The organism is Nostoc sp. JL33 (genome assembly GCF_017114985.1).
Classification (GTDB): Bacteria; Cyanobacteriota; Cyanobacteriia; order Cyanobacteriales; family Nostocaceae; genus Nostoc.
Map to the genome: position 1 here is coordinate 1 of NZ_JABXKP010000102.1, position 43,426 is coordinate 43,426.

The window sequence follows — 43,426 nt, forward strand, 5'->3', positions numbered from 1 at the left end:
TTCTTATGCTTAATTGTTTGTTACATACTTGTAAATTTCCTCCCCGACTTACTTAACTCAGACAGTAAATTCTCTGGTTGCGATCGCGAAGTGGCGGCTTCCGCATCGCCTGACATCTCCTTTAGCTGGCATAACCCTAAATGCACTCTTTCTTTGATTACCATTATATGCATATTATTAGATATGAAATAGCTGATCTCAGCCGAAATCCAAATACTTTCTCCAGTAAATAGTTTTGTAGCTGGCTAGTATCGCAGGGCCGAAGTCACGCATTCACGCATTCACGCATTCAAAAGTATTATGGAATAAGCTATGAGAGGGATTTGAAATGGTTGCTCTATTTACGCCGTGGCGTACTAGGACTAGATTTACTTCCATCTGCCTAAATTTTAGAGTACTGACTCTTTAAGTTTTTGGGAATTCTCAAGCTTGTTTGGATTCACCCAACGATTGACAAATTCCTTATTATGTTTGTACACCTTGATTTGCACTTGCTTGGAACTTAACTTGACTACTTCGGCGGTTATTCTTTGGACATCGCTAGAATCCGCGCGAGGCTTGTAAAGCCAAATGACTTTTTGCCCTACTTCAAAGTAGTTAGGATTGCTAGTTAAAGCAGACGCTCTTTCTGCCCAAGACGGGAAAGCAATTGCTAAGTTGATCAAAAGTACTAAGACAACTAGAATGATTTGGAAAAGTTTCATAATCATTGCACTTGTCTTCGGTCTGGTTGGGTAATCAATCTGCTGCTCTAACATTTAGCTATTGTCCTTTTTTGCTTTCTGAAAGCTGATGTTGCTGGTTAATGATTTTGCCGGATTCATGTAGCACCTATTTTTCACCTAAGTTTGATAGCTATAGAGATTTGGATAGTTAATTACTTAGCCTTTAGCTGTATCGCAAGCCAAGTTTGTATTTGTTCAAAGTTCAAATCTCTACTGCAAGACTTACGCAAACAATAGCCCAAAAGAATGATTTTTAGGTAGGGGCAATATCCTGCGGTCAGCTAAAGCTACATGAATTGCCCTAGAGTGCGTATAGTTTTGCATAAGTCCTCTATGATTTCAGGATAAAGCGACTTGGAGAATAAAATCAAATAGTCTTGTTTGTTAAAACGATAAATTAAAATTATGACGAAAGTTGTGATGCTCTGACTTGAGATCACAATCTCTATCTCAGGAGTAATAGATGCAAAAGAACACTCTGTTGTCAAAATTGATAATATATAGTGCTTGATGTTTCTAAGAGTTTTGGATAATAAACAACACTTTTAAAATCTCCTGTTTTAGAGGAAATTCTTTATTAAATTTTTGGATAGCTTCTGTTCTTGATTGAGGCTAGATTCATTCTTAAGTAATATATATTTAATCTTAATTAATCTAGCTAAAAATTCTTCATACACTGGCTATTTTTTGCCTTTAGTTTGTAAAAATTGTTAATATAACTACTCATTAATTTGCCTTATTGTAGAAAAGCTATTGGCAATTGTTTGACCAGTTAATATCAAGTTTGGAAAATGTTGGTAAATCACCTGATCAGCTAAATTATTCAGTTTGCCGAACTCATCAACTCTTCATCTATTTGAAGTATAGTTTATCTTTTATCGGATAAACAGTGGGAATAATAAACTAAATCGCATTAAGCAAATTAGTTAGCTATGAGTCAAATATGTCGCATCTTCAAAAGCTGTGCTTGTCGCAACGTTGCACGCTGCCGGAGTAAGGAAGCAGGCAGGCTCTTTCTGTGGTTCCCCGTTCCACATACTCTGCAAAAAGTTACCTCCTACCTACAGCAGTTTGCCCTTAAGTATGAACTGATGCACGAGCGACCAGGTTTAAGTTTGGACTGTAAACCCGGACAGTCGCTAAAAATTGCGCGTAACCTAGCCGAACTACTTGCACCGAGAGAATTAAAAGAGACGCAAGTCCTTTTCGTTCGAGGCACTATGCAACCTCAAATTCAGGATTTTAGTGACATAGCCTCATTACAACGGTTCATTAAGTTGAACCAATCCGACTGGCTGGTTGAAATGCTGGCAACGGAGCGATTCACCACTTACTTCCAACCAATTGTCTCAATTAAGGATACATCGCAGATTTTTGGATATGAATCGCTCTTGCGGGGACTGGAGGAACAAGGCAATATATTGCTACCGAAACCAATTCTGGAGTTAGCAACCGAAGCCGGACTCCTACCACAACTCGACCAAGTTGCTCGCCTGAGCGCAATTACTCAAGTCAGTCGCTATCAAGTAAGTGGGCACATCTTCATCAATTTTGCACTAACGTCACTTTATGACCCAGCTTTTTGCCTACGTAGTACGGTAGAGGCAATTGATGCTGCCGGCATTTCCCATGATCGGGTTGTTTTTGAAGTCGTGGAGTCAGACAATCCTCAAGACTTAGACCATCTGAAGACGGTGCTGCAATACTACCGGGATGCTGGGTTTTTAGTTGCCCTTGATGACCTCGGTTCTGGCTATTCCAGCCTAAACTTGCTACATCAGTTACGTCCAGACTTTATCAAGCTGGACATGGAGTTAATTCGAGATGTGCATCAAGACCTTTATAAAGCTTCGATTACCGAGAAACTTCTAGAGATTACTCAAAAGTTAAATATCCAGACTGTTGCGGAAGGAATTGAGTGCATTGAGGAACTGAACTGGCTGCGAGAACGAGGTGCAAATCTTGCTCAAGGCTATTTGATTGCTAAACCCAGTGCAGTGCCTGTGACTATAACCCCTCAGTTTGATCCGATCGCATTAACTGTAGCATCAGCAAATTCTCAGCTAGTTAAGCAGCAAGTTCAACACCAAAGCGAGTCTGAGCGAATTGTCGCGGCTGTAACGCAGCGCATTCGAGAATCGTTGGAGTTAGACGAGATTTTGCAAACCACAGCAGCCGAAGTACGACAACTGTTTGAGATAGACCGAGTACTGATTTATCAGTTTAAGCCAGACTGGAGTGGTTTAGTTGCTGTAGAATCCTTAGCAGAAGGGTGCATGTCCATTCTGGGATTTCACGTCATGGACACGTGCTTTAAATCCACGCGCGCAACTTACTATCAACAAGGCAATACTAAAGCGATTGAAGACATTGAAACTGCGGGACTATCGCCGTGTCATCTTCACCTCCTTCAAAGTTTGCAAATCCGGGCAAACCTGATCGTGCCCATTTTGCACCAAGAGCGTTTGTGGGGACTATTGATCGCTCACCAATGCCGTCACCCCAGACAATGGGAGCAATCTGAGGTTAATTTGTTTAAGCAGTTAGCAGGTCAAGCTGCGATCGCTATTCAGCAATCAGAACTTTACCAGCAATTACAACAAGCAAACCAGGAATTACAGCGCCTTGCCTCTTCGGATGGTCTAACCCAAGTGGCAAATCGACGCTGCTTTGATGACACGTTCAACGCAGAGTGGCAACGGTTGGCACAAGAGCAAGGCTCACTATCTTTGATTTTGTGTGATGTCGATTACTTTAAGCTTTACAACGATACGCATGGGCATTTGGCAGGAGATGATGCACTCAGACAGGTTGCCAAGACAATCTCTCAGACAGTTAAACACTGCGCTGGTTTAGTTGCTCGTTATGGTGGAGAAGAGTTTGCAGTCATTTTGCCGAATACTGATATTCAAGGGGCGATCGCAGTTGCAAGAGATATTCAGACCAATGTGAGTGCATTACAAATACCTCATCCGCATTCTGATGTCAATCAATTCATCACCTTAAGTTTTGGTGTGTCAACCATTACTCCTCATAGCCAATTATCTCCTGCAACCTTAATTGCTGCTGCTGACCAGGGACTCTACCAAGGAAAAGCACAAGGAAGAAATTGTGTGGTGCAGATGGACTGTGAGGATACTGAGGTTAGATATCTCCTTTAGCATCAGTCTCCATTTTCTCTGCCAATTATTGTGAATACAGATGACAAATCTAATGTTGATGGCATTTTAACTTGAAACCTATTTTAGTTATGGATTTAGAACGCAAATAATTAATTATTCAGAGAAGGTAGAAGAAGAGAGGCTAAAATCTGAGTCAGAGTGCGATCGCATTAACACCCACATGACTAATTGGGTAAAACATGAATGGAATCAATACGCATAATGGATAGCCTGTTTTTAGAACGCCAAAATCAAGCGAATACTGGGTACAAAAAGCCCTTGGACATCAATCTTGACTTTTTAGCAGGCTCCTACAAAAGCAAAACAGTGCTAGGGACTTAGAAGTTATTGATGAAGATGCAGATATGGTTGCTAACTTAGACAAAGTACTGCAAATTAAACCAGATTTGTATGAAGCCTGGTACAACCGGAGTATTGTGCTAGTAAATTTAGGTAGCTTAGAAGAAGCGATCGCTAACTTGGACAAAGCTCTGGCAATTAAACCAGATTTGTATGAAGCCTGGTTCAACCGGGGGATTATACTAGGATGTTTGGAACAGCCTGAAGAGGCGCTTGCCAGTTATGACAAAGCTTTGGAGATTAGATCCAACAAATACGAAGCATGGTTTAACCGAGGTATTACGCTGTATGACTTGGGATGCCTAGAAGATGCTATTAGCAGTTTCAACAAAGCCATTCAATTCAAATGTAACGATTACTGGAGTTGGTACAATTTGGGCATTGTGCTCTATGACTTGGGACATTTTGAAGAAGCAACCAATAGTTTTGATAAAAGTATAAAATTGAACCCCAATATCTCGAAGGGCTGGTATTGCCGAGGTATTGCACTTGGGCAATTAAAACGCTTGCAAGAAGCAATCATTAGCTTTGATAAAGCCTTAGAATTCAAACCGAATTGGTATGAAGCTTGGAAGTATCGAGGGATCACGCTGAGAAAGTTAGAACGCTTTCAAGAAGCAATTGCTAGTTTTAAGAAAGCGATTAAAATTAAGTCTGATGACTACCGAGATTGGAATAACCAAGGGTATATGTTGTTAAAGCTGAGAAACTTTGAAGAGGCTATTGCTAGCTTTGACAAAGCTTTGGAATTAAAACCTGATTATGCAGATGCTTTTTACAATAAGGGTTGTTGTTATGCGTTGCAGGGAGATATTGAACCAGCAATTTATAATTTGCAAAAAGCTATCAATTTGAGTCCTAAGCAATATTTAGAAGTTGCAAAAAATGACTCAGATTTTGACAGTATTCGAGAAAATGGGCGGTTTCAGGCTTTGATTCAGACAGAAAATTATTGGGAAGATGAAGAAGAAATAGATGAACAAGAATGGCTGAAAGCGGCTGCGAGTAATCCAGTCTTTGATTTTCTAAAACATCCTGAAGAAGATATTTACACATTAGCCGATGGGAAGCCATTCAATGACTAATGACTAAGGGTAAAATTGTCCTTATACCTTTCCCATTCGATGATTTATCAGCTATTAAATTGCGTCCAGCCATTTGCTTGACTAATCCAGTGGGATCTTACAAACATATTATCCTTGCTTTGATCACCAGTAAGATTCCATCTGATTTGATGGAAACGGACATTGTATTGGATACGAGTCATCCAGATTTTGCTGCCAATGGGTTAAATAAACCATCGACTATTAGGCTGGATCATTTGATGACAGTTCGTAAATCTCTGATTCAGCGTGAACTGGGTACATTGTCATTGGATATGCAAGATTTGATTGCTAAAATACTGTGCAAGTTATTGACATAGCGGTTCTCTCTTTGATGCAACAGGCGTTAGGGAATATTGCTGTACCCATGCCAATGGTACGCCAGTTTGCTCAAGTCTCTTAACCCACCCATGCGATTTGCTTTTGTATTGCACGCAATTAAAAACACAACAGCGATGACTCACTACATTTTAAAAGCCTCAAAAGAAACCGTGCATTTAGGCGGTTTCTCCCATCAGCTAGAACCAGCACTGATTATTGACTCTGGCGACACAGTTGATGTGGAAACTTATACTGGTTACTACGTTTATGACAAAGCACCACCTGAGTTTGTCACACCAGAATTTCTCGACATCTGCGAAAATCTTCTACCAGAACGCAAAATTGCTGGGGGGCCGCATTTACTCACAGGGCCGATTTATGTGCGCGATGCCGAACCAGGGGATGTTTTAGAAGTACAATTAGATGCGATCGCACCTAGTTTACCTATAGGCTTCAATGCCATTCGTACAGGTTGGGGAGCTTTACCACATCAGTTTCCTCAACCTGCTTTGAGATTCATTCCTCTAGATTTAGCAAACAATATCGCGGAATTTCCGGCTGGTACTGGCATAAAAATTCCTCTCAAACCGTTTTTTGGAATTCTTGGTGTCGCTACTCCAGAAACCTCTCGAACTTCTATTCCACCAGGTTCTTACGGTGGTAATATCGACAATCGGGAATTACAAGCTGGTTCTCGTTTATTTTTGCCGATTTTCGTACCAGGTGGATTATTTTCTATTGGTGATGGGCATTCTGCACAAGGAGATGGTGAAGTAAATGTCACCGCGATTGAAACTTCGATGAACGGTAGAATTACCCTCAAACTTCGCAAGGATTTACAACTGACAACACCAATTGCCGAAACTCCAACTCATATGATCACAATGGGGTTTGCTCAAACCTTAGATGAAGCCTTAGAACTGGCTTTAAAAAACATGATTGATTTTCTGAAACGCTTCGCCAATTTGTCGCCAGAAGATGCTTATGTATTGTGTAGTTTAGCTGTGAATTTTCATATCACTCAAGTTGTGAACAGTCCCCAAAAAGGTGTGCATGGAATGCTACCTAAATCAATTTTTTCCAAAAATATTAATTTATAATTTGTGAGAATTGAACTGTTCAGATTCCCGATTGATTAGACATAGGAGTGAAAAAGAATTGTTTTGACGTAGCAGTGCTACGTCTCTACAAGAGTTCTGGGTAACGCATATTTAATTTCTGGAGATGTCTATTTAATAAGTCAGGAATCTTATCGATCAGCAAGCTTGTAAATTTATGGGTGCTATATCTTTCCAAGACTCTGATTCATTAGCAGCGCACCAAAGATCATATTTTTGTTGGAGATTTAACCAAAGTTCAGGAGTAGTTTGCAAGGCGGTAGCCAAACGAAGTGCCATATTTGGCGTAACACTTGCTTGCTCGTTAACTATCTCAGATACAGTTTTACGAGACACATTAAGAATATCAGCAAAGTCAGTAATTGTGATATTTAGCGGTTCCAGGTACTGACGCTTGATTAATCCGCCAGGATGTCTAGGTTTTCTTTTTGTGATCATCCTTAACTCCTAATGATAGTCTTCGTAATTTACGTCGTAAGCATTATGTCAAAGCGAATACTTGGCTTTCACCTGAAGTTGATACCAATGTGCTTTCATACCCCAAAATCTGTATTTAATGATAGGTGTTCGCTATTTACTGAACACCTGAAGAGTTTAATTGAGCTTCAGCAATATCTTTGTTAAGCCATCGCCTAACTTTTCAATAGATTCTTGCTGTTTAGGATCTTTTAACGTACCATCAGGATTAAAAGCTTCGTAAGCTTTGGATACAGCTATTTGATCGGGAAGTACCAAAACTTTGATATTTCCCAAAATAGACCGCAGGTGAACCAAGCCGCGCAAACCACCAAGAGCGCCTGGGGAAGCGCTCATAATACTAGCAACCTTACCTGCAAAAGCAGCCAACGGTGCTTCATTTGGGGCTGGACGGGATGCCCAGTCAATAGCGTTTTTCAAAACTGCTGTGAGTGAACTGTTATATTCAGGCGAAGCAATCAGCAATCCTTGATGAGAAATCAGCAAATCTTTGAAAGTGCGGGCGTTGGCAGGTAGTCCTTCTTGAGCTTCCAAATCTTCATCAAAAAGAGGCAGGGGTAAATCGCGGAGGTCTATATAAGTCACTTCTGCGCCTGCTGCCTTAGCGCCAGATGCCGCGATTTTTACCAATTTTTTGTTGTAAGAATCAATCCGGGTGCTGCCGGCAAAGGCGAGGATTTTGGGTGTAGATGCCATAGTTCTAGGTTGAATGGGAAGGATTGGACACTTGAGCTGCATTATCCTGTTTCCAGGCGATCGCTATTTGCTACCTTTAGATTTTCTTTAGAAACTTTCTCTTCTCTCGGCAAGTTACGACAAGTTGTAGGTGAGCGCCTACTTCTATTATTTGGGGCGCGTTTTGTTGCAAAAGCGAAGTGATTTGAAAGTTTGGGGGCTACCAATAATTCCTCTTTTCTCTGTGTTTCTGCGCCTAATAAGGTTAGAGAAATAACTTTCAAACCGCAGAGGCACAGAGAACACAGAGAGAAGAAAAGAGATTTTACGAGTCACCTTGAAAGAGTTAATTAATAGGACTTACGCATTGACGAGAAATACTAAATATACAACGTTAAAAACCATATCTTTCGTAAGGGCACAGCATGATCTATTTATGTAGTTTACCGCCGTAGGCATCGCAGGATAATTAAGAAAAGCCTGAAAACTTCCTCAAACTCGTTAATGCACATCACGATGCATTTGTACAGTGCATAAGTCCTACTTAAGTTGACACCAATGCACAGATGTGCGCCCCTACGCTTTTTTTCACATGCCATAAAACTCAAGCACTGTCAAATCTTTACTTTGGTCGCTTCCAGCAGCTTAACACTGGCATAAATAGCATCAATATAAGGTGTATGAATTTGAGTGAGCTTTCCCAATTCTGCGATCGCGCCCACAATAGCATCTATCTCCGTAGCGCGTCCGGCTTCAATATCTTGTAGCATTGAGGTTTTATGGGCACCAACATTTTCTGCCCCATTAATTCGCTGTTCCAAAGTGATGCCAAACTTTATACCCAACTTTTCAGCGATCGCTTGAGTTTCAGTCATCATTTGCCGCGCTAGTTCACGGGTGAGGGGATAGCGACAAATACCTTCTAGAGTAGCACCAGTCAGGGCACTAATCGGATTAAACGCCACATTCCCCCACAACTTGATCCAAATTTCCGTGCGAATTTGATTGCGGATTGGTGCTTTGAATCCTGCCTGTTTTAAAGTTTCTGCTAATAATTGGATGCGTTCTGTTTTAGTGCCGTCGATTTCACCGAGAGTAAAGCGATCGCCTTCAATATGCTTAATTATACCTGGTTCAATTATCTCAGTTGCCGGGTAAACAACACAACCGATGACGCGTTCAGCACCGATACTAGCTTCAATAATCCCATTTGGGTCAACAGATTGAATCCGTGTACCTTCATACTCACCGCCATGCTGACGAAAGTACCACCAAGGAACACCATTTTGGGCTGTTACCACCATTGTATGAGCATCGTAGAGTGCAGGTAGAAAAGGTGCGATCGCAGCTACACTGTGAGCCTTGAGAGTTAAAATTACTACATCTTGCCGTCCGGCTTTCTGGATATCGCTAGTTGCCAATGGAGTAGCAATTTGGCTAGAACCGTCTGCCATAAGCAACTTCAGCCCATTTGTTTGAATTGCTTCCAAATGAGAACCACGCGCAATCAGCGTCACTGCTTCACCTGCCAGTGCCAGTTTTGCCCCTAAATATCCCCCAATTGCACCCGCGCCAACAATACAGATTTTCATTTGAATTATGAACTATGCGGTTAACTAAATTAATCGTGCAACTTGTCAAATAGCCATGCCAAAGCACCATCAACATCAGTAACCTGCTCCCCTGGCGGTATGGCTGGACGATTTACCATAACAACCTTCAGTCCCAGTTCTCGCGCTGCAATAATCTTCGGCTTTGTGGCATCGCCACCGCTATTTTTACTGACGATGGTATCAATGTTGTTGTGAATCAGGATTTGCCTTTCATTATTGAGGGTAAAAGGCCCGCGATCGCACAATATCATTCCCGGTGGCACTAAAGCATCATCACTAGGAGGGTCAATCATCCGCATCAGAAACCAAATTTTTTCTAGGTGAGCAAAGGCGGCGATTTCTTGCCTCCCAACTGTCAAAAATACTCGCTGTGCCTGGTTTGCTACAGATACTGCTGCCGCTTCAACGCTGTCAACTTCAATCCAGCGATCGCCACTTCCTTTTTCCCAAGGGGGGCGAATTAACATCAGACGGGGTACTCCAACTTCGGTTGCAGCATCTGCCGCATTCAAGGAAATCTGAGTAGCAAAAGGATGGGTTGCATCAATTAATAAGTCGATTTGCTCCCCTCGCAAATAGCTAGTTAATCCAGCCACACCACCGAAGCCTCCAACCCGTAAATCACCTAACGGTACTGATGGTTCACGGGTGCGGCCAGCTAGAGAGGTGATTGCTTCTAACCCTTGGATAGTCGCAACTTTGGCAGCTAGTTCTGCGGCATCTCCTGTACCACCCAGAATCAAAACGCGAATCATTGAGATAAAGGTGGAATCTTTGCCAAAATGCCCTTTTTCAGGGCTTCTGGACGCTCTGACCAAGGTAGTAAACCATCTGCTTTGACATAGTACTGAGTAGCACATTCTAGTATCGCAGATGCACTACCATCAACGGCTAAATCACCAAATAAATATGTTAATTTGCCCTTGGCAGCAAAGGCAACTACGCAGGAACGATTACAAGCACTCATGCATTCAACTTCCTTAATTGGGAATTCATCTTGTAAGTCCCAATCTTGTGCAAGCTGCTGAAGTTGAGATAGAAGTTTTTCACCGCCACTTTCACCTAAGCGTTTTCCCTCTTGCCAAACGCTAGCACAAGTTTTGCAAACAAATAAAGTATGGTCAGCAACACCCAAGGGACTAGTCGGGGAAATATTTACAGTAGTAGTCATCTGTACCTTGGAGATATGTGGAACTGATAAATTTACTTCGGTGGGCATCCTGACTCACTCAATTTTGGATTTTCGATTACATCTCAAATTGGTTTACAGTTGCTCCCAAGCGCCGGATTTGCACCGAACTTTAAGAGTTACCTCTGGTAGCTGCTCCCCACCAGAACCGAATAACCTTATCGATTATACACTAGAGTCGAATGGTACTTCCCTTATTCAGATGGATTTACAGCTTTACCTTGCTTTATCAAGAAAGTATGTGTTATTGTTGATAATTGTGTGGTTAAGGACGTATAGCTCAGTTGGTTAGAGCGCTACGTTGACATCGTAGAGGTCACTGGTTCGAATCCAGTTACGTCCATTTTAGGAATGTCCTTATCTGTAACTGCTACGATGTCAACGTAGCGCTCCAACCAACTTGTTTTATCTCAATTTTCTCTCACTTCAATCCAATGTACCCCTAAAACAACCAAATAGGGGTTACTAGTCGGCTTGAGATAAACTTATGATTTATGTTTGCAAACATAATTTTATCTTATTGATCAGTGAATAAAGTATATGATCACGTTATAAACGCCTAACGGATTAGGGAACGTAGCTGTATCAGGCTGTAATACCTCTGTTTTGGGTTTCATGTAATCAGCCACAATCGCTTCATGTCACCCTTTACAAAGGCTTACAGAGGTAGGTAGTAATGCTTTACAACTAATCATGTCAAAGCTGCAACGTTCAAAATGTTGCTTATGCAGGGAGAGAAGCGCCGTGATAGAAAAAATTGATATTGCTATCAAACTATGAATGTAAGCCCCGCGAAGCTCGTTTGTTCCTTTATTCCTTATCCTGATGCATCCCCAGTAATTGTTTTCTTTGGCTAGTTTTGTCTTTGCCCTATTCGAGGTCAGCCGGAATTCCCTCTGACCCTCTACTTGCTGCATACTCATACGATAAACCCTTGCCACTGCTCTGATGTGGGAACTCTAGTATCGTTATTTTCCCGGTTTAGCGATCGCACTCGTAACAAAAACCCAGTAGTTTGTAGCTACCGGAGCATAAATTGAATATTACTAGTCTTCAACTACTGATTGCTAACGTGAGACAACTGTGAAAGGACAACTGTACTTGGGATTGTACTCAACTTGTCCTGTCTTACTGATTGGAGCAACACGCAACCCTGTAAGACTATGCCAATTTACAGCTATCTGCTTAGTTTCGCTACCTACTAACGTTAACTTTGCGGGAACAATTGGGCATTGATGTCTTAATCCGTATAACGAAATAAAGATTGCAAGTTCTGGATCTTTCTTGATTTCAACGCTAGCGATCGCAGTACTCATCGTAGTTACTGGTACTTCTTGCTTCTGAAAGTTACCATGTTTATCACGAACAAATTTAACAACACTTTTACTTATAACTTGGTTGGTTTGCTTATGCTCATAGCGAACAATGTCGCTATACCATAGCTGCTTACGTATCTGCTTTGTTTCTCTATCCTTTTTATCGTGTAGAAAAACAATACCTACATGTTCTATGCGTCCATTAGGGTAGCGGATAGCAACATACCCAATTATGTTTTCTACAAATATGCCTTTATTGGCTTGCAGTGTATTTTCAAGCAACTCTGGCACTGAATACTCACCAAATTGGTTTGTTACTAACTCAAAACGGCTAAATAGAAGCGTACAGTCACGATACTTGGGCGAATTTATGGCAATAATCGCTACTTCAGTAGATGTTAGCATGTGTGACAGTAACATCCAGTCATCAAGTTTTTTTGGCTCTCTTGCGGTTCCCGTTGACTTGGGAGTGCTACGAGAAGCTTTGCCTATAACTCTAGTAGATACAGATGTGGAAATAGAGTTGCGATCGCTATTTGGCATCGATAAATGAGATGATACGCTGTATTCTTTCCCATCTATCTTTATAAATGGTAAAACACCTGATGTATCCAGATGTATTGCACTTGTCAATATCTGGTTATTAGGACAAGGTAATAGGGAACCACTGAGTAAATCTAGCGCTAATAGACAAGGCACTTGTAATACTTCTGTTTTACTAATGTATTCCTTTTCTAGGTATTCTAAGTCTACGTTTTTGCCCACCATCGAAAATTCCATTAACTGTAATACAGAAGTAAACTTGATACTAGTTTGTCTATTCCAGTCAGGAGATATTTTGTAAACGAGTCCATCTAAAGGATCTTCGATAGCTTCTGTACTTAGTGATAATCTGTTTACCCAAGTCATGAATTCATCAAACTTCTTAGTATCTTGATGTGGACAAGTAAAGGTTAGAAACGATTTGAATTTATTGCTATTTCTCAATCTAGCGATCGCATTTTCATGCTCTACTTTACTCATTCTGGATGTTAATACTTGCTGTAAATCTTGTATTTGTCTATCTGTCAAGCAATGGTATTCAGACCATTCCAGATACACACGCCTCAACCAAAAGATAGCATCTTGTTCGCTATCAGATATCGAGCCAGCTTCTATATCAGTATTTAATCTCAATAAAGATTTATTTTTTACTATTTTGAATTTAAGTAATTGATAGCTATTAGCTAATAACTGTGTGTTTTTAGCATTATTTATTGCCTCTATCCAAGGGTTCAACATAATTACTTTAGCTGTGTATTGACAAATATTAGCTATGTCTATTGTTGTAATTTCTTGTTGAAATAACTTGTCTTGTTCATGCTCATACAGTTTGTACACACTGTAATACAATAGATACTCTAGCAACCGAAAGCTAGACTGGACACACAAATAATCAATTGCTTTTAAAGCTATTTGCTGTTGAAGAAAAGGTTGATCGTCTTTGAGAGGAACACAGTAAATTTCTACTATTTCTTTCTGATAATTTATAAAATGATCAATACAATCTTTCGTAATATTATGAATAGCTTGATTATTGTTACGTTTGATTGAATCAATCCAGTTCGAGAATTTTATATCCTCAACAATTCTTTCTTCCTTAAGATAAATCATACTTATGAAGCGCTGTTGAAATATCTCTAGCTTTTGTCCTCTATATCCAATAAACTCACTTGCCTTTATAGCGTGTTCATCAGATGATACTCTTAGTTTGCATTGTGTAGCTTGTTTAAGATTTGTATCTCGAAAGTGAGCAAAATAGGGTTTTATAATCTTACCTTTCCTTAGATAAACTTCTTGTTTACAATCAGGACAAAGTAAAGCGAGTTCTGAATAGGAATTAAAGTCACAGTCCTTTGCATAAACTCTTTCGCCACCTTTATACATTGAGATTGTAAATTCCATATTCAATTGATACTTATAATACTCTCATTATTATGAGAATAACTGTGAATACAGAAAAAGCGCCTGCGTGAAGTTACTTATTATACTTATGATTACTATCACGTTTTTTGCTCTTGTAACTGGCGTAACTAAGATGTAACCAACTCAATTGCTCATAGTGGCTGAAACACCTATGCTAACTAGTTTTCTGGTTACTGTGTAACTGTAACTGATGTAACTGACTTTTATTAAAGTCGTTACTAGTTATACAGTGACTAATTATTTGTCGTCGGTGACAGATTAATGTCGTTTTGACTAATTAACTGTCGTCGGGACAAATTGATGTCGTTTAAGTACCAGTGACAGATTAATGTCATTTATTTACAGAGATTATAGCGATAATCTCAACGTAGCGCGTGCTTGCTGCAATGTAGCACGGACTTTTTTATATCTCAAGTATCCGGGCTTAATCATGGACTTAGATACAAGGTTGGGTTGAGGAACGTAGCTTTTCTGGCGCAGGGTAACGGAACATTATCAAGGCTTATTCCCCTCATCCCCCTCATTCCCTGCCCCTTTTGCTCACAATATGGCAATATATAAAGTTGTAGCTAACCGCCTACGTAGAGGTTTAACGTGGATACCATTGCAATTCCTGCTCTAAATCGACCAGTGGATGCCACGGTAGAAATTCCCGGTTCTAAAAGTCTTACCAATCGGGCGTTGCTTGTCGCAGCTTTGGCACAAGGTGACTCCATTTTAGAAAATGCCTTATTTAGTGAAGACAGCGAGTATTTTGCTAAATGTTTAGAGCAATTGAGTATTCCCATAACTCTGAATCCTAATCTTGCTCAGATTCAGGTTGCAGGAAGGGGAGGTGACATCCCAGCTAAACAGGCAGATTTATTTGTGGGTTTATCAGGTACTACAGCACGGTTTATCTCGGCGCTGGTGGCACTAGGGAACGGCGAATATCGGCTAGATGGCGTTCCCCGAATGCGAGAACGGCCGATGGGCGACATGCTGACGGTGCTGCAAACGGGTGGAGCAACCGTTAACTTTGAGGGAAACTCCGGGTTTATGCCCTACACCGTCTATAGTCGGCAATTCGCTGGCGGAAATTTTCGCTTAAAAGCCAATCAAACAAGTCAGCAACTTTCGGCATTGCTGATGATTGCGCCTTACGCTCAACAGGATACGATTTTTGAGGTTGAGGGTACACTGGTTTCTCTGTCTTACATCAAAATGACCTGTCGCCTGATGGCGGATTTTGGCGTGGAGGTGATTCAAATCGGCGATAATCAATTTCAGATTAAAGCGGGTCAACGTTACCAAGCTCGACATTATACAGTAGAACCCGATGCGTCAAATGCTTCTTACTTTTTTGCCGCCGCCGCCGTCACAGGTGGACGGGTGCGCGTCAAACATTTAACCAAACAATCCTGTCAGGGTGATATTCTGTGGCTGGATGTTTTAGAACAGATGGGTTGCCAAATTAATCACTCCGATGATTATACCGAAGTGACGGGGCCGAAGCAATTGCAAGGCATCGACATTGATATGAATGATATATCAGATTTGGTGCAAACATTAGCAGCGATCGCGCCCTTTGCCAGTTCACCGATTACTATTCGTAACGTGGAACATATTCGATATAAAGAAACCGATCGGATTCAAGCTGTTGTTACAGAATTGCGTCGGCTGGGAGTTCCGGTTGAAGAATTTGCAGATAGACTGAAAATTGAGCCTAGCCCGATTACTCCGGCAGCAATTGAAACCTATCACGATCATCGAATGGCGATGGCTTTTGCTGTCACTGGTTTGAAGGTTCCAGGAATTGTGATTAAAGATCCTGGCTGTACAGCAAAGACGTTCCCGGATTACTTTACCCGATTCTTCCAAATGTTAGAACAATAAGGGACTGACAACAAATAAATTAATACTACTTGTGGGGCAGGCCGAAAAGCCCGCAGCCAAAGGCGGGCAAGATGCCCACCCCACAAGAAATAGTTGAGTATTTTTTTATTTGGAAATGCCTAAGAGATTCCATCCATAATACAAGGTGCGTTAGCTGAAAGCGTAACGCACCCGACAATTTAAATTTATTAACATAGTTATAAATATTCCCACTTATCAGAAATATCTTAGTTATCTGCTAAGTATTTTATTGTCAAAATCAAATTAGATTTTATCGAACAGAATACATGCATCAGTCGTCAGAATACAGGAAAGGTATTCTGTATGACTCGCGGATGGATAATCGGCGTTTTTGCACCCCCACCAAATTTTTAATTTGGTGGTCAACTTTCGTAGTCGCGGGTCTGAATAAGAGACTGATAGCGAACGCGCAGAGCGTCTCGTAGAGAGCGTCTTGATTCTGACTCCTGAATTCTGACTTCTGAATTCTTCTTCAATTTTACCTCTGATTAAAGTTCGCTTAAACTCATGATTCTAAGATAGGGCAGTTCCAATTATTTGGATACTTGCTTATTTTTGTTGAAACAGGGAAAAATCATTGATTTTCATCACTTATGAAAACAGTTATGAATACCCATTTGGGAAATAAGTAAGTTAGAAACAGACTATTTCTATACTTTGCAGGCTGGATTGCTTACAGAAGTTTATCGTGAGGAGAAGTGAAATGAAATTGTTTCCAAAATTAGTGCTTGCTGCTGCTAGCCTTACTTTAGGTTTTGCTACTCTAGATGCAAAATCTGTATCTGCTGCAATTATTGATTACGCTTTCACAGTTGATAGTCCGGTAACTAAGGGAAATGGCTTTTTTAGCTTTGATGACTCAGCTTTCAGCAATGAAAATTATCCCGTAGCCACGATTAAGTCGCTCTCTTTCCAATTTGACGGTGAGTCTACTGTTTACACTGAAAAAGATGATACCCAATATCCAAAATTTCCTGTGGTATTTCCAACCACGCTCTTAACAGGACAAAAATCTTTGGTATTAGATTATTATTTCAACGATAAATCTAATCCTTCGAGTTCTATAAGTTACGAAATCATTGGTGATGATTTTACAATTTTCTCTAGAACTTCTCCCGATGCTGAACCCATATCAGGGAGAGTTTATTATACACAAGTACCTGAACCTACACCTTTAGTTGGCACTCTCTTGGCTTGTAGCCTTGGCTGGATGCTAAAGAGAAAAGTAACATCAATGAAAAAGGTTAAAATCTAACCTTGGTTAAGTTGATATTAACGCTTTCTTTGCCAAGGATTAATCTTTTATTAGTAGGGTTTTATATGGCAAAACAACATCTAACACAGAGAAAAATTGGGAATTAAAACCTGATTTGGGTAAGGGAGTTAGTTATGAAGTTTGCCTACGATTAGCCTGCCTTCTTCGTGTTAGCTGTTGCTGTGTTTTAACTTACGTGTTAGTCAGGAGTAGAGAATGGTAGATTACCGGAATTTTGAGCAGTTGCTGCATAGTCCAATAAGACGACGCAACTTAATTATCGGGGCAGGAGCATTGTCTGGTTTGGCGATCGCTAACCAATTTTCTCCTCAAAGAGCGATCGCTAGAAGCAGATTTTCCAATTATCCTTTCACTTTGGGTGTAGCATCGGGTGATCCCTATCCTACCAGCCTAGTAATTTGGACTCGTCTAGCTCCCGAACCCTTAAACGGAGGTGGAATGCCATCTGCTAATGTGCCAATTCGCTGGGAAGTAGCAACCGATCCCGATATGAGGCGTATTGTCTCCAAAGGTACGGTACTTGCAACTCCAGAACTAGCTCACTCAGTTCGAGTTGTGGTAGAGGGACTGCAATCTGATACTTGGTACTGGTATCGCTTTCTTGTCGGCCAAGACGCAAGCCCCATTGGTCGCACTCGTACAGCGCCTTTAGCAGGTGGCTACTTAAATAAATTAAACTTTGCCCTTGTTTCCTGTCAGCACTATGAGCAAGGATACTTTACCGCCTACAAATATCTAGCCCAGGACGACCTCAGCTTGGTAGTCCATGTTGGAGACTACATTTATGAAGGAGGAATTTCAAGCGATCGCCCCAGACAGCATAACAGTGCAGAAATTCTAACTTTGGAAGATTATCGCAACCGTCACGCCCTTTATAAAACTGATACCAATCTGCAAGCAGCTCATGCAGCCTTTCCCTGGATTGTCACCTGGGATGACCACGAAGTAGAAAACAACTACGCCAACGACATCTCCGAAATTGATACTGAACCAGATCAAAATCGGGCAATCTTCCTAAAACGGCGGGCTGCTGCCTATCAGGCTTACTATGAACATATGCCACTGCGCCCCTTCTCGCGTCCCGTTGGCCCCGATATGCAACTTTTCCGTCGGCTCTCTTTTGGTAACTTAGCGACCTTCCATGTTTTAGATACCCGCCAATATCGCACCGATCAGCCCTGTGGTGATGGTAATAAAGAACGTTGCCCAGAAAATTTAGATCCGAAGGCAACGATTACTGGCAAGCGTCAAGAAGATTGGCTATATGATGGTTTAAATAGCTCACAGGCTAAGTGGAACGTTTTAGCCCAGCAAGTTGTAGTTGCTCAGATAGACACAAAAGCAGGGGAAGGCGAAACCTACAGCATGGATAAGTGGGATGGTTATGTGGCTTCCCGCGATCGCCTCATGCATTTCTTAGAACAGCGTAAACCATCTAATCCAGTAGTCTTATCAGGTGATATCCATTCCAACTGGGCAATAAATTTAAAGGCTGACTTTAATAACCCACAATCTGCTACAGTCGGGAGTGAATTCGTCTGTACCTCAATAACCTCTGGTGGAGACGGGGCCGATACCACCCCCGCAGTTGAAGCTTACTTACCCGATAACCCACACATTAAGTTCTTCAACAGTCAACGGGGGTATGTTCGCTGTGCGCTGACTCCCACAAGCTGCAAGACAGACTATCTAGTTTTATCAAACGTCACAACCCCATTTGGCACGATTAGTAAGCGGGCTTCATTTGTGGTTGAAGATGGTCGTCCAGGAATACAACAAGTCTAATCGGTTAATTCCCAGGTATCGACACCAGATACTCTTATACGATTTCACGAAATACCTGACCAAAGATATATAGGTAGGGGCGTACAGATGTACGCCCCTACTGTCTATATTCCCCGCAAGTCATTCGTTTCTAAGCTATGGCGGTTGTTGGGATTGGTGCTAAATATCAGATTTTTCCGGTTGAGCCACAATATAAGTGAATAATTACTTTACATTGAATATCTATAGCTAAAACTCATGGAAATACCCCAACGCGTATCAGTCCGCTACAAAGACGCGTCTTTCAATAGTAATGAAATTCGCTTGAGAACTCTTCGGCTGGGGTTACAAATATGGGATGAACAAACTAAACCTAGAAAAACAGAGCTTTATCAGTTTATATCGTCTTGCTTGAAACAAGTTGACCGCCAAGATCGTTTTATGTTTTCTCTGTTATTCATAGAATTAACAGACCTCATACGCAATTCTTCGCTAGAAAGGGGAACAAAAGAGGTTCTGATTAAAATAGCTTTTAGGGAGTTTGCTTGTGCGATCGCAGACTTTGAAGACGTTGACAAATAAGGTCGGTTATGAGGGTGCTGGTATTGCTTCGGCGTAGTACAGCCCAGGCATCGCCCTGAAGTCAGCTAACCTAATCGAGTAGGATATCTTAGGATATCTATATTGAAGTAAGCAGCTTTTCAGTCAGATTAGTTTTTTTGCTGAATGCGCGGATGGGTAGGTGTTGACAAAGGGGTGACTACAAAAATGGCTGAATTGCCTTATCTGCAAGAACTTAAGAGCTTTAGCATTTTTAAACCATCCGCGCACCTTATTGGGACTAGTTTTCAGCCATTTGCCTCTAGCCAAATTACAACTGTTCGTGTTATGATTTCTGCATTCGCGCAACCGAACCTTGAAAACCAAATAAGGCAAGGCTTTCAGAAGCCAGCGATTGCAATTACCTAAAATCCCTATTAGGGATTGAAACGCGCAGCCCCCACCAGAATCTCCCTTAAATCAACATTGCAATTACCTAAAATCCCTATTAGGGATTGAAACATCCGGGTCTACCTTGTGAGGATAAGCTATACCCCTATTGCAATTACCTAAAATCCCTATTAGGGATTGAAACGTTAGGGGGAAATCTCTCATAAAGCCTCTAGATTGCAATTACCTAAAATCCCTATTAGGGATTGAAACTTGCATCATCTGGAGACTCTACTAGCATCTCCAAAGCTGATTGCAATTACCTAAAATCCCTATTAGGGATTGAAACATTTACCCGTGTCGATTGGGGAGCGATCGCCGCCGGATTGCAATTACCTAAAATCCCTATTAGGGATTGAAACTTTACCACGCTCCTCTGGATGTGGTAGCCAGCCATAGATTGCAATTACCTAAAATCCCTATTAGGGATTGAAACATGCGAGGACTGCGGTGCATCTATTTCAACGAAATTGCAATTACCTAAAATCCCTATTAGGGATTGAAACAAATCAGATATCCATCTTTACGGATAATCAAAATTGCAATTACCTAAAATCCCTATTAGGGATTGAAACCTTGGATACCCTTCAGCCCCCCGGACGATCCTAGAATTGCAATTACCTAAAATCCCTATTAGGGATTGAAACTTAAAATCTAAGACACATTACAGCAATCCAGCGCAAAATTGCAATTACCTAAAATCCCTATTAGGGATTGAAACTTGTAGGAAATATTCATCAATTGCCCCGCAAGCAGAATTGCAATTACCTAAAATCCCTATTAGGGATTGAAACGGGAAACTGCTCTATGCCAACAATAAAGTAGGAATTGCAATTACCTAAAATCCCTATTAGGGATTGAAACAGTATTGGCACTTGCCGCTAATAAGCAAGACCCTTGGCATTGCAATTACCTAAAATCCCTATTAGGGATTGAAACCCTGCCTTTTTGCGCTTGGCGATGATACTGTTATTGCAATTACCTAAAATCCCTATTAGGGATTGAAACGCTTTTTTCATCAGTGCCGCCTTGTCTGACGGCGATAGCCGGATCGAGAGTATTGCAATTACCTAAAATCCCTATTAGGGATTGAAACGGAACTGTAGAATTTTCGTCAATGGCGGATCGATTATTGCAATTACCTAAAATCCCTATTAGGGATTGAAACCCCCTCTACCGAGGTAGATGGTACACGGCATTTAATTGCAATTACCTAAAATCCCTATTAGGGATTGAAACCTGCCCTCTCTGGCAAGGACGGCTTTATTCATGGATTGCAATTACCTAAAATCCCTATTAGGGATTGAAACATCAATGTGAATACCACTGATTTGTTGATAAAAGATTGCAATTACCTAAAATCCCTATTAGGGATTGAAACGAAACCAAAGCAGCGCAGGAGATACAAGCCCAGATTGCAATTACCTAAAATCCCTATTAGGGATTGAAACAATAATTACAAGGATGTAAAAGGTAGTTTAACACCACCTTTTTAATTGCAATTACCTAAAATCCCTATTAGGGATTGAAACAATAATTACAAGCAGATGCTTTGGGGATGCTTCAATTGCAATTACCTAAAATCCCTATTAGGGATTGAAACTTTGACTTCCATTTGTAAACCTCCTAAAAAAGTTAAATTGCAATTACCTAAAATCCCTATTAGGGATTGAAACAATAACCCGTAATTGACATCTGTCATACGCAAACATTGCAATTACCTAAAATCCCTATTAGGGATTGAAACAATCTGAGGCAGGCTTTTGAGTACTTAGCAGTTTTTTTCATTATTGCAATTACCTAAAATCCCTATTAGGGATTGAAACAAAGTTTTCAACTGTGTGCTTAACGCTGCATAAATTGCAATTACCTAAAATCCCTATTAGGGATTGAAACCGGTATATTGACCCGGCTGCTGTGAAACGCATCAAGGATTGCAATTACCTAAAATCCCTATTAGGGATTGAAACAACTATGGCAATACATTCAAGACAAAAACCTGCAATTGCAATTACCTAAAATCCCTATTAGGGATTGAAACGCGCAAACTCAATACCTGTCGCTGGACGGCATTATTGCAATTACCTAAAATCCCTATTAGGGATTGAAACAACCCATTGCAGCCAGGAGGATGGACAACAATTGCAATTACCTAAAATCCCTATTAGGGATTGAAACTAACTGTAGCTTCTATTTCTTGCTGCTTTCTATCTATTGCAATTACCTAAAATCCCTATTAGGGATTGAAACGGCGGAGCCATCGCGTAGTAGATGGTACTTTACAATTGCAATTACCTAAAATCCCTATTAGGGATTGAAACCTCAAGGAGATACTGCTTGCATACAAGCCAGAATCAGATTGCAATTACCTAAAATCCCTATTAGGGATTGAAACGAGTTTATGCGATCGCTGGGTAAACGGGCTGCTTGGATTGAATTGCAATTACCTAAAATCCCTATTAGGCAATACGCTTGGCTTTGTGAAAAATAGCTTTGTTGGGTTTCGTTCCTCAACCCAACCTACGCAGTTTAAGGCTTTTGGCGCTAACCCAAGCGTATTGCCCTATTGGGGATTGAAATAAATCTAATATAGAAATCAGACTTGAGTTTTACTAGGCTGACCTGAGGGTATAACCCATCTCAGCTAAGGTTTCGACCGTTATAGCCATTTTCAATTCGGTGAGGTACAGGTATGCAGACAGACCTAACCCCCTTCCCGACGCTCTAAGGGGGAAAAATTCCAAGCCTCTCTCCTTTTAGGAGAGAGGCTTGGAGAGAGGTCAAAACTGTACCTCAGCCAATTGAAAACCGCTATATCCGATTTCTAAAATTAAATATAAATCCCAATACGGTTCAGTTAAGCCCCAAATCCAATGCAAGAGACGTTGCAATCCAACGTCTCTACATACCTAAAATCAATACCAAGAATCCTTAACTGAACTGTATTGATATAAATCCTAGTATTAGTGACAAAAGTAACCATTTAAACATGACTTATGTCACAGGCGTGTACCTGATTACTCCGATTACATTAAGAGTACACCAATCAACTAATGCAAGGCAGATAGAGCATATATGAACCGCTTTAAATCTATTCTTCTTGGAGGCTTATTAGCAGCTACTTCAATTGCTGCTCTTTCTCAAAATGCTAATGCTGCTGAATTTAAATCTGAGCATGATCATTTTAATCGCAATACTGTAGCTTTTAATAACGGTAGAGTCCAACACGAACGTCAAGTGCGTGAACAACGCATTCGTGAATTGCGTGAACGTCAAGCCCGTGAACGACGCGATCGCCAATTGCGTGAACGACGCGATCGTGAATTGCGTGAACGTCAAATTCGCTTTCATCGCTAAAAAAACGTGAATTAGACGGCTCATATAGTTAGTGTCCGCCTAATTAGCTAAATCAAAAGACCTCTAAGAGATTTTACTACCAAAACTGTGCCTCTTTGAGTCGGAGAGGCACAGACTTAAATTTTAGTTCAAGGCCGGGAGAGATTCGTCCAACTGACGTTAGGAAAAGAAGTTCTCGCTCATATTACCTTTTACCTTAGGTGAGTAGCAATACTCTCCTTTTTTTCTTGGCAGAAATCTGCTCAAATCAATCCCATTTGGGCATTGATTTGAGTTGAGTGTTCAAACGGAAATTAAGGCTAGAAAAGTAATCGTATTTGGCTGAAAAATGGTTGCCGATCTGAGTTCTCAGTTAGCGATCGCACAAACGGCAGGTATAACAGATAATTAGGTATTTCAGGTGGTAGCTAAAAATTGTCCAGGTTACCACCAGGCGAAATACAATCTTAACGTGTCACCAGCGATCGCTAATAAAGAGATGCCAACACTTTATCTGCTGCTGCCCGGAATGCAGTTGCTGCACCAGCGCTCATATCCCGTGGCGCACAGATGCGATTTCTCACATAGGCTAGTGTAATCGCTCCAACCGCAGCCACAGTCGGATCAGCATTGTCTTTGCCGCCCACGCGCCCCCACGGTAATGCTGCGCCATTACCATTAATCAGATAGTCAGCCAGCAATCTGAGGTGAAAATCAACCGCTTCTTTAACGGCTGTTGTGTCGCCATTGACCGCCAATGCTTGCACGCCGGAGTTTTTCAGGATGTCTCCTAAAGCAACTTCTCGGTTATCAGTCAATCTCTCTGCCGCTTCTGCCCGAAATTGGATTTCTTGGCTAGCTGCTGGGTCGGGTGGCAAGGGATTACCGATTGGTGTCACGCCCCATCGGCGACGCAAGAGTAAATTGTTGGTGGTATCATCCGATTTGACGCGGTGATAGGCGGGACGCTGTTTGAGTGCTTCAAACCAAGCGTTGATCCGAGGATAGCGGGGATTTCCCTTCAGGTGATATCTCCGATAAACGGGTAAATTAGCTGCCAATCGGTCTAAATGGGGACTATAGGTAATATCTACCACACTAAATGTTGACAAAAAGTAGGGGCCAGGATACTTTCCAAGAAGTTGCTCTAGTTCGTCTAATTTTGCTTCAAAAGCTGCCTCTAAGCTTGCTAATTCATTAGGATCTTCAGGGGCTTGTCTGAGAAATTTGTAGGCAATATCTCTCACACCATTGGTTTCAGCATCCTCAAGCCACTGCCTAGCAACGGCGTTTTCTTCTGGGTCTTCCGGGAGCAAGGTAGGCCCAAATCGTTCTTCCAATGCTAAGAGAATCTCTTTGGATTCATAAACTAACTTTCCCTGAATTTTCGCAGCCGGGACAAGGGTTGTCGGAACTAAATCGGTATACCATTTAGGCTTGTTAGTCAAGTCGATAAACTCTGTTGCAAAGGGAATTTCCTTTTCTTCGAGAGCAAACCAAACCCGTTCGCAAAATGGACACCAAGAGTTAGTATCGCGGTAGAGCAGTACTGGCGGTTCTGTATCTGGCGGCAGTTTATGAAGACTGCTAGGAATGGGAGCGGTAGAAGGAGATTGCCCTGGTCTACGCACCCGTCGAGCCGGGGTATTTTTTTGAGCAATTTCTAACAGTTGCTCCCAATTACTTACTGTGTCTTGAATTGACATATTTAATCTTAGTTTAAGTTAACTTTTATAGGATAGAAATGATTCAAAAGATATTAAGATATCAACCTTTTGACTATTACAGGCACATATAATTTAGAAGCTCAGAGTTCAAAAATAAAATAGTTTTCAACTCAAAGATTTTGAACTCCCGAATTTTGGCTTAATGGTTTGGATTTGAGCCAGGATTTCAGAGTAACTAATTTTATTTCTCCTAAAGCGGGTTGACTATTTGCATTTATTGATCGCATTAGTAAAGCTTTCATCCCATAATGGTTTCACGTCAACTTTCGATGGGATAACTCCTGCACGATAAAATGTGTCGGCTACATCTTGCTGGGAAGCGATCGCTTGTTGGGAAACTGGCAACAATTGCGATCGCCGTTGTTTTAATCCCTCTTTGGCATCTTTGAGGACAAGGGTTTCATCAACTCCAATTGCTTTTGCATAGTTCTTAGACCACACTTCTATATGCGATGCTTGCCAATCTTGCGATTTCTCGATGCGGCAGAGGAAGTCTGCAATCGCTGCTTTTTTATCGGGATCGGCGATCGCACTCGGCGCTGCTACAATCGTAAAATTGCCGCTAAGAATGTTTTTCGCTGATTTGAGTACCTTAGCTCCATCTTTCTCGGCTTGCTGGATTGCGTAACCGTAGGTAGCCCAGGCATCTAGGTCGCCTCTCCTAAACGCAGAGAGTCCGTCTGGAATAGTTAGCGCCACGGCGTTAACATCTTTGAGCGTCAATCCCTCTTGTGCCAACATCTTAATCAGGAAGTAATGAGCTGTAGTCGCTTTGACATAGCCGATTTTCTTACCTTTGAGGTCAGCAAACTTTTTTGCTTTGGAGTTTTTTGGCACGAGTACAACTTGACCCACTGTCGGCCCCTTGATGGAAGCAATGATTTTCACCGCCGCTTGTGATTGAACTGCAAAAATTGCTGGGATCTCGCTAGCACTGCCGATGTCGATGGCGTTGGCGTTGATTGCCTGTACGATAAAGTTTCCCCCAGTAAATTCTGTGAACTCAGTTTTATAAAGAGATTTATCTTGCCCAGCTAACTTGAGTTGCAAATCCCAACCACCTTTGTACTTAGAAGCACGTAGAGTTACGTTTGACAAGTTGGCGGCAATTGGATAAGCTGCTGTAGCATTTTCGGAGTTGTTGGTAGTAGTGGCGATCGCTAAACCCAAAAACGCACCCAGTACAAACATTGCCGAAAAACTTCCGCAAAAAACTTTCTGGTTTTCTCCTACATACTCTTGCTCTTTAGACCGTCCCCAAACTCCGATCAGACGAAATGGCTGGAACTTCATAGACAAATTTCTAGCTCTTGAGGATATTAATTTAGATGGTGGAATCGAGATATAGATAAAAATTGGCACGAAAAATTTATCCGTCAACCTTTCTAACTTCAATCTAAAATCTGCACAGATGTGGATAAAGATGTATGCTACAACGCAAAGTAGCAAACTTTTTATATATAGCAGCCCTCAAGCTATAGACTGGTATGTTTATTACCATGTTTATCGCTTTTCAACAGATAAAAAGTTTAATTCTTCAACTAGAGTTATTAACTCCGGTAAGTTTGTGAGTTTACCGGAGTTAATGGTGATTATCACATGAAAATAGTTTGAAAGCAAGATTTAATGGATGTATTTTTTGACTTGTTTAAGCCAGCAAAATTAGAAAAATCTCTATAAATCCGAGCCAGAGAGGAGATCCAAAGCTTACAGCCGTTTTCATTGAATTGAACCACATATGTTGTAGGGGCACAGAGCATTGCTCATGCGTGTCAAATTACGCCCGCCCAGAAATAAATTTCTTTGGCTTTTAGCCAAAGTCTACTGAAGTAAGTAAGTCGGTGAGAATAAATTAAACTAGATTAAGTAATGTAAAAAATATTGAGATTAGTTCGTAGTGAGGACTTTAGTCCTCAAATGATGGCTGAAGCCCTCACTACAAACCTTGAATTATTCACACCGCTCTACTTAGACTAAAGATTTTTCAGATTATTTAGTCATCTTTAGATGACTTGAGCTATTAGCAAGGAACTTCAGTTCCTTGTGGGACATGGGTTTTACGTTAAGTTGACACGCATGAGCTTTTTCTGTGCCCCTACCGCGTGGTCTATTTAAAACGAAAATTACTGTAAGTCAAAAAATACACCTAAACTAATAGGTCTTAGACGTAGCACTGCAAAGAATGTAGAGACGTAGCACTGCAAAGAATGTAGAGACGTAGCAGTGCTACGTCTCTACAAGGGTTTTGGGTAACGCATATTTAATTTCACTCCTATGTCTATTGTAAAGGCAAGTTAATAGCTGCGATAAATCTACAATACTGGCAATTTCATCGAGTCTAGCCCAAGAGTGAAGCGCCCCATCCAATTAAAGCGCCACCAAAGACTAGCCATGCAGCATTGATGCGAAAGTGAATAGCAAAAATGGCTGAGACGATCGCGATCGCAAAGCCAAGAAAATCTACAAATGGGGATTGTGGTAATGTTAAAGTTGCTGCCCCCAGTTGCAGAGTAGTAACAACCATTAGTGCTACAGCGCTAACATTCACAGCATCCAAAAATGCTCTAGTCCAAGAAGAAGCCCGTAAGCGTGGGATTAGGGGATTCAAGGCAGCAACGAAAACAAAAGAAGGGAGAAAAATTCCGATTGTGGCAACAATTGCCCCAGGTATGCCGGCAATGATATAACCAATAAAGGTAGCAGTGGAAAGTACTGGCCCAGGCGTAAATTGACCAATTGCGATCGCATCTAATAACTGTTGTTGTGTCAGCCAGCCGTATTCTTCAACTAATCCTCCTTGGAGAAAAGCCACCAAAACGTAGCCACCACCAAACAAGACACTACCGACTTTGAGAAAAAACCAGCCCAACTGCCATAAAGAAACGTTGGTTGCTGTAGATGCAGATGCAGCAAAAGCCGCTGATGCTTTCAAAGTCGCACCTGTACTGAGACTAGCAATTAGAAAGTTGGCTTTATCTCCTGGTTTGTCGTTTTTCTCACCAGAATGTAACCAAACCATACCCAGCAATCCCCCAATTAATAGGGCAATTACTTCATTTAATTTGAATAATAATGTCAATAATGCCACAGCCAAAGCAATCACTAGTAATTGGCGAGTTTTCACAGCCTTTTTTGCCAAGCCCCAGAGGGCATTGATAATGATTGCTAAAACAGCTGGTTTAATGCCATAAAGTAAGGGAGCGACTTGGGGTAGAGTGCCATAGGTAACATAAACCCAAGCAAACCCACCAGTAATTAGAACCGCAGGTAAGATAAAACAGACACCTGACACAATCAGCCCCAGCCATCCTGCATAGATGTATCCGATATGGATAGCCATTTCTGTGGAATTTGGCCCAGGAATTAGGTTAGTTGCTCCCAGCAAATCTAGAAAATGCTCCCTTGTTAACCACTGACGCCGCTTAACTACTTCATCTTCAATCATGGCGATATGGGCAACCGGGCCCCCAAAGCCGATAACGCCGAGTTTAAAAAACAGGTTAGCGAGTTCGCCCAAACGACTTGGTGCTGAGTTAGTCACGTTGCTTCTCTACAAATTCAAAATTCACAGATTAATTCCCCATAAATAAATTTAGTAAGCTGTAGAGTGTGTTACGGCTTCGGTAAAGCACCATTTCAAGGCTTTTAGTGTCGTACTCTCGGCGGGGCTTCATTCTACAAGAAAATCTTGCTTAACGGGCGTGAAGTTTAGATGGTTTTAATCAAGTTTCTGACAATTTAGTATAACTCTTGGGCTTCTGAAGGCTTTAACGGGACGTTGGCATATTGCATCCAGCCGCCTGGGCTTGCTGCTGTTCGTCACCTAAAAAACCTGCTTCATCGGGAAAACGCAGGTTCAGCACCGACTTAAACCCCTCTTGGGCTGCCTGTTTTAACTCCTCAGAAGTTAGTTGTCCAGAGGCGCTCAAGTCGTCACTAACTTTTTTAGTATTGCTCATAATGTTTAACTACACTATTTGGATATACTTAATGTAGTATATTAATAATTGAGATAATTTCCTATTAATTGTTATATATAGAGGAAATTAACTCAATCTTCTTATGCAGCAAGTATCAAGCGATAGTGTAGAGTTACCAATTCATGTCTGTGCTAAAACAATTGCTCGCCGTTTAAGTTTCATAGTTATGTGCCTCACTTTAGCAGGTATTTTGAGTGGCTATTTCTGGTTCTCGGAGTTTCCCTTTCCAGCTACAAAATGGTTTTACGAGCTATTTAGCCTAGATGGAGAATTGAATATTCCTGCCTGGTATTCTGCATTCTCTCTATTATTTTGTTCAGGATTACTTAAAGCAATTACCGCTATTAAGGCGAAAGACCGCCATTTTTCTTACTGGAAAGTCCTATCTTTTATATTTTTATATTTGAGTTTGGATGAAGCATTTAGTTTTCACGAGATTTTGATCATTCCATCAGTGCGAGAATCGCTTCATCTCAATCCGATCTTTTTCCAAACCTGGGTTATCCCTGGTGCTGTTTTTATGGGACTTTTTGCATTTAAATATCTAAAATTTTGGCTCGATCTCCCTTACAAAACTCGGTATTTATTTCTGATTGCCACAGTTGTTTATGTGAGTGGAACATTAGGTATGGAAATGGTGGGTGGACTTTTGAGAGTAGATTTTGGGCGACGCAGCCTAATAACCTTAACTGGCATAGTTGTTGAAGAGTTTTTGGAAATGATCGGAATTGTGATTTTTACTTATGCGCTGCTAGCTTACCTAAGTAGCTTGAGAGAAAGCTTTCAGCTTAAAATCTATATATCTGAAAACTAATATTAAGTTCGGATAATCATATGTTGTCCGGCAAATCAACCAATGAAGCGATTTTGACTTGAGTAGACTGCAAGAAAATACTTAACCCCCTACCCCTTTCGCTACTAGGGAAGGGGGAAATTCAAAGTCTCTCTCCTTTGAGACTACCGTGTATAGACATCTGAAGAAACTTTCACTCCCTACTCCCCGTCTAAGTTGCAGTATAAATACCTGGAAAATACTGTAAGTCCCTTGTTAAGCCCTTGTCTGATTCATTGAAATCATAGCTGGATTTGTGCCTTATGACACTAGTTTTAAAATATATTTTTAATTAAAATATACACTAATTCTGGAGCTTGACTTTTATAATGTGTATTTACACTTAGGTGAAAATCAAGTTTAGAACTCTTAATAAAAAATTACAGACAGCAAATTAATGACAGACCCTAACTCACAAGACAAAAACAACTTTCTTTACCCTCGTAGTCGATATTATGGGAAATTCCAGCCAGAGAACTTAGTGTTTAACGCCAACCTCCAAGAATTTACCCAAAAAATTAGTTACATTACTTGTCTAGAAACGGCGGGAAAACTGTCTCAGGAAGAAGCTTACCAGCAAATTAGGGCAGTTTGGAAAAAGTTGAAACATAGTAAAAAGGAACTAGCTATTGGCGTAAATAAAGAAATTTAAGCTTTTAAGGCGATGTGTGACTTATTTAGGGGTATGAACACTGAGATGAAGCGCGTTTGATCAAGTCGAGTTAAATCAGCAAAAAGACATATTGCTTTCTGGGTTTGCTTGATTGCTTTCTCATTTGGGTAGATTTAGCAAGCAAAAAGGCATATTGCCTATTCAAAATGCTTGATTGCTTTCTCATTTGGGTAGATTTAGCAAGCAAAAAGGCATATTGCTTATTCAAAATGCTTGATTGCTTTCTCATTTGCGTAGATTCAGCAAGCAAAAAGGCATATTGCTTATTCAAAATGCTTGATTGCTTTCTCGTTTCAATTCAATATACATTGCTGCGATCGCATTCCAAATGTAATACTGGAATTCCCTAGCTCACAACAGAAAATCGAATTCCTGTTAGAGACCATTCGCCTTTGGAGAAAAACTTTTCGATTTGCGGAAATTATCATGCAGAGATTGGATCTCAGATGTGGTGAGGTCACGCCATTGACCCAATTGTAGGTCATCTAATTGTAGGTGGGCTATGCTGACCCTAACCAGTCGCAAAGTCGGAAACCCTACAGCCGCAGTCATGCGCCGTACTTGGCGGTTTTTTCCTTCTGTCAAGGTCATTTCCAGCCAAGCTGTCGGTACATTTTTGCGAAATCTAATCGGCGGGGTGCGTTCAGGTAGCTGTGGCTCTGTTGCTAAGAGCCTAACTTCTGCTGGTTGAGTGCGGTAATCTTGAATTTCCACACCTGTTTGCAACCTTTTTATCGCATCTGCATCTGGAATTCGCTCTACCTGTACCCAGTAAGTACGTTTATGACCAAAACGCGGATGAGCAAGACGATTTTGCAATTGCCCATCGTTCGTTAACAGCAGCAACCCTTCACTATCCCAGTCTAAGCGTCCCACAGGATACACATCAGGTACATCAATATAATCTTTCAGGGTGCTATGTGTGGGAGCATCTTTTGTAAACTGGCTGAGAACGCCATAGGGTTTGTAAAAAATAATATATCGGTAATGATTTGTCATTGGGCATTGGGCATTTGTCATTTGTGATTGGGCATTGTTATTCTCCTACTTCTCGCTTCTCCCCATAGGGGCTGACGAGTGCTTGCTGGGCAAAATTATGCAAGGATTTAAGGGACTGACAAATAAAAAAATATCCAATTATTTATTGTGGGGTGGGCATCTTGCCCGCCTTTGGTTATTGGGCGGGCAAGATGCCCACCCCACAAGATTGAATAATTTATTTCTTGGAAATCCCTAAGCATCATATAGGATTGAATGCCTAGTCAACTGCTAATTCCTAACTTATCAAAACCTGTTTTTTCCATACCCCATGCCCTATGAGTAACTACTTTCGCTCCAATGTTAATGCAATGGCTAGCTACATTCCCGGTGAGCAGCCCCAACGCGGTACACAGATCATTAAACTCAACAGCAACGAAAACCCCTATCCACCTTCCCCTGCGGCATTAGCTGTCCTACAAAATATCGATGGCGAGTGGTTGCGAAGGTATCCAGAACCTTTCGGGGGAGAGTTCCGGGAAGCCGCAAGTAAAGTTTTAGGAGTTCCTAGCGATTGGATCATTGTCGGAAATGGCAGTGACGAATTGTTGAGTGTGGTGATTCGAGCCTGTGCAGAACCGGGGAAAAAGGTAGTTTATCCGATACCAACTTACGTGCTATATCGCACATTAACAGAAATGCAAGCTGCGGAAATTATTGAGATTCCTTACAGCGAGGACTACATTTTACCTTTGGAAGAACTGGTTGCTGCTAATGGATGTGTGACATTCATTGCCTCGCCTAATAGTCCATCGGGGCATGTGGTAGCAACAAATGATCTGCGAAAATTAGCCGGCCAGCTATCTGGAGTTTTAGTGATCGATGAAGCATATGTAGATTTTACCGAAGAGAATGCATTGGCTTTGGTAAAGGAATACGAAAACGTCATCGTAATTCGCACACTTTCTAAAGGGTACTCGTTGGCGGGATTGCGCCTGGGATTTGCGGTGGCGAATCCCAAGTTGTTGCAGGGATTGTTTAAAGTGAAAGATAGCTATAACATTGATGCGATCGCTTGTGCAATTGGCTCTGCTGCTATTACCGATCAAGCTTATAAAAATGCTTGTGTGGCAAAGATTAAGGCATCACGGACTAAGTTAGCAACAGACTTAAAACAATTAGGTTTTCATATTTGGGATTCTCAAGCTAACTTTTTGTTAGCACAACCAAGAGAAGTAAAGGCAGAATATCTCTATCAAAAGCTGAAGGAACGCGGAATTTTAATCCGCTACTTCAAGCAGCCTGGATTAGATGATAAATTACGCATTACTGTTGGTACTAATGAACAAAATCAGGCTTTAGTGAAGGCGTTGATTTATTTGTTAGATACTAAAGACAAAAGAGATGGGGGAGAGAGGATCTAAAACCTCGGCTACGCCTTTAATTTTGATTTCTCTGCTTCTGAGAAATTGCTTGCTTATAGCGCTTTTGAAGTAATTGAACTATACTACTCTCTACTCCCCGTCTGGTCGTGGTCTAAATACCTGAAAATTGCTGTAATATAAGGACTAAAGTCCTTACTACAAACTTGTTTACCGCAATTAAGCCCAGTTAGTTACTACCACAATCTTGAACCTACTTTCACCAGACAAATCGTAGTCTAAAGAGCCGTAGTGTTGCAAAGCCCAGTCTTGCAAATCTTGAATTGCACGGGCAAAGATATCATCCGGGATGTGCCAAGTATGGCGATAAATCTTGTTTTTATAAGATTCAATCAATTTGCTCACAGTTAGTTTAGATTGCCATTTTGCTGCAACAACTGTTTCTAAATTTGCTCCTTGTTCGCGCAACTCTGTTAAAACCTCTTCTTCTGTTGCACCATAGCGAGGTAAAGGGTAATCATAGTCAGCAATGATATCCTGCCAACGTTGCTGAAAATCAAACCTACCCTGATTGACATCTTCATTAACTTTGCTGAAATTCATATTACCGTGAGTGTAGAGGTAAATTCCTCCTGGTTTAAGGACTCGACGAATTTCTGCTAGTGCTTGCTTCCAAGCAGAAACCAGATGAAACACATGAACTGTCAACGCCACATCAAAAGAATTGTCAGCAAATGGTAGAGAAGTTGCATCTCCCTTAATTGCTGTAAGTTGATGAGATACACCCTCTAGCTTTTGGTGCAGTTCAGCTAACATTTTTTCTGAGATATCTACACCAGTGTAAGAATAACCTCTTTTTGCGATCGGGACAGCAATTCTACCAGTGCCGATACCTGTTTCATAGAATTTGGTTTCTGTTGTTGCTGAAACTAGATTGAGGATAAAATCTGTGATTTGCTCGGAAATCTCAGGCGGTAGTCCCCGTGTTGCATCGTAGATATCAGAAACGCGATCAAATGAAATTGTTACAGTCATATATCTTTTATCGTTTAGTGAGGTTATTGACAAAGGCAACTATAGCCAGATGACTAAGAAAATTGCACTTTCCCAAGCTTTTTTAGAGCAAACAATAATGAACTAATATGTAATGTTTGCAGCAATATACCATTATCAATACCTTCAATTACCTTTTCTAGGGGTAATAAAACTACATCAATTTGTTCGGTAGCGTCTAACTTTAAATCAGATACAAGTTCTACATCTGTTGCTAAAAAACAATGGGTTAAATTGTTATGATTAGCTGGGTTTGGTGATAATATACCAGTTTGAATAAAATTACTGCTAGTGTAACCAGTCTCTTCCAATAATTCGCGTTTTGCAGCTTCCAGTGGTAAAACATCTTTAATCTCTACAGCACCACTGGGCAATTCTAGAATTGTTTTTCTCAGACCGTGGCGATATTGTTTTACTAAAATAACTTCCTGATTTTTGGTTAAAGCTACAACATTTATCCATGTTGGATATTCAAGAACATAATAAGGGTCAACTATTGTTCCATTAGGCATTTGGCAAGTATCAGACCGTACTGAAATCCATTTGTCTTTTACTATATGTCTAGATTTTAAAACAATCCAATCAAATGGATTTTCCATATTTAAACCTCTATTTAGTCTTTGTTACAGCAATTATTTTTAATGATTTGAAATCGGATAAAGCTAGTACCGCAGGGCGGAAGTCAAAAGTCAAAAGTATTATGGAATAAGCTATGAGAGGGATTTGAAATGGTTGCTCTATTTACGCCGTGGCGTACTAATACTATCGCCACTCAGTATTTTTCTGGGAGCTAATCTCTAACTAGAATGCTAGTCATAGTTTTGAAACTCAGACTGGCAATAATGAAACATGGGCTGAAACCACCTTCCATCCTTCGGTAAACCTGTACCAAGTCTGGCTTTGTCGCCCGAAACGTTCTACACCATTAATATTACGGCGAAATTCTAAAGTCACGGTTGCTGCATCTTTATCGAAGGTGACAACCTTGAGATTCAGGATTTCTCGCTCTATTTTTGGGTTTGGACGATTCTGACGAAAGTTACGAACCTCCTCGCTGCCATAGAGGTTTTCTGTGATGCCAAACCGCACTACTTCGGGCGCATTCCAAAACAAGCTATCCATCACTTCCAAATTGTTATTACAAAGAGCTTCTTCATACTTGAGGTACAAATCAGTTACTTCAGCTACAACAGCAGGGTCATTTATAGTAGTCATTGTTGTTACCAATTTTTGATGTTATGGCTGATTATGCACTCTTTTAAATCGTCAGAGCTATTTTTCTTTTAAGCTCCTTCAGTACGTAGATTCAGACGAACCAGATCGCGAAAGATGGAGATTTGCTGCATAAAGAAAATTGAGCCTGCAATACAAATACTTGCACCAAGGATGACAGTATTGCTACTACCAATTTTACTTGCTAGTGCACCAGCTATTAAGTTGCCTATAGGTACTGCACCTGTAGATGCCATAACGTAAAGACCTGTAATTTGCCCACGATTTTCATCGCTCACCAACAACTGAAGCAAAGTGCGTCCGGCAATTATCTGCAAAATAAAGCCGAAGCCAGCTGCAAATAATGAGAGTAGCGAAAGCCAGAACATGCGGGATAAGGCAAAGACAATCAAGCTTACTCCCATAAAACCTATGCCCAATGCTAGAACTTTACCCGACTCTAGTACATTGCTACGCTTGGTTAAATAAATACCACCAGCTAAGGTTCCTAAACTCGAAGCTGTCATCAAGAAGCCGAAGGTGTTAGGGCCGCCTTGCAAAATATCTTTGGCAAAAATCGGCCCCAAAGCTAAGTAAAATCCCCAGACGCAACAGACTAAAGCTGAACCAATCAAGACTGATCGAATTGGCAAAAACCCAAAGGCATATTTAAAACTAGTTTTTAATTCTTCTAAGGGTTTGCGTTTGGGAATGATGCTTTTTCTGGATGTCAGCCGTATTGCTAGGAGGGCAATAATTACAGCGATGTAACTGATGCTATCAATTAGGAAACATAGCCCCGATCCCAGCGCTACAATTAATAAACCTGCGATCGCAGGGCCTACCATACTCGTCACACTCACCAAGGAAGAGTATAAGGCAAAGGCATTACCAAGATTTTCCTTACCAACTGTTTCGGGAAGAAATGCCTGTCGAGTCGGAATATCGAAGGCGTTAATAATTCCTTGCAGCACACCAAGAATTACAATGTACTCGATATTAATCGTACCGCTTAGGGCTAGCCACGTTAGAGCTAAAGACTGAAGCATTCCTAGAATTTGGGCAACTAGTAGAATTTGGTGACGATTCCAGCGATCGGCAATGATTCCACCCAGAGGAATCAACACAAGTGTGGGAATTTGGCTGGCAAAGCCCACTAGACCAAGTAACCAAGCGGAATCGGTGAGGCGATATACTAACCAACTAGTAGCCACTTGAGTCATTGACGTACCAATCAAAGAAATTGCCTGACCTGTATAGTACAGGCGAAAATTTCTGGAACTAAAAGCACGGATCATGACTTGTGATTTTTTTGATGCTTCCATACATCACTCCTGAGTAGTTCCCAGTTCTTAACCGTGAATAAAAAAGTAGGCAGTCATAGTAAAGGCAACAATCATCACAAATTTCCGAATTAAGTGCGGTTCAAGTTGACGAGCATAGTGGGCGCTTAAATAACCACCAACAGAGCCACCGACTGCCATCAAAATGGCTTGATGCCAAGCAATCACACCTGCAAAAATAAATGGAACGATCGCAATACCATTGATACAACTCCCTAAAAATGTCTTAAAAGCATTCATTTTGTGGATACTTTTGATACCTAAAAATGTCAGAGTTGCCAGCATTAAAATCCCTAAACCTGCGCCAAAGAAACCGCCATAGATTGCGATCGCTAGTTGAGCCAGTACCAAATTAAACAACGGTACAGATTCCGGTGATGTATTCTGGTTTCGACGCTGCAACCACTTTTTGAAAGGTTCGCCAAAGGTAAATACCAGGGTTGCCAGCAACAACAGATAGGGAATCAGCTTTTGAAAAACGTCTGGCGATGTATACAACAAAGCTATTGAGCCAATCATGCCACCAACTAAACTGACACTACATAAAAGTAAAAAATCTCGCCGCTCGATGCCCAAATCTTGACGGTATGCTCCAGCACTTGCGAGGGAAGCCACCCATATAGCTGTATTATTCGTGGCGTTAGCTGCGATCGGGGGTACACCCGTAAAGATGAGAGTTGGAAAGGTGATAAAGCTTCCACCACCCGCTACAGCATTTAGCCCCCCTGCAAGGAAAGCGGTACTAAACAGAAGTAAGCTATGGAAAAGTGTTAAAGATGGCGGCATTATTTACGAATTATTAATCTGGGAATATCACTTGGAGAATGGGCAATCTAAATCAGCACCATGAGCTTTCAATTCCTCCTCAGTTCCATAGCCATAGGTAACACCAATTGAACCAATGTGATGGTGCTTGGCTCCAATGATGTCATGGGAGCGTTAGCGTTCGCGGAGCGTCTCGTAGAGAAGCTTAACGAAGTTATCGCCTACCATCACCACAGTAGAGGGTAAAAGTTTTTCTGTTAATAAAATATGGTGAATTAAGTCACCTTTTATGCTCCGCGTTGCGTCAAGTTCACTACCATAAACACCATCAAAAAGCAACGATAAGCCAAAATATTCAATAATTTGCGTTGCATAAATATATGGTTTAGAAGTCGCAACAAAAGTTTTACAACCAGCAAAACGAATTACTATTGTTTTATTTTAGGTATCCTCAACTAATTTTCTCATGATTTGAAGAATACTTAACACAGCCAATTACTGTTACTAATTTCAGCAATTACCTCTGGGTAAGCCACTTTTATATAGTACATAAATACTGCTAAATAGCGATGCCTGCGGCGAGCGAAGCTATCGCACTGTGCCAGTTGCGTAAGTCCTGTGCGATCCACCGCTCACTTGCATGAGTGCCAAAGTTCTACCTTGAGTCGGGCGCATCGCTCCCATAGTCAGGGGAATCCAATCAATCTGGTTTTTCATAATGCCAGAAATCTGGCCGTGCAACTCTGGGGTAGACCAGACTTGCCCTTCTGACCACAGGCTTAATTCGCGCAACTCCTGCACCTTTGGGTGGCTGTCAGGTACGCTGCCGTAAATCGGCAGTTCGCGTGGATCGAAAAACTTTACCTCTGCGCCAAATTCTTCAATGATGCGTGCTGCTTCCTCTGCCAAGAGGCGGCTATAAGAACGCTCACGCAGGGAACCATATAAAAACAAAATTCTGGGGGGATACTCAAATGTCGTCATGGTAATTGCTTATTTTCCTCCAACTCTCGCAAAAAGGTGCTTTGGGTTTCTCGCAATTCGACATCAGGATTTGCGTGTTGGATTTTCTATATACTCAATCAATTGAGTCACCCGTTCTTTAATCTCATCCCGGACTCTCGGAAAAATTTCCGGTTGTTCTGCTGGATCATCTAATTGCCAGTCTTCAAATACTTCTCGCACAACCCACTCTGGCGGCAAATTCACGCCACAGCCACACAAAGAAATCACTACATCAAAGTCTTGCGCTTGGAAATCACTCAGGGGTTTGGAGTGTTGATCGGTAATATCGATACAAATTTCTTTCATGGTTGCGATTGCCTCTGGTCTGACTTGACTTGCTTCTAAGCCTGAGCTAATCACTTCAATTTTTCCCTTACCAAGGGTTTTAGCAAAGCCTTCCGCCATTTGGGAACGCGCAGAATTCTTTTTGCAGACAAACATCACACGTTTCATGGTTCAATTCCTCCGAATAATCTGAGTAAATTTAAAAGGTTTTCGATTCAGATGGCAAAAAATAACGTTTTTCAAACCAGAAAGCAACATTAACAAGACCAATCAACACAGGCACTTCCACCAGAGGCCCAACAACGGCAGCAAAAGCAACACCCGAATTAATGCCAAACACTGCGATCGCAACTGCGATCGCAAGTTCAAAATTATTTCCGGCGGCTGTAAACGCTACACTTGCGGCTCTAGAATAGTCTGTCTTAATCCGCCAAGCCATGTAAAAGCTAACTAGAAACATGATCACGAAGTAGATGATCATTGGAATTGCAATTTTTACCACATCTAAGGGTATCTGAACGATCAAATTCCCTTTCAAGCTGAACATAACGACGATTGTAAATAACAGAGCAATCAGCGTGATCGGGCTAATTTTAGCCACAAATTCCTCATGATACCACTGCTTGCTTTTCACCTTTACTAAGAACAAACGAGTGAAAAATCCAGCTAAAAAGGGAATACCGAGATAGATAAACACACTTTCAGCAATCTCAGCAATGCTGACATTAACAACACTGCCTTGTAACCCGAATAGTGGCGGCAGTACAGTGATAAAGAACCATGCATAAGGGCTATAAAAGATGACTTGAAAGATACTGTTAAAGGCAACTAATCCAGCCGTATATTCTGTATTACCTCGTGCCAAGTCACTCCACACAACTACCATTGCAATACAACGAGCTAATCCAATCAGAATCAATCCTGTCATGTATTCTGGATAACCGTGTAAAAAGGTAGCCGCCAGCGCAAACATCAGAATTGGCCCAATGATCCAATTCTGAATTAGTGACACACCAAGAATTTTTCCGTTGCGAAATACATCCCCTAATTCTTCGTATCGCACTTTCGCTAAGGGCGGGTACATCATCAGAATTAACCCAATGGCGATCGGTATATTGGTTGTTCCTACTTGAAACTGGTTGATAAAGGCTTCTACTCCAGGAAAGAAATAGCCCAGACCAACGCCGATAGCCATTGCTAAAAAAATCCACAAGGTCAGGAAGCGGTCAATAAAGGAGAGGCGTTTTGAAGTCTTTTTGTTCATTGACCTAATATCAAGAGCATATTTATATCATTTCAAAAAAAATTGATTTGTCAATCCGTATATAACTATAAGTAAACAAAACATTACAAAAAAAATTGATGAATTTTTAAGGCTCGCAGGGGGGACGAATAGGCAATATTGGGCTAAAGCGGCGAAATTCTGCTAAATACTGTTCTAGGGCAACAAACTGCGGCAGATTGAGGCTGTAGTAAATCCAGCGCCCTTCTTGACGAGCGCGAACCAAACCCGCTTCTTTCAAGGTTTTAAGGTGAAAAGACAGTTTAGACTGAGTGGTTCCCAGGTGGTCGCACAGGTCACACACGCATAGTTCTTGAGAGCGCAGCAGTTCTAATACCTTAATCCGTAGGGGGTCAGACAGGGCATGGAAGCCAGCAGCGATCGTATCAGGAGTGAAGGTGCTATTAGAAGCCATCAACTTTTCTTGAAGTATTTCTTTATGGTAAAGTCTAAATGATGGGTTAACAATCTCTCTGTTCTTCCTCTTGTTTTGGCTAAGGTATTGTTGAGGAGATTATATTGAACTAGCAGTCTCCCTAGCAGCTTCTCGCAGTCGCTCCACATCGCGCATCGGTGGCGCACCAAAAAGCCGCTTGTACTCCCGGTTAAAATGCGAGGCATCGTCATAACCCACGCGGTAGGCAGCACTGGTAGCATCAAGCTTTTCCCCCAGCATCAGACGGCGGGCCTCCTGGAGCCGCAGTTGCTTTTGGTACTGCAAGGGACTCATTGCAGTGACAGACTTGAAGTGATGGTGAAAGCCCGATACACTCATTCCCATTTCTCGGGCGATGTTTTCAATCTTGATCGGCTCGTTAAAGTCTTTACGAAGTCGCTCGACGGCTCTGGCGATGTGGTAAGTGTAGCCACCGAGAACTGCAATATGACGGAGCCGATTACCTTGCTCTCCCATCAAAAGTCGGTAAATGATTTCCCGCTTAATCAGTGGTGCGAGAACATGAGCTTCAGCAGGGGAATCTAAAAGCCTGACGAGCCGCACTACAGCGTCCAACAGATTTGCATTCAACGGACTTACGTCAATAGCTTTCACATCAGCAGGGCTGCGCGATGAGGGATACCCAGCCTCGACCATCACTGAACCAACAAGGGTGGGGTCAAGATCGAGGCGAAGGCTAAGGTACGGTTGCCCCTTTGACGCTTCCAGAATTTGGCTGATAATTGGCAGTTCGACCGTAGCAAGCAGATAATGCATTGGGTCGTACTGATAGCGATCGCTGCCCAGAAAAACTTCTTTGCTGCCCTGAGCAATCACACAAAAGGCAGGGATAGAGACACTATGAATACATTCCGAAGGCGAGGAGGCGCGGTTGAAGTGCAAACCTTTGAGCGGCTCAATCGTCCCATCATGGGGAATAGCCTGGGCAATCAGCTCTTTGAGTTCGTCTCTGTTGGCTTGCGCTCTCTCTGCTTCGCGCTTTGCCTGCGGGTCGTTCATTAAATCGATCGTTTTGGCAGCGTTCATTTCTAAGTTTGCAGGATTGTACAACAATCTTAGACGATCGTCCTATTGCTTGCCCTTGAGGATTCTTAGAATGAAGCTAAAGCAATAAAAAATGATTTCGGCTTCTTGTAAACATTCTGGATTTTTATTCAAGATAAAACTCAGTTTTGATTGGTCAAGAGACTTGCCTACTAGCCATCGAAAAGGCATCAAGTAAAGGAATTAAGAAAATGGACATTAAAAAAAGTGGCTCACAGCCTTCCGCCAAAGGGCAGGCTGATTATTTTACTGGCACTGTCCGCGTTGACCCCCTGTTCGAGGCACACGATCCAGCACGCACGTCTGGTGCCAGTGTCACGTTTGAGCCTGGTGCTAGGACAGCATGGCATACTCACCCGTTGGGACAAACCCTGCTTGTGACAGCTGGCTGTGGCCTCGTACAGCGCTGGGGCGGCTCGATCGAGGAAATTCGACCGGGGGACGCGATCTGGATCTCGCCGGGTGAGAAGCATTGGCACGGTGCTACAGCAACCACGGCGATGACACACATCGCCATTCAGGAATGGCTTGATGGTAAGCCTGTGGACTGGCTGGAGCATGTCAGCGACGAACAATACAGCGTTTGATTAAGTCCGAGTCAAAGGAAAATAATTATGAACAAAGTCTGGTTTATCACAGGCGCCGGCAGCGGCATTGGCACCGGAACCGCCAAGGCGGCATTGCAGGCTGGCGATCGTGTAGTCGCCACCGGCCGAAACCTCGACAAAGTGCGTAATGCCTTGCGCGATGTTGCAAGCGAGAATCTGGCATTTGTCCAGTTGGACGTTGCGGACGAGGTACAGGCGAAAACAGCCGTAGAGGAGGCGGTGAAGCGCTTCGGTCATATCGACGTTTTGGTTAACAATGCGGGCTACAGCCTGCTTGGTAATTTTGAAGAGATGACCACAGCCGAGATCGAACGCCAGTTCGCTACGAACTTCTATGGTGTGGTGTACGTCATGCGCGCGGTGCTGCCGGTTATGCGTCAGCAGCGCTCGGGCTACATCATCAACATCAGCTCCGTTGCTGGCGTTGTCGGGTTTAAGCACTGTGCCGCCTACGCCGCATCGAAGTTCGCGGTCGAGGGCATCTCGCTATCGGTCGCGGTCGAGGTCGAGGGGTTCGGCATTAAGATGACGGTCGTCGAACCTGGCTTCTTCCGCACAGACCTTCTGAACGACCAGAATGTTAGATGGCCCAGCAACGCCATCGAAGACTATGCCGCCGAGGGCAATGTCCAGGAAACGTGGTCGGCCTACAACGGTACGCAGCAGGGTGATCCGGCAAAGTTGGGCGATGCTCTGGTCAAAATCGCCGGAATGGAGAATCCGCCGAAGCTGTTCGTTGCCGGCAGCGACGCCCTCGCGGCGATCGCGTCGGCTGTCGAGGAACGGTTGCAGGCGACGCGCGCCAATGAAGAGCTATCGAAATCAACAGACGGTTCGTTCTAGCGATCGCACAAGAAGCATCATCATCAAATCTACCGACCTGCAACACTTCACAAATTTGCACAGTCAGAAAAGTCCTACATGCAAAACAAAGGTTTTAAGGAGAAAAATAGTGACGACGAACGAGAATGGAAAGTATACAGGAAAAGTTGCGTTTGTAACCGGAGCAGCGAACGGCATCGGTCGAGCTACGGCGCTGGCATTTGCCCGTGAGGGCGCTAATGTAGTGGTCGCCGACGTTTCAGAACAGGGCAATCAAGAAACGGCACGCACGATCGAAGAACTCGGCGGACGAGCGATCGCCGTCAAGTGCAACGTAACGGAAGCCGAGGATGTGAAGGCGGCTCTTGCCAAGACCATCGAGACCTTCGGGCGGTTGGACTTTGCTTTTAATAACGCTGGTGTGGAGCAGAAAAATACAGCAACAGCGGAAATCGAAGAGGAAGAGTGGGATCGGATCGTAGACATCGACCTGCGCGGCGTTTTTCTGTGCATGAAGTATGAAATTCCGCTGCTACTCAAGCAAGGGGGCGGCGCGATCGTGAACACATCATCGGGCGCTGGGGTCATAGGCATCAAGGGCGGAGCCGCATACACCGCCGCAAAACACGGCGTGATCGCAATACTTTTCGGTTAAGGACAAAAACAGGTAAATTGAGTCTTGTACTGAAAAAC

The 43,426-nt window shown here is 42.0% G+C and carries 38 protein-coding genes, 1 tRNA gene, 1 pseudogene and 1 CRISPR repeat array; of the genes and pseudogenes, 16 read left to right on the forward strand and 24 right to left on the reverse strand.

Going from position 1 to position 43,426, the window contains the following annotated elements; genetic code table 11:
• Positions 1-20: 20 nt before the first annotated feature.
• Positions 21-164 (reverse strand): hypothetical protein, encoded by a 144-nt coding sequence (locus tag HWQ23_RS31455; protein WP_292837518.1) that lies wholly within the window; start codon positions 162-164, stop codon positions 21-23.
• 225 nt (positions 165-389) lie between these two features.
• Entirely contained in the window at positions 390-758 is a 369-nt protein-coding gene (locus HWQ23_RS31460) for a hypothetical protein (RefSeq protein ID WP_292837520.1), read from the reverse strand.
• A gap of 899 nt (positions 759-1,657) precedes the next feature.
• On the opposite strand from HWQ23_RS31460, the gene HWQ23_RS31465 reads away from it, so the two are divergent.
• The 4 genes from HWQ23_RS31465 (at position 1,658) to HWQ23_RS31480 (ending at position 6,770) form a co-directional block, all read left to right on the forward strand.
• The gene (locus tag HWQ23_RS31465) at positions 1,658-3,886 is read left to right on the forward strand and encodes an EAL domain-containing protein (protein WP_292837522.1); all 2,229 of its coding nucleotides are present in this window, start codon (positions 1,658-1,660) and stop codon (positions 3,884-3,886) included.
• A gap of 365 nt (positions 3,887-4,251) precedes the next feature.
• Positions 4,252-5,331 (forward strand): tetratricopeptide repeat protein, encoded by a 1,080-nt coding sequence (locus tag HWQ23_RS31470; protein ID WP_292837524.1) that lies wholly within the window; start codon positions 4,252-4,254, stop codon positions 5,329-5,331.
• Entirely contained in the window at positions 5,331-5,669 is a 339-nt protein-coding gene (locus HWQ23_RS31475; protein ID WP_292837526.1) for a type II toxin-antitoxin system PemK/MazF family toxin, read from the forward strand. The genes HWQ23_RS31470 and HWQ23_RS31475 overlap by 1 nt, the downstream gene beginning before the upstream one ends.
• A 135-nt stretch (positions 5,670-5,804) precedes the next feature.
• Positions 5,805-6,770, forward strand: coding sequence for an acetamidase/formamidase family protein (locus tag HWQ23_RS31480; RefSeq protein WP_292837528.1), 966 nt, complete (start codon positions 5,805-5,807; stop codon positions 6,768-6,770).
• Positions 6,771-6,926: 156 nt separating this feature from the next.
• On the opposite strand, the gene HWQ23_RS31485 is transcribed toward HWQ23_RS31480, so the two are convergent.
• The 5 genes from HWQ23_RS31485 to HWQ23_RS31505 all read right to left on the reverse strand — a co-directional run bounded on the left by HWQ23_RS31485 (position 6,927) and on the right by HWQ23_RS31505 (position 10,724).
• Positions 6,927-7,226 (reverse strand): HigA family addiction module antitoxin, encoded by a 300-nt coding sequence (locus tag HWQ23_RS31485; protein WP_229546327.1) that lies wholly within the window; start codon positions 7,224-7,226, stop codon positions 6,927-6,929.
• Positions 7,227-7,382: 156 nt separating this feature from the next.
• Positions 7,383-7,961, reverse strand: a complete 579-nt coding sequence (locus tag HWQ23_RS31490; RefSeq protein WP_292837530.1) for an NADPH-dependent FMN reductase — start codon at positions 7,959-7,961, stop codon at positions 7,383-7,385.
• Between the two features lie 593 nt (positions 7,962-8,554).
• Complete coding sequence (locus HWQ23_RS31495; RefSeq protein ID WP_292837531.1) at positions 8,555-9,532, reverse strand: 2-dehydropantoate 2-reductase; 978 nt, start codon at positions 9,530-9,532, stop codon at positions 8,555-8,557.
• Between the two features lie 29 nt (positions 9,533-9,561).
• A complete protein-coding gene (locus tag HWQ23_RS31500) occupies positions 9,562-10,308 on the reverse strand; it encodes a cobalt-precorrin-6A reductase (RefSeq protein ID WP_292837532.1) in 747 nt (248 codons plus the stop codon).
• A complete protein-coding gene (locus HWQ23_RS31505; protein ID WP_292837581.1) occupies positions 10,305-10,724 on the reverse strand; it encodes a DUF1636 family protein in 420 nt (139 codons plus the stop codon). The genes HWQ23_RS31500 and HWQ23_RS31505 overlap by 4 nt, the downstream gene beginning before the upstream one ends.
• Before the next feature lie 287 nt (positions 10,725-11,011).
• Between HWQ23_RS31505 and HWQ23_RS31510 the strand changes: the two genes are divergently transcribed.
• Positions 11,012-11,085 (forward strand) — tRNA-Val (locus tag HWQ23_RS31510).
• Positions 11,086-11,809: 724 nt separating this feature from the next.
• On the opposite strand, the gene HWQ23_RS31515 is transcribed toward HWQ23_RS31510, so the two are convergent.
• The gene (locus HWQ23_RS31515; protein WP_292837534.1) at positions 11,810-14,002 is read right to left on the reverse strand and encodes a competence protein CoiA family protein; all 2,193 of its coding nucleotides are present in this window, start codon (positions 14,000-14,002) and stop codon (positions 11,810-11,812) included.
• Positions 14,003-14,617: 615 nt separating this feature from the next.
• Between HWQ23_RS31515 and aroA the strand changes: the two genes are divergently transcribed.
• The 5 genes from aroA (at position 14,618) to HWQ23_RS31540 (ending at position 23,306) form a co-directional block, all read left to right on the forward strand.
• Positions 14,618-15,898 carry a 3-phosphoshikimate 1-carboxyvinyltransferase gene (gene aroA / locus HWQ23_RS31520; protein WP_292837536.1) on the forward strand — a complete coding sequence of 427 codons (1,281 nt, stop codon included), beginning with the start codon at positions 14,618-14,620 and terminating at the stop codon, positions 15,896-15,898.
• A gap of 724 nt (positions 15,899-16,622) precedes the next feature.
• Entirely contained in the window at positions 16,623-17,174 is a 552-nt protein-coding gene (locus HWQ23_RS31525; protein WP_292837538.1) for a PEP-CTERM sorting domain-containing protein, read from the forward strand.
• A 216-nt stretch (positions 17,175-17,390) separates the two neighbouring features.
• Positions 17,391-18,980 carry an alkaline phosphatase D family protein gene (locus HWQ23_RS31530; protein WP_292837540.1) on the forward strand — a complete coding sequence of 530 codons (1,590 nt, stop codon included), beginning with the start codon at positions 17,391-17,393 and terminating at the stop codon, positions 18,978-18,980.
• A 237-nt stretch (positions 18,981-19,217) separates the two neighbouring features.
• The gene (locus tag HWQ23_RS31535; protein ID WP_292837542.1) at positions 19,218-19,541 is read left to right on the forward strand and encodes a hypothetical protein; all 324 of its coding nucleotides are present in this window, start codon (positions 19,218-19,220) and stop codon (positions 19,539-19,541) included.
• 372 nt (positions 19,542-19,913) lie between these two features.
• Positions 19,914-22,422: a CRISPR direct-repeat array (repeat unit 37 nt; unit sequence ATTGCAATTACCTAAAATCCCTATTAGGGATTGAAAC).
• 602 nt (positions 22,423-23,024) lie between these two features.
• The gene (locus HWQ23_RS31540; protein WP_292837544.1) at positions 23,025-23,306 is read left to right on the forward strand and encodes a hypothetical protein; all 282 of its coding nucleotides are present in this window, start codon (positions 23,025-23,027) and stop codon (positions 23,304-23,306) included.
• A gap of 467 nt (positions 23,307-23,773) precedes the next feature.
• On the opposite strand, the gene HWQ23_RS31545 is transcribed toward HWQ23_RS31540, so the two are convergent.
• The 4 genes from HWQ23_RS31545 to HWQ23_RS31560 all read right to left on the reverse strand — a co-directional run bounded on the left by HWQ23_RS31545 (position 23,774) and on the right by HWQ23_RS31560 (position 28,971).
• Positions 23,774-24,991 (reverse strand): glutathione S-transferase family protein, encoded by a 1,218-nt coding sequence (locus tag HWQ23_RS31545; RefSeq protein ID WP_292837546.1) that lies wholly within the window; start codon positions 24,989-24,991, stop codon positions 23,774-23,776.
• A gap of 225 nt (positions 24,992-25,216) precedes the next feature.
• Positions 25,217-26,305, reverse strand: a complete 1,089-nt coding sequence (locus HWQ23_RS31550) for an ABC transporter substrate-binding protein (RefSeq protein ID WP_292837548.1) — start codon at positions 26,303-26,305, stop codon at positions 25,217-25,219.
• A gap of 1,045 nt (positions 26,306-27,350) precedes the next feature.
• Entirely contained in the window at positions 27,351-28,553 is a 1,203-nt protein-coding gene (gene chrA / locus HWQ23_RS31555) for a chromate efflux transporter (RefSeq protein ID WP_292837550.1), read from the reverse strand.
• Between the two features lie 226 nt (positions 28,554-28,779).
• The gene (locus HWQ23_RS31560) at positions 28,780-28,971 is read right to left on the reverse strand and encodes a beta-lactamase hydrolase domain-containing protein (protein ID WP_365743367.1); all 192 of its coding nucleotides are present in this window, start codon (positions 28,969-28,971) and stop codon (positions 28,780-28,782) included.
• Between the two features lie 103 nt (positions 28,972-29,074).
• On the opposite strand from HWQ23_RS31560, the gene HWQ23_RS31565 reads away from it, so the two are divergent.
• Complete coding sequence (locus HWQ23_RS31565) at positions 29,075-29,806, forward strand: hypothetical protein (protein WP_292837552.1); 732 nt, start codon at positions 29,075-29,077, stop codon at positions 29,804-29,806.
• Between the two features lie 415 nt (positions 29,807-30,221).
• Positions 30,222-30,476: a DUF7219 family protein gene (locus HWQ23_RS31570; RefSeq protein WP_292837554.1), complete on the forward strand. Its 255-nt coding sequence runs from the start codon at positions 30,222-30,224 to the stop codon at positions 30,474-30,476.
• A 396-nt stretch (positions 30,477-30,872) separates the two neighbouring features.
• On the opposite strand, the gene HWQ23_RS31575 is transcribed toward HWQ23_RS31570, so the two are convergent.
• Positions 30,873-31,496 carry an rRNA large subunit pseudouridine synthase E gene (locus HWQ23_RS31575; RefSeq protein WP_292837556.1) on the reverse strand — a complete coding sequence of 208 codons (624 nt, stop codon included), beginning with the start codon at positions 31,494-31,496 and terminating at the stop codon, positions 30,873-30,875.
• Between the two features lie 317 nt (positions 31,497-31,813).
• On the opposite strand from HWQ23_RS31575, the gene hisC reads away from it, so the two are divergent.
• Positions 31,814-32,899: a histidinol-phosphate transaminase gene (gene hisC, locus HWQ23_RS31580; protein ID WP_292837558.1), complete on the forward strand. Its 1,086-nt coding sequence runs from the start codon at positions 31,814-31,816 to the stop codon at positions 32,897-32,899.
• A 177-nt stretch (positions 32,900-33,076) separates the two neighbouring features.
• On the opposite strand, the gene HWQ23_RS31585 is transcribed toward hisC, so the two are convergent.
• From HWQ23_RS31585 to HWQ23_RS31630, 11 genes and pseudogenes are all read right to left on the reverse strand, one after another.
• Positions 33,077-33,931, reverse strand: coding sequence for a class I SAM-dependent methyltransferase (locus HWQ23_RS31585; protein ID WP_365743372.1), 855 nt, complete (start codon positions 33,929-33,931; stop codon positions 33,077-33,079).
• Positions 33,932-33,945: 14 nt separating this feature from the next.
• Positions 33,946-34,509, reverse strand: coding sequence for an NUDIX hydrolase (locus HWQ23_RS31590; protein ID WP_292837562.1), 564 nt, complete (start codon positions 34,507-34,509; stop codon positions 33,946-33,948).
• Between the two features lie 229 nt (positions 34,510-34,738).
• On the reverse strand, positions 34,739-35,125 hold the full coding sequence (gene hpxZ / locus HWQ23_RS31595) for an oxalurate catabolism protein HpxZ (RefSeq protein WP_292837564.1): 387 nt from the start codon (positions 35,123-35,125) through the stop codon (positions 34,739-34,741).
• Between the two features lie 68 nt (positions 35,126-35,193).
• Positions 35,194-36,447, reverse strand: a complete 1,254-nt coding sequence (locus tag HWQ23_RS31600) for an MFS transporter (RefSeq protein WP_292837566.1) — start codon at positions 36,445-36,447, stop codon at positions 35,194-35,196.
• A 27-nt stretch (positions 36,448-36,474) separates the two neighbouring features.
• A complete protein-coding gene (locus HWQ23_RS31605) occupies positions 36,475-37,251 on the reverse strand; it encodes a sulfite exporter TauE/SafE family protein (RefSeq protein ID WP_292837568.1) in 777 nt (258 codons plus the stop codon).
• Positions 37,252-37,404: 153 nt separating this feature from the next.
• Positions 37,405-37,662: an HAD family hydrolase gene (locus HWQ23_RS33540; protein ID WP_365743383.1), complete on the reverse strand. Its 258-nt coding sequence runs from the start codon at positions 37,660-37,662 to the stop codon at positions 37,405-37,407.
• A gap of 159 nt (positions 37,663-37,821) precedes the next feature.
• A pseudogene (locus HWQ23_RS31610) lies at positions 37,822-38,214 on the reverse strand (NAD(P)H-dependent oxidoreductase); the annotation flags it as partial.
• Positions 38,215-38,277: 63 nt separating this feature from the next.
• Positions 38,278-38,688 carry an arsenate reductase, glutathione/glutaredoxin type gene (arsC, locus tag HWQ23_RS31615; protein WP_292837570.1) on the reverse strand — a complete coding sequence of 137 codons (411 nt, stop codon included), beginning with the start codon at positions 38,686-38,688 and terminating at the stop codon, positions 38,278-38,280.
• Between the two features lie 31 nt (positions 38,689-38,719).
• Positions 38,720-39,784, reverse strand: a complete 1,065-nt coding sequence (gene arsB / locus HWQ23_RS31620; protein ID WP_292837572.1) for an ACR3 family arsenite efflux transporter — start codon at positions 39,782-39,784, stop codon at positions 38,720-38,722.
• A 106-nt stretch (positions 39,785-39,890) separates the two neighbouring features.
• Positions 39,891-40,217: an ArsR/SmtB family transcription factor gene (locus HWQ23_RS31625; protein ID WP_292837573.1), complete on the reverse strand. Its 327-nt coding sequence runs from the start codon at positions 40,215-40,217 to the stop codon at positions 39,891-39,893.
• A 99-nt stretch (positions 40,218-40,316) separates the two neighbouring features.
• A complete protein-coding gene (locus tag HWQ23_RS31630; RefSeq protein WP_334888070.1) occupies positions 40,317-41,285 on the reverse strand; it encodes an AraC family transcriptional regulator in 969 nt (322 codons plus the stop codon).
• 146 nt (positions 41,286-41,431) lie between these two features.
• On the opposite strand from HWQ23_RS31630, the gene HWQ23_RS31635 reads away from it, so the two are divergent.
• The 3 genes from HWQ23_RS31635 (at position 41,432) to HWQ23_RS31645 (ending at position 43,388) form a co-directional block, all read left to right on the forward strand.
• Positions 41,432-41,890, forward strand: coding sequence for a (R)-mandelonitrile lyase (locus tag HWQ23_RS31635; protein WP_292837575.1), 459 nt, complete (start codon positions 41,432-41,434; stop codon positions 41,888-41,890).
• Between the two features lie 27 nt (positions 41,891-41,917).
• Entirely contained in the window at positions 41,918-42,754 is an 837-nt protein-coding gene (locus tag HWQ23_RS31640; protein WP_292837577.1) for an SDR family NAD(P)-dependent oxidoreductase, read from the forward strand.
• Between the two features lie 109 nt (positions 42,755-42,863).
• On the forward strand, positions 42,864-43,388 hold the full coding sequence (locus HWQ23_RS31645; protein ID WP_292837579.1) for an SDR family NAD(P)-dependent oxidoreductase: 525 nt from the start codon (positions 42,864-42,866) through the stop codon (positions 43,386-43,388).
• The last annotated feature ends 38 nt before the right edge of the window (positions 43,389-43,426 follow it).

What these genes read in the sequence shown, in the direction of transcription:
- HWQ23_RS31490 (WP_292837530.1), bottom strand. Translation starts at nt 7,961, where the DNA reads ATGGCATCTACACCCAAAATCCTCGCCTTTGCCGGCAGCACCCGGATT.
- HWQ23_RS31590 (WP_292837562.1), bottom strand. Translation starts at nt 34,509, where the DNA reads ATGGAAAATCCATTTGATTGGATTGTTTTAAAATCTAGACATATAGTA.
- HWQ23_RS31545 (WP_292837546.1), bottom strand. Translation starts at nt 24,991, where the DNA reads ATGTCAATTCAAGACACAGTAAGTAATTGGGAGCAACTGTTAGAAATT.
- HWQ23_RS31565 (WP_292837552.1), top strand. Translation starts at nt 29,075, where the DNA reads ATGCAGCAAGTATCAAGCGATAGTGTAGAGTTACCAATTCATGTCTGT.
- HWQ23_RS31550 (WP_292837548.1), bottom strand. Translation starts at nt 26,305, where the DNA reads ATGAAGTTCCAGCCATTTCGTCTGATCGGAGTTTGGGGACGGTCTAAA.
- HWQ23_RS31575 (WP_292837556.1), bottom strand. Translation starts at nt 31,496, where the DNA reads ATGACAAATCATTACCGATATATTATTTTTTACAAACCCTATGGCGTT.
- HWQ23_RS31625 (WP_292837573.1), bottom strand. Translation starts at nt 40,217, where the DNA reads ATGGCTTCTAATAGCACCTTCACTCCTGATACGATCGCTGCTGGCTTC.
- HWQ23_RS31560 (WP_365743367.1), bottom strand. Translation starts at nt 28,971, where the DNA reads ATGAGCAATACTAAAAAAGTTAGTGACGACTTGAGCGCCTCTGGACAA.
- HWQ23_RS31475 (WP_292837526.1), top strand. Translation starts at nt 5,331, where the DNA reads ATGACTAAGGGTAAAATTGTCCTTATACCTTTCCCATTCGATGATTTA.
- hisC (WP_292837558.1), top strand. Translation starts at nt 31,814, where the DNA reads ATGAGTAACTACTTTCGCTCCAATGTTAATGCAATGGCTAGCTACATT.
- HWQ23_RS31605 (WP_292837568.1), bottom strand. Translation starts at nt 37,251, where the DNA reads ATGCCGCCATCTTTAACACTTTTCCATAGCTTACTTCTGTTTAGTACC.
- HWQ23_RS31500 (WP_292837532.1), bottom strand. Translation starts at nt 10,308, where the DNA reads ATGATTCGCGTTTTGATTCTGGGTGGTACAGGAGATGCCGCAGAACTA.
- HWQ23_RS31470 (WP_292837524.1), top strand. Translation starts at nt 4,252, where the DNA reads ATGGTTGCTAACTTAGACAAAGTACTGCAAATTAAACCAGATTTGTAT.
- HWQ23_RS31570 (WP_292837554.1), top strand. Translation starts at nt 30,222, where the DNA reads ATGACAGACCCTAACTCACAAGACAAAAACAACTTTCTTTACCCTCGT.
- HWQ23_RS31495 (WP_292837531.1), bottom strand. Translation starts at nt 9,532, where the DNA reads ATGAAAATCTGTATTGTTGGCGCGGGTGCAATTGGGGGATATTTAGGG.
- HWQ23_RS31505 (WP_292837581.1), bottom strand. Translation starts at nt 10,724, where the DNA reads ATGACTACTACTGTAAATATTTCCCCGACTAGTCCCTTGGGTGTTGCT.
- hpxZ (WP_292837564.1), bottom strand. Translation starts at nt 35,125, where the DNA reads ATGACTACTATAAATGACCCTGCTGTTGTAGCTGAAGTAACTGATTTG.
- HWQ23_RS31460 (WP_292837520.1), bottom strand. Translation starts at nt 758, where the DNA reads ATGTTAGAGCAGCAGATTGATTACCCAACCAGACCGAAGACAAGTGCA.
- HWQ23_RS31630 (WP_334888070.1), bottom strand. Translation starts at nt 41,285, where the DNA reads ATGAACGCTGCCAAAACGATCGATTTAATGAACGACCCGCAGGCAAAG.
- arsB (WP_292837572.1), bottom strand. Translation starts at nt 39,784, where the DNA reads ATGAACAAAAAGACTTCAAAACGCCTCTCCTTTATTGACCGCTTCCTG.
- HWQ23_RS31485 (WP_229546327.1), bottom strand. Translation starts at nt 7,226, where the DNA reads ATGATCACAAAAAGAAAACCTAGACATCCTGGCGGATTAATCAAGCGT.
- arsC (WP_292837570.1), bottom strand. Translation starts at nt 38,688, where the DNA reads ATGAAACGTGTGATGTTTGTCTGCAAAAAGAATTCTGCGCGTTCCCAA.
- HWQ23_RS31640 (WP_292837577.1), top strand. Translation starts at nt 41,918, where the DNA reads ATGAACAAAGTCTGGTTTATCACAGGCGCCGGCAGCGGCATTGGCACC.
- HWQ23_RS31480 (WP_292837528.1), top strand. Translation starts at nt 5,805, where the DNA reads ATGACTCACTACATTTTAAAAGCCTCAAAAGAAACCGTGCATTTAGGC.
- HWQ23_RS31535 (WP_292837542.1), top strand. Translation starts at nt 19,218, where the DNA reads ATGGAAATACCCCAACGCGTATCAGTCCGCTACAAAGACGCGTCTTTC.
- HWQ23_RS31455 (WP_292837518.1), bottom strand. Translation starts at nt 164, where the DNA reads ATGGTAATCAAAGAAAGAGTGCATTTAGGGTTATGCCAGCTAAAGGAG.
- HWQ23_RS31530 (WP_292837540.1), top strand. Translation starts at nt 17,391, where the DNA reads ATGGTAGATTACCGGAATTTTGAGCAGTTGCTGCATAGTCCAATAAGA.
- HWQ23_RS31465 (WP_292837522.1), top strand. Translation starts at nt 1,658, where the DNA reads ATGAGTCAAATATGTCGCATCTTCAAAAGCTGTGCTTGTCGCAACGTT.
- HWQ23_RS31525 (WP_292837538.1), top strand. Translation starts at nt 16,623, where the DNA reads ATGAAATTGTTTCCAAAATTAGTGCTTGCTGCTGCTAGCCTTACTTTA.
- HWQ23_RS31600 (WP_292837566.1), bottom strand. Translation starts at nt 36,447, where the DNA reads ATGGAAGCATCAAAAAAATCACAAGTCATGATCCGTGCTTTTAGTTCC.
- HWQ23_RS31540 (WP_292837544.1), top strand. Translation starts at nt 23,025, where the DNA reads ATGAACCGCTTTAAATCTATTCTTCTTGGAGGCTTATTAGCAGCTACT.
- HWQ23_RS31515 (WP_292837534.1), bottom strand. Translation starts at nt 14,002, where the DNA reads ATGGAATTTACAATCTCAATGTATAAAGGTGGCGAAAGAGTTTATGCA.